Raw genomic sequence first — 47,042 nt, 5'->3', positions numbered from 1 at the left:
GTCGTAAATGGTGTGAAAGGGTCGGGGAGGGATATGTGGAACACGAAATTGCAGATAAAAACTGTGGGAGCGGGCGTGCCCGCGAACACCGGCGAAGCCGGTGCCATACACCGTGGTGCCTGCTTCGCGGGCAAGCCCGCTCCCACAGATTTCGAATGGGTTTCAGGATTGAACAGACATCGTGTTCAGCCTTGGTGGCCAGGGCCCTGCTGCAGGTGGGCCTGGCTGCAATACCACTCATTACCCTGCTGCAGCGCCCGGTCGTTGGGCAGGTGCACGCCGCAATGGGCACAGCGCACCATCTTCAGCGGCGCATCCAGCTTCGCCTCGGGGTGCGACTGCTGGCTGACTTTGAACTTGCGCCACAGCCAGAACGCGGCGGCGATCAGGGCGATCCAGAAAAGTAGGCGAACCATGGTGTCCAGCTTGTCGATTGAAGAAGCCAACAGTCTAGGACGCGGCCAATAAAAAAGGGAGGCCCAGGGCCTCCCTTTCATTCACCGCTGAAGGTCAGTCGAACAGACCAAAGGTCATGTAGCTGAACCAGGAACGGTCTTTCTCGGCTTCTTTCGGGCCTTCCGGCACGATCGGGTCGCCGTTCTCGTCTTTAGGCAGCAGCTCTCGCGGCATCTCGTCGCGCGCGTCCTGGAACTGCTTGACCACGTCCTGGTTGGCGCGGGTTTCGCCTGGCGGCAGCGGGGTATCGGTTTCGATCAGGCCCAAGGTGGCCTTGGACAGCCAGCCGCGGCCGTCAGACTCGGTCTGCTTGGGCTGGAACTCGCCATCGACCAGGCTCGGGTGGTCCGGGTAGTTGAGCTTGAGGGTTTCCAGGCTCGTGGCGGCCAGTTCGTCCAGGTGCAGCTTCTGGTACGACTCGACCATCACCGCCAGGCCGTCACCGACGGACGGGGTTTCCTGGAAGTTTTCGACCACGTAGCGGCCACGGTTGGCAGCCGCTACATAAGCCTGGCGGCTCAGGTAGTAGTCGGCCACGTGGATTTCGTACGAAGCCAGCAGGTTGCGCAGGTAGATCATGCGCTGCTTGGCGTCTGGCGCGTAGCGGCTGTTGGGGAAACGGCTGGTCAGCTGGGCGAACTCGTTGTACGAGTCGCGGGCGGCACCCGGGTCGCGTTTGGTCATGTCCAGCGGCAGGAAGCGCGCCAGCAGGCCACGGTCCTGGTCGAACGAGGTCAGGCCCTTGAGGTAGTAGGCGTAATCGACGTTCGGGTGCTGCGGGTGCAGGCGGATAAAGCGCTCGGCGGCCGACTTGGCGGCCTCGGGCTCGGCATTCTTGTAGTTGGCGTAGATCAGCTCGAGCTGCGCCTGATCGGCATAGCGGCCGAACGGGTAGCGCGACTCCAGGGCCTTGAGCTTGTTCACGGCGCTGGTGTAGCTGGAGTTGTCCAGATCAGCCTGGGCCTGCTGGTACAGTTCGGCCTCGCTGAGGTTCTCGTCAATGACCTCTTTATTAGAGGAACAGGCCGCGGTAAGCCCGAGGATGGCGATCAGCAGCAGGTGTTTCACTCGCATGGCGGCTTGCGTCCCTTTGACGGCCGCTGTCTTGGGCGGTGCCGTCCTGTTATGATGAGCGCCCCGGCCAACCCCGGGACAAAAGAAGCCGTATTTAACCACAAGCTCGCAGCCGAAACCAAAGGCTGTGCGCCCGCCGAATCGAGCATGTCCGAGATCATTCAACTTAGCGCAGAGGTACCGTCCGAACTGGGCGGCCAACGCCTCGACCAGGTCGCCGCCCAATTGTTCGCCGAGTACTCGCGTTCGCGGCTAACTTCGTGGATCAAAGAGGGCCGCCTGACGGTCGATGGTGCAGTCGTGCGCCCTCGAGACCTTGTTCATGGTGGCTCTCTGCTTGCCCTGGAGGCTGAACAAGAGGCCCAGGGCGAGTGGATCGCAGAAGATATCGAATTGGATATCGTCTACGAAGACGACCACATCCTGGTGATCAACAAGCCTGCCGGGCTGGTTGTGCACCCGGCGGCCGGGCATGCCAGCGGCACCCTGCTCAACGCGCTGCTGCACCATGTGCCAGACATCGTCAATGTACCGCGCGCCGGTATCGTGCACCGCCTGGACAAGGACACCACCGGCCTGATGGTGGTGGCCAAGACCCTGCAGGCGCAGGCCAAGCTGGTCGAGCAGATGCAGGCCCGCAAGGTCAGCCGCATCTACGAGTGCATCGTGATTGGCGTGGTGACTGCCGGTGGCAAGATCGACGCGCCCATCGGCCGTCACGGCGGCATGCGCCAGCGCATGGCTGTAACCGACGGCGGCAAGCCGGCGGTCAGCCACTACCGCGTACTCAAGCGCTTCCGCTCGCACACCCATGTGCGGGTCAAGCTGGAAACCGGCCGTACCCACCAGATTCGCGTGCACATGGCCCACGTGGGTTTCCCGCTGGTTGGCGACCAGACGTACGGCGGGCGCTTCCGTATTCCGCCCGCTGCCAGCCCGACCATGGTCGAGGCGGTCAAGACCTTCCCGCGCCAGGCGCTGCATGCCCGTTTCCTTGCCTTGGCCCACCCGATTACCGGTGAAGTCATGAAGTGGGAATCGCCACTGCCGGATGACTTCGTCTGGTTGCTGTCGCTGCTGAACCAGGACCGCGAGAGCTTCATCGGATGAGTGACCTGACGCAGGCGTTGCTGTTCCCCGACTGGCCGGCCCCGGCCTCGGTGCGCGCCTGTGTCACCACCCGTCAGGGCGGCGTCAGCTTGCCGCCTTACGAAACCTTCAACCTCGGCGACCATGTTGGGGATGACCCTGCCGCGGTCGCCGAGAACCGCCGCCGCCTGAGCGAACAGTTCACCATCCAACCGGCCTGGCTCAAGCAGGTGCATGGGCGGGTGGTGGCGGATGCCGACCCGGCGGTGGTCGCCGAGGCCGATGCCAGCTGGACCCACCAGCCTGGCATTGCCTGCACCGTGATGACCGCCGATTGCCTGCCTGCGCTGTTCTGCGACCGTGCCGGCACCCGCGTGGCGGCGGCACATGCGGGCTGGCGCGGGCTGGCGGGTGGCGTGCTGGAAGCCACGCTGGACCGGCTGGCGCTGCCGCCAGCAGAGGTGCTGGTGTGGTTGGGGCCTGCCATTGGCCCGCAAGCGTTCGAAGTGGGGCTGGAAGTGCGTGATGCCTTTACCGCCGTGCACCCGCAAGCAGCTCGGGCATTCGTCGACGGCGAACGGCCAGGCAAGCTGTTGGCGGATATCTATGAGCTGGCGCGTATTCGCCTGGCTGCCCGTGGCGTGACTGCTGTTTATGGCGGTGGTTTGTGCACGGTCAGTGATGCGCGGTTCTTCTCCTATCGCCGTACCCCGCAGGGTGGGCGTTTTGCATCGTTGGTCTGGCTGGACCCGCGCTAGCCTGTACCGGCCTCTTCGCCAGCACGCCCGCTCCCACAGAGATTCCGCAAACGTTGAAACCGGTGGTGTACCTGTGGGGGCGAGTATGCCCGCGAATGGCCCCCCATTAATCCAACAGGTTGACTTTGGTCAACCCCGCTACGCTTGAATCTTCCAGAATCAGCCTTATCTATAAAGGCATCTCAGGCAGGTTTCTTTATAAACAGGCGCTGTCCATCGCTCCGACCTGCCCTTTAAAGGAAGGTACACCATGCGAATAGACCGTTTAACCAGCAAGCTGCAACTTGCAATATCCGATGCCCAGTCTTTGGCCGTTGGCATGGACCACCCTGCCATCGAGCCCGTGCACCTGTTACAGGCGCTGCTCGAACAGCAGGGCGGCTCCATCAAACCGCTGCTGATGCAGGTAGGCTTCGACATCAATGGCCTGCGCCAGGGGCTGGTGAAAGAGCTCGACCAACTACCAAAAATACAGAACCCTACCGGCGACGTGAACATGTCGCAGGACTTGGCACGCCTGCTTAACCAGGCAGACCGCCTGGCACAGCAGAAGGGCGACCAGTTCATTTCCAGCGAGCTGGTGCTGTTGGCCGCCATGGACGAAAACAGCAAGCTCGGCAAGCTGCTGCTGAGCCAGGGCGTGAGCAAGAAAGCGCTGGAAAATGCCATCAACAACCTGCGTGGTGGCGCGGCAGTGAATGACGCCAACGCCGAGGAGTCGCGCCAGGCGCTGGACAAATACACCGTCGACCTGACCAAGCGTGCCGAAGAGGGCAAGCTGGACCCGGTCATTGGCCGTGACGATGAAATCCGCCGTACCGTGCAGGTGCTGCAACGCCGTACCAAGAACAACCCGGTGCTCATCGGTGAGCCTGGCGTGGGTAAAACCGCCATTGCCGAAGGCCTGGCCCAGCGCATCATCAATGGTGAAGTGCCCGACGGCCTCAAAGGCAAGCGGCTGCTGGCGCTGGACATGGGCGCGCTGATTGCCGGTGCCAAGTACCGCGGTGAGTTCGAAGAGCGCTTGAAAAGCCTGCTGAACGAACTGTCCAAGCAGGAAGGCCAGATCATCCTGTTCATCGACGAACTGCACACCATGGTCGGCGCCGGCAAAGGCGAGGGCGCCATGGACGCCGGCAACATGCTCAAGCCGGCCCTGGCCCGCGGCGAGCTGCATTGCGTAGGTGCCACCACGCTGAACGAGTACCGCCAGTTCATCGAAAAGGACGCCGCCCTGGAGCGCCGTTTCCAGAAAGTGCTGGTCGAGGAGCCGAGCGAGGAAGACACCATCGCCATCCTGCGTGGCCTGAAAGAGCGCTATGAAGTGCACCACAAGGTGGCCATCACCGACGGTGCAATCATCGCTGCGGCCAAGCTCAGCCACCGCTACATTACCGACCGCCAGCTGCCGGACAAGGCCATTGACCTGATCGACGAAGCGGCCAGCCGCATCCGCATGGAGATCGACTCCAAGCCGGAAGTGCTCGACCGCCTTGATCGCCGCCTGATCCAGCTGAAGGTGGAGTCGCAGGCGCTGAAGAAAGAAGAAGACGAAGCGGCGAAAAAGCGCTTGGAGAAGCTGACCGAGGAAATCGAGCGGCTGGAGCGTGAGTATTCCGACCTGGAAGAAATCTGGGCTTCGGAGAAAGCTGAAGTGCAGGGTTCGGCGCAAATCCAGCAAAAGATCGAGCAGTCTCGCCAGGAGCTGGAAGCCGCCCGTCGCAAAGGCGACCTGAACCGCATGGCCGAACTGCAGTACGGGGTGATCCCGGACCTGGAGCGCAGCCTGCAGATGGTCGACCAGCACGGTAAGACCGAAAACCAGTTGCTGCGCAACAAGGTCACCGAGGAAGAAATTGCCGAAGTGGTGTCGAAGTGGACCGGCATTCCTGTGGCCAAGATGCTCGAAGGCGAGCGTGAGAAGCTGCTGAAGATGGAAGAGCTGCTGCACCAGCGCGTGATTGGCCAGAGCGAGGCGGTAACCGCCGTAGCCAACGCCGTACGCCGCTCACGTGCCGGGCTGTCCGACCCGAACCGGCCAAGTGGTTCGTTCCTGTTCCTCGGCCCGACCGGTGTGGGCAAGACCGAACTGTGCAAGGCGCTGGCCGAGTTCCTGTTCGACACCGAAGAGGCGATGGTGCGCATCGACATGTCCGAATTCATGGAGAAGCACTCCGTCGCGCGCCTGATCGGTGCACCACCAGGCTATGTAGGGTATGAAGAGGGCGGTTACCTGACCGAGGCCGTGCGGCGCAAGCCTTACTCGGTGGTGCTGCTGGACGAGGTGGAAAAAGCCCACCCGGATGTGTTCAACGTACTGTTGCAGGTGCTGGAGGACGGCCGCCTGACCGACAGCCACGGGCGCACCGTGGACTTCCGCAACACCGTGATCGTGATGACCTCCAACCTGGGCTCGGCGCAGATTCAGGAACTGGTGGGTGACCGCGAGGCACAGCGTGCGGCAGTGATGGATGCGGTGGGGGCACACTTCCGTCCGGAGTTCATCAACCGCATCGACGAAGTGGTGGTGTTCGAGCCATTGGGCCGCGAGCAGATTGCCGGTATTACCGAAATCCAACTCGGCCGCCTGCGCAGCCGCCTGCTGGAGCGCGAACTGTCGCTGAGCCTGAGCCCAGAGGCGTTGGACAAGCTGATTGCCGTGGGTTACGACCCGGTGTACGGCGCGCGGCCGCTGAAGCGGGCGATCCAGCGCTGGATCGAGAACCCGCTGGCGCAGCTGATTCTGGCCGGCAAGTTCCTGCCCGGTACGGCGATCACCGCCAAGGTGGAAGGCGACGAAATCGTCTTTGGCTGATTGTGTTGCACCATGAGCCCCGCGTTTGCGGGGCTTTTTTCTGCCTGTTGCCCATGCCGGCCCCTTCGCGGCCAACCCTGCGCAGATTTTTGCAGGCTATGCAGCCCCTCGTAGGCGCGGGTTTAGCCGTGAAAGGGCCGGCACAGCCCAGCTATTTCGGGCCTTTGCGCCAATCCGGGGTAACCGTCTGAAATTTTTGAAATTTTTGCTTGCATCAAATTTAGAGTGCCCCTAATATACGCCGCGTTGTCAGGCACTAAGCGAATCACCAGCAACATCAGTGATCGCAAAACAACTTACAAATCAGTAAGTTGAATGAAAAAAAGTGGTTGACAAGCAAAACGAAGAATGTAGAATAGCCGGCCTCAGCAGCGACAACGCGAAAGCGAAGAAGCTAAAGAGTCCGAAGCGAACACAGTCTTCGGAGTTGTACCGAAGTTCAGTTCCGCGATAGCTCAGTCGGTAGAGCAAATGACTGTTAATCATTGGGTCCCTGGTTCGAGTCCAGGTCGCGGAGCCAATCTCGGGGTGTAGCGCAGTCCGGTAGCGCGCCTGCTTTGGGAGCAGGATGTCAGGAGTTCGAATCCCCTCACCCCGACCATTTTTGGGTCGTTAGCTCAGTTGGTAGAGCAGTTGGCTTTTAACCAATTGGTCGTAGGTTCGAATCCTACACGACCCACCATGAACAAAGGGCATCTCGCATGAGATGCCCTTTTTCTTTTGCCTCGAAAAATGCGCCCATCGGTGCAAATCCCACCTGCATCTATTTGCCACACCGCCCCCTTTTTAGGAGCGGGTTCACCCGCGAATGCGGCAGTGCAGCCACCATCGCATTCACAGGTAAACCCGCGCCTACAGGGCATGCGGGCGCCTGTCAGTGCAGCTTCAGGCGCGGCTCGGTACCCCGGCCAATCTTGCTGCCCAGCATCATCAACGCCGTGCGGAAGAACCCGTACAGCGCCATCTGGTGCATGCGGTACAGCGACACATAGAACATCCGCGCCAGCCAGCCTTCCAGCTTCACGCTGCCCATCAGGTTACCCATCAGGTTGCCCACCGCCGAGAAACGCGACAGCGACACCAGCGAGCCATAGTCCTTGTACGCGTACGTCGGCAGGGCCTTGTTCTCCAGGCGCGCCTTCAGGCTTTGCGCCAGCATCGATGCCTGCTGGTGCGCCGCCTGTGCGCGCGGCGGCACGTTACGGTCGCTGCCGGGTTGCGGGCAGGCGGCGCAGTCACCGAAGGCGAAGATGTTGTCGTCGCGGGTGGTTTGCAGGGTAGGGCGCACGACCAGCTGGTTGATGCGGTTGGTTTCCAGGCCATCGATGTCCTTGAGGAAACCTGGCGCGCGGATACCGGCTGCCCACACTTTCAGGCTGGCCTGGATCACTTCACCGTCCTTGGTTTTCAGGCCGTCCTCGGTCACTTCACTGACTGCGGCGTTGGTCATCACCTTCACCCCGAGTTTTTCCAGGGTTTTGTGAACCGGTACGCTGATGCGCTCCGGCAGCGCCGGGAGAACGCGCGGGCCCGCCTCGATAAGGGTGATGTGCATGTCCTTGGGCTGGATGCGGTCCAGGCCATAGGCCGCCAGCTCGTGGGCAGCGTGGTGCAGCTCGGCCGCCAGCTCTACACCGGTGGCACCGGCGCCGACAATGGCCACGCTGATTTTCTCGCTGGCCACGTCGCCGGCGTGGGCTCGCAGGTAGTGGTTCAGCAGTTGCTGGTGGAAACGCTCTGCCTGCTTGCGGGTATCCAGGAACAGGCAGTGCTGCGCTGCGCCCAGGGTGCCGAAGTCGTTGGTGTTGGAGCCCACGGCAATCACCAGGGTGTCGTAGCCCAGGGTGCGCGCAGGCAGCAGCTCACGGCCCTCTTCGTCGAGGGTGGCAGCCAGTTGAATCTGCTTGCCTTCACGGTCCAGGCCGCTCATGCGTCCCAGCTGGAAATTGAAGTGGTTCCACTTGGCCTGAGCCACGTAGTTCAGTTCGTCTTCCGAGGAGTTCAGCGAGCCGGCGGCCACTTCGTGCAGCAGTGGCTTCCAGATGTGCGTGAGGTTGGTGTCGACCAGGGTGATTTCGGCCTGCTTGCGCTTGCCCAGGCTTTTACCCAGGCGGGTCGCCAGTTCCAGGCCGCCGGCGCCGCCGCCGACAATCACGATGCGATGAGTCATGGGAATATCTCATAAGGTTTACGGAATTCGTGGCCCTGGGGGCCGGCCGCAAACTGCACGAGGGGAGGGCGAGCGCGAAGCAGCTCATAGCACCAGTCCACTCAGCAGGCGGCTGATGAGACCCAACCCGATGGTCACGGCCAGCACCAGCACAAGGAGCAGCCACGGCCGGAAGGGCCTGCGCTCGACTTGGTGCTGGGGGGCTCGCAGATACTCATCGACACGACGCTGATCTTCCGGGTTCAGGCGACTGGTCATGGTGGGCCTCGTCAGGTAGACGTTTGTGACTGCGCAAACGCTACAGCGTTCGCGCAGGCGCTTGAAACAAATGATAATGCTTTCTATCCCTGGCGCCGAGTGTACGCCATCGCAAACAGTCGCTGCACTGGATCAAAGACTGATGCCTACGTCGAAGACGATGCTGCGGCCCAGGTTGCCGCGCAGGAAATCCGGCGCATCGGGGTGGGCAAACAGTACCCGGGCAAAGGTTGGCCCGACCAGCGACAGCGAGCGCCAGCCCTGGCGCAGGTATTCGGTAGGCGGCGGGAAGTGGGTGTTGAGGTCGAGCACTTCGCGCTTGAGGCTGGAGAACGCGATGATGTCCAGCTCGTTCAACTCCAGCCCGCGTTCCCGGTAATTGTGCGCCTTCTTGCGCAAGGTGGGCGCCAGGCGCCCCAGCAGTTCGGTGGCACTGATGCGCCGCGGGCGTGCTTCGCGGCGTACCAGCTGTGCCAGGGAAAACGCACTGCGTCGCCGCTGCAGCTCCTCGCGCCATTCATCGTTCAGCCGGCGGCCCTCGTCGAGCACGAAAAACACCTCGAAGGCGGCGTCGCGGAACAGCACGTCTGGTGGCTCCTGCCCCGCCGGGGTGAAGTCCTCGCTGCGGTAGGGAATGTTCAGCCCCTGCAACAGGCGCTGGCACACCCAACGCTCCCGCTCCCACTTACGGGCGTTGGAGAGAAAGGCATTGGCTTGTTCGGCCTGGATGGTAAGCAGGCGCAGGTAGTCTGAGTCATCCATGCAGACAAGCTTAGCCGCTAATCGATGACGGTAAGATGCTGTTTAAGCGTGAAAATCAGCCCAGCACCGGCCACTGCTGCACCAGCCCGACCAGATGCACCACGCCAAAGCCCAGGCAGATCAGCGAACTGACCACGATAAAACGCTGCGAACGCCCGGTGCCCGCCAGCAATCCTGGCCCCAGCAGGCCGCGTAGCAAGTACACCAGGGTGATCAGGCAAATGACTGGCAGCAGCAAGGGCAGCCGCCCGATCGCCCCGGCAGCCGATAGCGCATAGGCCGACCAGGCCAGCAACACGCAGGCGATGGCGGCGGTGATCAGCGCCGGGTAGCAGCGGCCCTTTTCGGCGGCCACCGCCATGCGCTCACCGGCCCCGAAAAAACGGTACCAACGCGGCCCCACGGCGATGATGGCCAGGTGAAGTACACCGATGATGGCGTTGAGTGCCGCTGCCAGTAGCAGGGCGGGGTTGGTTCCTTCCAGCATGACCAATGCTTCCTGCATCGAACGGAAGCGTCAGCCTACCGCAGCCGAAGGAATGGGAGAATGGGTGTAGACTCGGTTTTATCCACATGGCCGCAAAGGGTATTGTTCAGGTGATCAGCGCGCAGGTGTTATCCGGCACCACCCTTACCCTTGGCTGGCTGGGTTATGTGCCGTTGTTGATCTGGGCGGTGAGCCGGGTTCGCTGGGTGGAACTGTTTACCGACCGGCGCCGCCAGCATTTGCTGTTTGGCACCGTGTTCTGCCTGTTTGCGCTGTGGCTGGTGCGGCGCGACTTTGATACCGGGGTGTCGTACCACTTTATTGGCATGACGGCGGTCACCCTGTTGCTGGACTGGCCGCTGGCGGTGCTGGGTGGCTTCATGGCCCAGCTTGGCTTGCTGGCGCTTGGGCGACAAGACCTGGCGGCGTTGGGGGTGAACGGCTTGTTGCTGATTGGTTTGCCGGTGCTGATTACCGAGGTGTGCGCGATAGTGGTCGAGCGCGCCCAGCCGCGAAACCTGTTCGTTTATATCTTCTGTTCGGGGTTCTTCCCGGCAGCGCTCACCGTGCTGGTTTGCGTACCGGCGGCGCTAGGGTTGTTGTGGCTCGACGGGCGGTTTGCCCTGCCGGAATGGCTCAGCGACTTTGTCGGCTACCTGTGGCTGATGATGTTCCCCGAGGCGTTCATCAACGGCATGGTGATCAGTGCGCTGGTGGTGTTTTGCCCCGAGTGGCTGGAAACCTTCAACCGCACACGGTATTTGCAGGCGCCCTGGAAGGAAGATGAGCGGTGATCATGCGGCGGCTCTGCCATCACATCTAAAACCTGACGCGGTCTCTGTGGGAGCGGCCTTGTGTGCTTCGCAGCCCTTTCGCGACACAAGGCTCCCACAGGTCGGCACAGCCGCCTTGCAATCAGCTCAATGCCGCGGCTCCAGGTCCCCCGAATACAGCTCATCTTCGGACCCTTCCGACCCCGCAATCTTGTGCTCCTCAGCCGCCCAGGCCCCCAGGTCGATCAGCTTGCAACGGTCCGAACAAAACGGTCGGAACGCGTTTTTTTCGCTCCATTCCACAGGCGCGCCGCAAGTTGGGCAATCGACGGTCAATGGCTGGCTCATGGCTGGCCTCCTTTCAAAGTCAGGTAAAAGTGGTGCAGGCGGTCAATCTGCTCATGCAGCGCGGCCAGGCCGCCGTCATTGACTACCACATCATCGGCATGGCGCAGGCGATCCTCACGGGCCAACTGCGCCTGCAAAATGGCCTGCACGTGCTCGGCACTGGTGTTGTCCCGCGCCAGGGTACGCGCTATTTGCAGGTCCTGCGGCGCATCGATCACCAGTACGCGTTGGGTCTTATGGTGCTGGCCCGATTCGATCAGCAGCGGCGACACATAGACCGCATAAGGCGACTGCGCCTTGGCCAGATAGCTGAAAATCTCCTGACCGATCAGCGGGTGCAGCAGTTGTTCCAGCCATTTGCGTTGCGCCGGCTCGGCGAATATCAGCTGGCGCAGGGCGGCACGATCGAGCTGGCCGTCGCCCTGCAGCACGCCCGGGCCGAAGCGCTCGACGATGCTGGCCAGGGCCGGGCGACCAGGTTCGACAACCCAGCGCGCCGCCTGGTCGGCATCGACCAGGTGCACGCCAAGCTCGACAAAGCGCTCGGCAGCGGCGCTTTTGCCGCTACCAATGCCGCCGGTCAGGCCGAGAATCCAGGGGGTAAAGGCCGCAGTGGTCATCAGTATCCAAGCAGTTGCATGTATGAGGCGTATATTTCATCACCCCAGAGCACGGCAATCCACCCCGCAATTGCCAGATAAGGGCCAAACGGGATAGCCGTGCCCAAGGTATGCCGGCGAAAACGCAGCAAGCACAGGCCAACAAGCGCCCCCACCACCGACGACAACAGCAGCGTCAACGGCAGCACCTGCCAACCCCCCCACGCCCCGATCAGCGCCATCAGCTTGAAATCGCCATAGCCCATGCCTTCCTTGCCGGTGACCAGCCTGAACACCCAGTACACCGTCCAAAGGCTGAGGTACCCGGCCACTGCGCCCCACAGTGCGTCGACCAGGGGCACATGGATGCCAAAGGCATTGACGATCAGCCCTAGCCACATGGTCGGCAGCACCAGCACATCCGGCAGCAGCTGGTGGTCCGCATCGATCAGGCTCAGCGCCAGCAGGCACCAGGTCAGCGGCAACGCCAGCAACGCCTCTACCGAAGCGCCGAAGCGCCAGGCCACTACCAGCGACAGCAGCGCGCTGGCCACTTCCACTACCGGGTAACGCAGGCTGATGCGTTTTTTGCAGGACGAACAGCGCCCGCCCAAGGCCAGGTAGCTGATGAGCGGAATGTTTTCCCACGCACGAATCTGGTGCGCGCAGTGTGGGCACCGGGAGGCGGGCAGGCACAGGTCGAAACGCGGGTGCTGCGTGGTCGGCAGCCCCAACACCTCTTGCGCCTCACGCTGCCATTGCCGCTCCAGCATGATCGGCAGGCGATACACCAGCACGTTGATAAAGCTGCCCACCAGCAGGCCGAGCACCGTGGCAAGGGTGAGGAAATACGCTGGCTGTTCAGCCAGCAAAGCCCATAAAGTCATGTTCAGATCAAACTACCCAACTGGAAGATCGGCAGGTACATCGCCACCACCAGGCCACCCACCAGCAAGCCCAGGATCAGCACGATGGCCGGCTCCAGCAGGCTGGTCAACTGGTCCAGCGCCTGGCTGACCTGTTCCTCGTAATGGCTGGCGGCTTTTTCCAGCATTTGGTCCAGCGTGCCGCTGGATTCACCGATGGCTGTCAACTGCACCAGCAAGGGGGGGAACAGCGGTTCACCGGCCATCGCCTGGTTCAGCCCTTGCCCATTGGCCATGCCTTGGCGCAGCCGCAACACCGCCTGCTCGTGCAGGTCGCCACCCGTTACCCGCGCCACCGTACCCAGCGCATCCAGCAACGGCACCCCGGCGCCGTAGGACGTTGCCAGGCTGCGCGCAAACCGCGCCAGCGCGGCCTGCCCCAGCAACTTGCCAAACACGGGCAAGCCCAGCACCCGCCGAGATATCCACAGGCGCGCTGGCGCGTGTTGCCGGTAAAGCTGGCGCACGGCAACACCCAGCACCAAGCCCATCACCAGCAGCAGCGGCGCAAACTGGCTCAGCCCTGTGGACAAGTTGATCACCCATTGGGTAAATGCCGGCAACGCCGCGCCCATGCCCGAGAACATGCTCTCGAATTTCGGAATCACCTCCAGCAACAAGATCGCCGACACCCCCAGCCCGGTCAGCAACAGCAGCAGCGGGTAGATCATCGCCTTGCGCACCTTCTTGTGCAGCACCCGACGCTGTTCCAGCATGCCGGCCAGCTGCTCCAACTGGCGGTCGAGCGTACCGGACTGCTCGCCCACCCGTACCAGGTTGCAATACAGCGCATCGAACCATGCCGGGTGACGCTGCAACGCATCCGCCAACCCCAGGCCCGAGGCCACATCCTGTTTCAATCTTTCCAGCAACGCCGCCTGCGCCGCATCGCAACCACTACGGCCCATCACCTCGAACGCCTGCAGCAGCGGCACGCCGGCCTTGAGCAACGTCGCCAACTGCCGGCTGAACCCCGCCGGGTCAGCCTTTTCGCGCCGCTTTGGCAAGCTGAACGCCAGCCCGCTTGCCGGCCGCAAACTCGCCACCGTGATGCCCTGGCGAATCAGCCCGGCGCGCACATAAGCCGGGCTGCGCCCGGGTGTTTGGCCGCTGACCGGCGTGCCATTGGCGTCGGTGCCGTGCCAGCGGTACAGAAGTGAAGATGAAGTCATGCAAAGGTCCTTGTTCAGCCCCGGCGACAAGCCTGGAAACAGCTTGCCGCGTCCATGCAAGGGCACGCGTCCGTGATGCTCACTAGAGTAGTTCAGCGAAGATGACGCCCGTGCGGGCAGGGGTGACAAAAGGTGTCTGTTCAGGCCTACTGCGCCGCTGCCGGTTGGGGCGCAACTGACCTCAATGTGTAAGCGAATCAAAAAGGAACTACGTTCATGAAAGGGCAACGCGGTATCACCCTGATCGAACTGATGATCGTCGTCGCGATCATCGGCATTCTGGCGACCATCGCCTTACCGATGTACACCAACCACCAGGCACGCTCCAAGGCCGCGGCCGGGTTGCTGGAGATCAGCGCGCTGAAGACGGCGATGGATCTGCGGCTGAATGATGGCAAGGATGTAGCGGATGTCGCCGCCCTGGGTGGCCAGCCGGCGACGGCGCATTGTGCGATCACGGCGAGCGGCAAGGCTGCGGATGGCAGCGGCAGCATTGTCTGCACCCTGGTGGATGCGCCGGCCAACGCGCTGGGCAAGGCCCTGACCCTGACGCGTTCGGCCAGCGGCTGGGCGTGCACGACCGACATCGAGGAAGACCTGGCGCCCAAAGGGTGCAAGGGGGCTTGAGGGCAGGGCAATAAACCAGCGGAAACAGGGGTTTGCGTTACGGGTGTGAGCAGTGGTACGTTGCGCTACACGCCGGTGTAGCTCAGTCGGTAGAGCAGCGCACTCGTAACGCGAAGGTCGCAGGTTCGATTCCTGTCTCCGGCACCAGAATCAGTTGGCCTATGGCGATTTCTCGCTACTTGGCACCAATAGAAGCCCGCCTTGTGCGGGTTTTTTTGTTCCCGCTTTTTTTCCCACGGATCTGCGTGTTTTTGACGTAACGGTTCGCAGTTTTCCACTTAGGGTTGGACGTATTTTTAGATAATGGTTAGCTGTCGATCAGGTTTTGGCCAGTGTTTACGGGGTGAGAACCGAAATTTTTCTAGATAATGATTTTCCCGTTTAGAGAAAATTTTGAGATGCCCCAGTTTTCTCACCGCGACCTGCAGCTACTGAACCCGTCCTTCGACTCGCCGCTGGTTGCCGTTCTGGCCGAGCTCGAATTTCTGCGCAAGCTGAGGCTGGAAAGGGACGACGGCTTTTTTCAGACAGAGTCTAGTTCTCAAACCGTTAGGTCGTGCCTAGTCCTAAATCCGCGTTGCTCGTAGGAATCGTCTCGTTAGCTGCTCGAGGCCTCATTTGCCCCTTCTTAGCTGTTAGGTTCTTTCGCTCCTACAGTTCGCAAGGGACTCTGAAATGCGCGTCAGTCTGGATGGGCTTGGCCAAGCAGTAGACGGTGATGTAACCACCACAGGTGCGATTTGCATCGCCACCGGGGAAGGTTACCTCGACGAGGGACGAATGGTCCTGAGGATGGGAGATCCCACCACACCTTGTCCACTTTGCGGGCTGGAAGGAAAGGTCGTCGAAGGGGTGTGGCACTTCATCTCGGATGGCCAGCCAGTCGCGATGGATGGCGCGTTAGTTGATTGCGGTTGCCCAGAGGGTAGCAACCGGGTGGTGGCGCCTTTAGTGGAAATGCCCCCGCCGCGGCTGCCGGTTGCCGTACGCACTAGCCTCAAACCCGCTGGCTCTGGGAGCTCTAGCGCTTTGGCAGGGGCTTCGCCCGCTATGGTTGGCGGGTTGCCTGGGCAGATGCAGCCGGGATTCTATGTGGTGCCGCGGAGCATGTCGTTCCCGCAGATTCTGTTGGAGCTGACTAGCCATGATTCGACCTTGCCCATTTCGTACCTGCAACGCCTGAACCCGACTTTCGAGCAGGGGTTCAAGGCAGGGGAAATCTTCGTCATCGGCGATCCGGATAACGGTTATGCCTGCACCCAGGAGGAGGGCCAACTCATGGCGGCCGCCGAGCGCGCACGACGTTCCTTGGCTGTACTCGATTTTGCCGAGTCAGATTTCATGATGGAGTATCAGGCTGAAATTGCCGGACTGCTTAGTGACGCCAGTCTCTCCATGGGTGTGGGTAAGGACATGATGGACCACGGCCTCCGGCAGCTTCGCAGCACACTTGGCAACATCGAGCGTTTGCATCAGCAAGAATTTCTGCGCCATGGCCATCTGAATAGTCCATCGTTCTTCGCCGAACGACGGCTGTTATTGGAGCAGCTAGATGGTCAGCTGAAGGCGACTTTTCTAAATAAACATCTGAATCTAGGGGCCTACGAGCGGCTGAAGAAAAGCTTGAATATCTCGACCAAGAGTCTTGTGCATCATTGGTCGAAAGCCGGTGGGCCAGGGCAGATTCCTGGGTACGCCACATACTTGGACAAAGTGGCGAAGCTTAGTAAGTACCTTCGGTATGGTGGGCATGTCGGAATTGGCTTAGGTGGTACATCTTCCTATCTGAAAGTCCAAGAGGCCTGCCGTGCAGGGGAAACCGAAGCCTGCAAAAAAATTCGTTTGTCTGAGGCAGGTGCTTTCGCTGGGGGGCTGGCGGGAGGGATCGTGGGTGGCAAGATTGCTGGGATCACTGCGCTCGCTGTATGTGGGGTGTTCTCTGCTGGTACCGCGGGTTTCGGGGCGCCGGTATGTGGCATTGCGCTGGTCGGGGGAGGGGCTTTTGCTGGGAGCATCGCCGGTGCGGAGGGCGGTGAGCAAATGGGCGAGCTGATCTACGAATCACATTATGACTGAGTTCGAGAGTTGGCCCGTGTGGCTGAAGTGGATAATGCTGGCGTGTCCGTTCGTGATCGCGTTGGCCGGTTGTGCGGTCAGTGCATTCATCGCGGGTACAAGAAATTTCACTGTTGCAACCTCGGCTATCCAAAGTCATCCCGGCCTGGAGCAAATGAAACTGTTTTTGGGCACGCGGCGCTTTGGCGCTCGGTGGCTGCTGATAACGTTTCTTTGTGGAATACTCATTTGGCCTGGCGTACATATGCGCCGAGGGCATCTGGACATCGAAGAACTAGAAAACTTCCCTGCAAAACTTAAGTTGGCTCTACAGATATCCACGTGGCTGACGGCCTTTGGCTTCGCTTGGATGTGGGTGACCTATGGATTCATCAAGGCGTAGCCGTTCCACCCCCCCTGTAGGAGCGGGTTTACCCGCGAACGCGGGCGAAGCCCGTGCCATCCACCACCTACCCAACGCAATTAAACATGGTCCTATAACCCAAAGGTTGAATCACACTTCCTGCCTTCCAGGCGCAGCAACGACCTCTAGCCCGCCCTCCCGCGCGCTGTGAATGCATAATCGGTAGTGTGATGCCGGTTTTATCCGTGCTTAAGCTTTTAATCAGCAAAATATTGCCGATTCCTGCCATGCGCACTATGATAATCAGCATTAAAGTACTGATTAAAGGTGTCCCGATGCCGCTCAGACTCACGATCCAGGCTTTCTCCGATGGTGCATGGCGCGATGCAGCGACACTCACGGTTGAGAACCCCGAGCGTGTTGCTGATGGAAGGTGCCTTGTCGCCTACGACGGCGACTACATCATCGCGAACGTTGATCGCATGGAGGATCGTTGCGAACTCGCCCTAAGCGTTAACCTTCCGTTGAACTGGGACCACCATGACGTCAAAGGATATCCAGCATTCCTCTACGACATCATTCCCTCTGGTGCTGCCAAGGACTCTCTTGAATCCCGCTATGGGCGTCTTAAGCCCGAAGGTGTGGAAATGGGGCTTTACCTTCTGGAGCGCTTCACGCCGGCGCCTATTGGGCACCTGCGCATCAAGGAATCGGTGGAAGGCCTTCAGCCGGATCGGAGCGAGGCTTTCGCGCGTGCTGAGGTCGTGGACAGGACGAACGAATTTCTTGAGTACGCCTATGAAACCGGCGCGGCGTTGGGCGGTGCTACCGGTGCCAACGGGCAAGCCCCCAAGCTGGTCATGACCGAAGCCCACGGCGGTGCTCTGTATGCGGATGCGATGCTCCCCGATGACCAGGCGTGCCGTCACTGGCTGATCAAGTTCGCGCGTAATCGAGGCGGCGAGCGCGACCAGGACATCCTGCGAACAGAGTTTCATTACTACAAGGCGGTTGCTGGCCTCGGCCTTGATACGGTTCCCACTGATGGTTTGGCGCTTGAAGAGGCAGTGAAGCCAAGCCTCTGGATGCCACGATTTGATCGCCGAGTAGTGGATGGCGTGGTGGAGCGGATACCGCTGGAGTCGGTGTACTCGATCTGCGGTATTACCGGCTACGCGCATCCGATGGCGCATGCCGAAGTGGTTCACCGACTGGTAGGCCTATGGATCGATAACGGCCAGCAGGATGAGGTGGACGACCTGGTGTTCGAGTATGTGCGGCGCGATCTGCTGAACCGCATTCTAGGGAACACCGATAACCACGGCCGCAACACTTCCATCATGCGTGTGGGTGGGAGGTTTTGTTTGGCGCCAATCTATGACCTCGCGCCAATGATCCTCGATGAAGAGGGCATCACACGGACGACGAAGTGGGCAGCAGAGCGCAAGGGGTCTTCTAATTGGCGCGACAACTGCGCTGAGCTTGTTGGTTACACTGATCCCGATGTCCTGCTGCAACGGTTGATGAATGCGGCTGAGGCATTCAGGGCGTTGCCCGATCTGCTGACCGATGCGCCCGAATCGATGCGCAATGCAGCCTCTCTACCCGTGAATAACCTGGACAAGCGACTCGTGGAGTGGGGACTGCGATGAAAAAACTACAGCCTGAAGAGCGCGCCCAGCTTGTAGAGGATATCGTCAAGCGCAACGCGGCGGGGCTCGATCCAATTGGGGCATCCATCCGCCGTCTACGGCTCGAAGTCACCGGGCTTGACCAAGAGACCTTCGCGGCCATGTGCAAGATGTCCACGAAAAGCCTGTACGAACTGGAAAGCGGGAAGTCGAATCCGAAGCTCAGCACTTTGGAGGCCGTGCTGCGTCTCTTTGGTGTGCGGATGGGGATGGTGATGACTACCAAAGATAAGCCCACTGCAACGCTCGTCGGCAACACTGTCGGCCAGTTGAAGGTTGGTGGGCCAATCGCTGTGGCCGCGCCGCTGGCCAGTTCCTGCGTGGTGGCCGGACCGAAACGAGGGAAAAGCCCAGCGGCAGCCAAAGCGAAGAAGGCAGTGTCGAGGCCGGCATCGTCACGGGCAAGGAAAAGCAGTCAGGAACAGTGAGATTGATGTGGTATGCAAATAAAGTCTCATACCACTTTTTATCTAACTCATTGGTTGCGGCATTAAGTCTGGTTCAGTTACACCACCTCCCGGGAGGCAATCATAGTGTCAGGCTAAAGTACATAGATTTGGGCCTTTCTCTCGTGGATATCCAGGTTGCCTTCTCAGGCAGGGGAACGTTATGACTGATGAAAAAAAGGATGATCGCCCTGTTTACCAAGCAGCCTGCCATTGCGGGACTGTACGGTTTGAACTGCGTTTGACCGATGGTCTGCGTACCGCGCGCAGGTGCAACTGTTCGCTCTGCCGCATGCGCGGGGCCGTGGCCGTGTCAGCCAATCTAGGCGATATCACTGTGACGCAAGGGGAGGAGGCACTGACCCTTTATCAGTTCCATACACGGGAAGCTAAGCATTACTTCTGCTCGAGGTGCGGTATCTATACCTTCCACCAGCGGCGTTCTGCGCCGGATCAGTATGGTGTGAATGTTGCGTGTATTGAGGGGATGAGTCCGTTTGATTTTGCAGATGTGCCGGTTAGTGAAGGGCGTGTTCATCCTAAGGATCGGGTAGATGGGGGAGTGGGGGTTGCGGGGTGGCTGCGGTATGAAGGTAACCCGGAGTGGGGTCAAGGGTGAGGTCAAGATGAAGGCGGGCTCATCGGTCAGGCAGCTTGCTTCGCTTATGCTTCCCAACTCACGTGTAAGGATCGGAGGTGTGACGGCATGGAAGCAGAAAAATCTTGTCCTGTAGTCCTGCGAGGCCGAGAAACGCTGGAAATTTTAGCGTTCGAGCATCCATTAGCAGGCTTTCAGCTGGTCAAAGGCAGTGTCGAGCCAGGTGAGTCAACCGACCTGGCTGCAGTTCGAGAGCTGAAAGAAGAAGCAGGTATTCAGTCGACAGTTGGGCGACATTTGGGGGAGAGGCGTTCCATCGTAACTGGACACACATGGGCATTTCATGAATGTTATGTTGACCAAGACCTTCCTGATACTTGGGTGCATTTTGCAGAAGATGATGGAGGCCATGAATTCAGATTCTTTTGGCATCCTCTCATGAGCGAGCCCTCTGAAAATTGGTATCAGGTTTTCAAGGATGCTTTGAGCTTTCTTCGGAAAAGGCTCACTGACGCCTAAGTGCGCTTACAGCTTTTCCTGGGTAGTCAGACCGGCATCGCGCTAGTCAGCGCACCTTTGCAGCAAAGACTGTGAGTGAGGTGTCGCAGATTGTATCTTTGGATTTAGGTATACGTTCGAGAAGATCTAATAACTGATTCGATGGTTTTTTTAGCTTTCAGGTGCCTGATTCGACTCCTGTCTCCCCATTTACGCCGCTACCAACCTTCAACTAGATCTTGATACCAACCCGTTTTAGCCGACGTTTCCTACAACTCCCAGCGTCCATTCACATCCCCCCAAACCTTGCATTGCAGCCCCCACGACGCTACCGTGCTCCAGTCGCGGCCAACTCCGCGACCGGGTTTGGCGACCCGAACGAAAAGGCGCATCGGCGCCCCCGATCACGATTGCAGGCGCTTTTTTTGCGTCCGCAGTTTCGTGTAATGGCGGCTGTGCGTGGGAGACCTTCGGGTCTGCCGAGTTCCTTTTCCTCGGTTCGCCAACCTGCGTACAGCTGCCACCCTAATCGTTTGGCGACGGTCAGCGTGGTGCTTCAATCGAAAAGGACCGCATGCATGCTCATCTCAAGTCCATCCAGGATCCTCGCATCCGTTCTCCTCCGCCGTTCCGCAACGGCCCTGCGCTACTTCACCTTCAGCAAGCCCCGCTTCGTCTCCCCCCAACCGGAGGCCCGCCATGTCTGACCAAGAACGCCTCTCCACCATCCAAAGCTACGCCTGGACCCTCGAACTGCTAGGCGAAGCCCTGGTCCAGCACGACGAAATGCTCGAGTGCGAACACAACCCGCGGCTGAGTTTTCGCAACACGGCCGGTATCCATCAGGCGATCCGGATCATCAGCCGGTTGGCCAGCGAGCAGTGTGGGAAGGTAATGGAACGAAGCGAGCAGGATCTGCAGCGTTAGGCCAGATCGTTGCTCGAGGGTGGGGCCAGATTGGGGCTGCTGCGCAGCCCCCGTTGACTCGAGTTCAACCTATGGTGATGGCCGCATTCAACATCAACACCACCATCAGCCCGACCACCGCCACAATGGACTGCACCACCGAGATGGTCTTGGTGGCTTCGCCCATGGTCATGCCAAACGACTCCTTCACCATCCAGAAGCCCGCATGGTTCGCATAGTTGAAAAACAGCGAACCGCAGCCGATGGACAAGGCCAGCAAAGGCAGGTTGAGGCTGGGGTCTGCACCTGCCAGCGGCGCCAGCAAGCCGGCAGCCCCTACGATACCGACCGTGGCGGAACCGGTAGACACCGAGAGCAACATCGCGATCAGCCACCCCAGGATCAGGGGAGGGAAGGCAGATTGCTGGGTCAGGTGCACAATGGCATCGCCAACCTTGGCGCTGGTCAGCATCTCCTGGAAGGCACCGCCACCGGCAATGATCATGATGATCGAGGCAATCGGCTTGAGGCTTTTGCCCAGTGCATCGCGCAGCTGTTCGGCGTCGCCGCCGCGCGCAAGCACCAGGCTGGCGCCCGCGAACAGCACGCCCAGCAGCATGGCGATCAGCGGGTTACCCAGGAAGCTGGCCAGTTCCAGCAGCGCATTGCCTTTGGGCAGCAGCATTTCGGCGACGGCATGCACCAGCATCAGGATGGCCGGCAGCAATGCGGCCAGCATGCCGACCATTACCCCGGGGCGGGGTTGGCCATCGGCTTTTTCAGCCAGTGTGAACTGGTCCAGCAAGGCCTGATCGGGCCGCGTGTTCATGCGCGGTGAAATGAACATGCCGTACAGCGGGCCGCCCAGGATCATTGCCGGAATGGCGGCAAGGAAGCCATAGAGCATGGTGGGCCCGACCGAGGTCTTGAGCACGGCGATGGCGGTCAGGGGGCCTGGGTGCGGCGGTACCATGCCGTGCATGGCGGCAAGCGCCGAAATAACCGGCACACCTACATACACATACGCCGAGCCTTTGAAGCGCGCCTGGCTTTCCAGTTTGCGCGCCACGCTGAATATCAGCGGCAGCATGATCACCAGGCCGACTTCGAAAAACATGGGGATGCCAATAACGAAGGCAACCAGCATCATGGCCCAAGGGATCATGCGGTCGGAGGTGCGCTTGAGGATGACATCCGCGACCTGTTCCGTGACGCCGGCGTCAGCCAGGATCTTGCCGAGCATCGCACCCAGCGCAATCACCACCCCCACTGCGCCCAGTGTCTTGCCGGCGCCGGTGAGCAGGTGGGCGACGATGCTGCCTGGCGCCATATGCGTCGCGAAGCCCACGCCAATGGACACCACCAGCAAGGCCAGCAGCGGGTGCATTTTCAGGCGCGAAACGATGAGCGCCACCAGCACCAGAACACTGGCCAGTGCCGTCAGTAATAGCTGTATATCTAAGGGGGTCATTCAAGGTGTCTCGGTTGGGCTGGCGCTCGGGCTGCACTCAGGGTTTGAAGGCGTGACGGGCGTTTCCACGGGGCATGCCTAGGTGGCTGCCGTTGGGGCTGCTGCTACGGTTTCGAGGAAGGGAACGCGGCGTTGCGCTAGCTGCCGCTCACAGGCGGCCGCCTGGTAACGGAAGATGGGCAGCAGGGAGGCGTGGCGCTGAAGCCGGTGGGCGGTGGTGTGGCGACGGGGCGCTTGGGCAGCATGTTCACTGATTGATTCACCTTGTTGTATGGTCATCTATATGAATCTGGCCAAAGTATTCGCGCTGCCATGGAATACTGTCAAGTGAAGGTCGTCGCATCGTCTTGGGTGGCCATTTAGCCCCGGCAGGCAATACTTCTCTCTATACGCAGGCGTGTTCCTGGTGGCGCGCGCCGCTGGGAGGTGTCTGGTGAACAAATTAACGATTGTGGGTGCCGGCCTGGTCGGCGAGGCGGCGGCGCAGATCATCGCCCGGGATGAGTTGTGCCGTGAGCTGGTGTTGATGGACGTGCAGGGTGAACTGGCGCAGGGCAAGGCGCTGGACGTTTGGCAGGCGGCTGTGGATTCAGGTTCCGATACCCATGTTCACGGCGGGGCCAAAGCCGAGATGCTGGAGGGGTCCGAGCTGGTGGTGATCACGGCGGGCGTGCCGCGCAAGCCCGGCCAGTCGCGCCAGGATGTATTGAGTACCAACCTGCCAATCCTCGACAGCATCATGGCGGATATCAAGCACCACGCGCCGACAGCGACGGTGCTGGTGGTGTCCAACCCGGTCGATGTGCTCACCTACCGCGCCTGGAGCGTGAGCGGTCAGGGGCGCGACAAGGTGTTCGGGCAGGCGGGGGTGCTGGATACCGCGCGCATGAAGTGCTTCATCGCCGAGCAAACCGGGTTTTCTGCACGGGATATCACGGCGCTGGTGCTGGGCGGGCATGGCGACAGCATGGTGCCGCTGATGCGCTACTGCCAGATCGGCTCCGTGCCGCTGTCGCACTTCCTGTCCAGCGAGCAGATCGAACAGATTGTCGAGCGCACCCGTAAGGGCGGCGGCGAGATTCTGGGGTTGAAGAAGACGGGGAGCGCCTGCGATGCACCGGGCGTGGCCATTGCGCAGATGGTCGATGCGATCGCCAACGGGCGGAACCGTATTTTGCCGGCGGTGGCGATTCTTGAGGGCGAGTATGGGCGAACGGATATCGCCATGGGTGTGCCCTGTGTATTGGCAGAGAAGGGGCTTGCGCGGGTGATCGAGTTGCCGCTGGATGTGCAGGAACAGGCGATGTTCGACCACTCTGCAGATCAGGTGGCGCGGGATATTGCAGAGATGAAGGCGTTGTAGGGCTTGAAGCGTCATGCATCGGGTGTGGCGGCTCGGGCAGTGGGGGGAACACTTTGCCTCCGTACCTGTCACACCCGTTCATTGGGGTTCAGACCCACCCTTACCAAGGAGAGGTAGGCATGGCTTTCGACGCTTTCATCCAAATCGACGACATCGCTGGCGAAGCGCTGGATGAGCAGTACACCAACTGGATCGAGATCAACGGCTACAACTTCGGTGTCAATCAAAGCACGTCGGCTACCGCAAGTTCTTCCGGCGGTGCAACATCGGGACGTACCACCTTGACCAACTTCACGTTCACCAAGTTTCTCGACAGCGCGAGTTGCAGGCGGCTGGAAGCCAGCTGCTCGGACCCGCATCTCAAGGAAGTATCGGAGTGAACGAAGTTGAGCCTGGGCTAATTGCGATTCTGATTCTTGCACCCATGATGCTGGCGATGGTCGTACAGTGTTTCATCGCACATAAATACACTGAGTACTACGAGTCGTTGCTAACGCGCTGTAGCTTCGTGACCGGCAATAAAATCACGTTTCAACATGCAGGCCTTCTGGGCAAGGTCATGCGTACGGGGTTGATCTCCATGGTGCTGGCTATTCCGAGCCTCTTCGTGCGCAGGGGGTTGATTGACTTCGATGAAGTCAAACGTTTCCCCTCAAGCATGAGACGACTGCTGGTGAGTCTGTTGGTCATTCACATCCTGCTGGCTACCGCGCTGATTGTTTTCACTTACGCGTAGCCTGGCCGCTCCTGCATGGGGCGCGGTCAGGCCTGTCGGTTGTGCACGAGCCGTGCAGCCCTCAGCGCTGATAAGCCTTGCCAAAATGCCGTTCCAGGCGCGCCTGCAGCAGCTCCAGCAGTATCGACAGCACCCAGTAGATCACGGCGGCGGTGGTCAGCATTTCCAGGTAGCGATAGCTCGAACGCCCATACGACTGCGCCAGAAACATCACCTCCCAAACCCCCATCACGGAAATCAGCGACGAGTCCTTGAGCATCGAGATGAACTGGTTGGCGGTGGGCGGAATGATCACCCGCATGGCCTGGGGCAGGATGATGTGGCAGAAGATCTGCGGCGTGCGCATGCCCAGCGCCAATGCTGCTTCACGTTGCCCACGGGCCACGCCGAGGATGCCGGCGCGGAAGATCTCGCTCAGGTAGGCCCCGTAGTTCAGCGACAAGGCAATGATGCCGGCGCTGATGGCGCCGGGTACCAGGCCCACCTGCGGCAGCCCCAGGTAGATCAGCAGAATCTGGATCAGCAGCGGCGTGCCACGGAAGAACGAGGTGTAGAAGCTGGCCACACCCACCAGCACCGCGCTGTTGGATAACCGTGCCAGCGCGGCGGCAAAGCCGAGCAGCACGGATACCACCATCGAGCACAGGCACAGGAACAGGGTCAGTGCGGCGCCTTGCAGAAAACCATTGGGCCCCAGCTTGAAACCGGCCAGGTTGGGAAACTTCTCCAGAATGATGGCGAACTTCAGGTCAAAGCTGAGGAAGAAGGCGACAAACAGCCCGAACAGCGCCAGCCAGGTTAGCAGTAACCGGGTGCGAAAGCCGAACAGGCCGGCGCCCGCAGGCTTTGCCACGGGCTTGGGGGAGGGAGGGAAGGTGCTCATTTGCTGATGTCGGCACCAATCCATTTCTGCGACAGCTTGGCCAGGGTGCCATCAGCCTTCAGCTCGGCGAACACCTGGCGTACCTTGGCATCCCACTCAGGGTCGCCTTTTTCGATGGCTACCGCGTTGGGCTCTTCATACAGCGGCGCACCGGCCAGCTTGAAGCGCTTGTCCTGCTGCAGGCGCGGCTGCGCGGTCACCAGGTTGGTAATGATGGCGTCCAGGCGCACGCCAGTGCCCAGGCCCAAGTCCTGGAAGGCGACGTTTTCAGTGTCGTAGGGCGCAGCCTGCACGAAGTCGAACGGGTAATCGATCTTCTGGTCTTCCTTGCCTTCAATGACCAGGTTCTTGTTCAGGTAGCTTTCGTAGCTCGATGCACTGATCGAACCCACCTTGCGGCCTTCCAGGTCTTTGGCGCCATGGATGCGCTCATCCGAGGCATTGACCACGATCACGGCGGGCGATGCGTAGTACTCCACGGGGAAGTCAAATACCTCGGCGCGCGCCTTGCTCGGGGTCATCGAGCAAATGCAGATGTCGTAGCGCCCGCTCCAGCGGCCAGCGGCAATCACGTCCCAGGACGGTGTTTCCAGGCGCAGTTTGACGCCGAGTTTGTCGGCCACTGCCTTGGCCACGTCCACATCGTAACCGTCGAGCTGGTTGTGGTCATTGAGGAAGGAAAACGGCGGGTAGCTTTCCATCAGCACGTTAACCATTTCCTTGCGCGATTCAACTCGCTCCAACGTGGCGCCAGCAAAGGCTTGGGTGGCAGTTGCGAGCAGTACAAGGCCCGCACCCAGCAGAGAAGAAAATCGCATGTACATACCTGATATGTTGGGCAAATGGGTGATAGGGTATTTAATAGTTATAACCCTAATCCCCATAATGAATTTTATTCATAAGAACCTTCAGAGAAGTTATATGGCAGAGCGAACGATGGTAATTCTGGACGGTGGCATGGGCCGAGAGCTGCAGCGCAGTGGTGCACCGTTTCGCCAGCCCGAGTGGTCGGCGCTGGCGCTGAGCGAGGCGCCGGAGGCGGTCGTGGGCGTGCATGCAGCCTTCATCGAGGCGGGTGCGCAGGTCATCACCAGCAACAGCTATGCAGTAGTGCCGTTCCACATCGGTGAAGAACGCTTTGCCGCCGAAGGGCGACAGCTGGCCCATATCGCAGGCCAGCTTGCGCGGCACGCGGCAGATAGCGGCGCGCACCCGGTCAGGGTGGCCGGTTCGCTGCCGCCGCTGTTCGGGTCCTACCGCCCCGACCTGTTCCAGCCCGAGCGTGTGGCAGAGGTGCTGACCCCGTTGCTCCAGGGCCTGGCCCCGCATGTTGACCTGTGGCTGGCCGAAACCCAGAGTTCCGTGGCCGAAGTGCGGGCCATTCATAGCCATTTGCCGGCAGACGGCAGGCCGTTCTGGGTGTCCTTCACCCTGCAGGACGAGGACGTCGACGAGGTTCCGCGCCTGCGTTCCGGTGAACCGGTGGCCGAAGCCATCGAAGCCGCAGTGAGCCTGGGAGTGGCTGCGGTGTTGTTCAACTGCAGCCAGCCTGAGGTGGTCGGCGCCGCCATTGATGTCGCGCGCTCCGTCATCGAGCGGCACAACGCCGAGATTGCCATCGGTGCCTATGCCAACGCCTTCCCGCCGCAGCCCAAAGAAGCCACTGCCAACGATGGCCTGGACGAACTGCGCGAAGACCTCGATCCGCCGGGTTACCTGGCATGGGCCAAGGACTGGCGTGCGCGGGGTGCCAGCATGGTCGGCGGTTGCTGTGGCATCGGCCCGGAGCACATCGCCGAGCTGAAACGCAACCTGGCCTAAGCGCCCACGTGGCCGGGCGGCTTTTGCAGCGCCCGGCCCGCAGCCATTAAAAAAAACGCCAGTCAGACCCGGATTCCATCGTTTTTCAGGCCTCCGTCATCTCCCTATAGTCCGCTCAAGGCCGATGCTGCATCGGTGTACACAACTCAGCTGGGCGGGAAGCGGATATGAACAACAACGAAAAATTCGAGGGCAATGCTGCGGCCGGTGTGGGGACGCGGGTCGTGTGGAGCGGGGAGCAGGTACAGCACCCGTACAACGCCACGCAGACCCCGATCGTGGTCAGCGCCGCTTATGGCTATAACGATATCGATGCCTGGTACGACGTGGCGCAGGGCAAGCAGCCGGGCTTCATCTACAGCCGCATGAGCAACCCCACGGTCGCCACGCTGGAAGCAAAACTGGCCGAGCTGGAGCAAGCCGAGTCGGCAGTCGCGTTCAGCAGCGGCATGGCGGCCATCAGTGCCGTGCTGCACACCTTCCTGTCCAACGGCAAACGCGTGGTGTCGACCCGCGACAGCTATGGCGGCACCAACAAGATCTTCGAAGAGTTCCTGCCGCGCATGGGCGTGCAAGTGTGCCTGTGCGATACCTTGGACACTGAAGCGCTGGAGCGCGAGATTGCCGCCGGTTGCGACCTGCTGTACCTGGAAACCCCCACCAACCCGACGCTGAAGGTGCTGGACATTCGTCGGCTGAGCGCCGCTGCGCACAAGGTGGGGGCGCTGGTGGTGGCCGACAACACCTTTGCCACGCCACTGAACCAGAACCCGCTGGCGCTGGGCGTTGATGTGGTGGTGCACAGCGCAACCAAGTTTCTGTCCGGGCATGGTGACGTGCTGGGTGGGGTGGTGTGCGGCGCGGAGGCGTTGATGGCCCAGGTGCGGCACTACCGGGAAATCAACGGTGCGGCGCTGGACCCGTTCTCGGCCTACCTGATCATCCGCGGTATCAAGACCCTGGCAGTGCGCCTGCGCCAGCAGCAAGCCAGTGCCATGGCGTTGGCCCTTTACCTGAGTACCGAGCCGCTGGTCGAGGCGGTGAACTACCCAGGTTTGCCGGCGCATGCCGGGCATGCCATTGCCAAGGCGCAAATGCGCGGGTTTGGCGCCATTGTCAGCTTCGTGCTGAAGGGCGGCATGCCGACCGTGGCCCGTTTGCTGCCGCGGCTGAAGTATGCCCACCGGGCCGGCAACCTCGGCGCGGTTGAGACCATCTATGGCCCGGCGCGCACCACCAGCCATGTCGAGAACACTTTGGAAGAACGCCTGGCGCTGGGCATTTCCGAAGGGCTGGTGCGCATTTCAGTGGGCATCGAGGAAACCGATGACCTGCTGGCGGACCTGGCACAGGCCTGTGCATCGGTGCGTGAGGAACTGGCCGTCGCAAAGGAATTGCACGCTGACGCAGACGCCTGCCAGCGCCCGGTGCAGGCCTGAGGCTGGCGCGTAGCACTCACCCGTGCGGTGGGTGCCACTTCATGAAGTCGAACAAAAACAATATGCAAGGCAACTCGATTCGCTCTGCCAAGACGAGGTCGTTGCTACGTCCTTGCCCGCCAACTTTCATGAGTAACCCACAATGTCCGTGCAGACAACCACAACTAGAAATGCCTCGGCGCATACCTTCAAGCAGGATATGCAAACCCGCCACATCGTCATGCTGGCACTGGGCGGTGTGATAGGCACCGGCCTGTTTCTCACGTCGGGCTACACCGTTAACCAGGCCGGCCCGTTGGGCGCGGTCATCGCCTACATACTCGGCGCAATCATGGTGTACCTGGTCATGATGTGCCTGGGCGAGCTGGCGGTACACATGCCGGAAGTCGGCTCGTTCAGCAGTTACGCCACGCGTTACCTCGGCCCGGGCACCGGTTACATGGTGGCCTGGATGTACTGGCTGACCTGGACGGTGGCCATCGGCTCCGAATTCACCGCCGCGGGCATCCTGATGGTGCGCTGGTTCCCCGACACGCCGGTATGGATGTGGAGTGCGCTGTTCGGCGCCGCGGTGTTCATCAGCAATATCATTTCGGTGCGATCGTTCGCCGAAACCGAATTCTGGTTGTCACTGGTCAAGGTGTTGGCCGTCATCGCCTTTCTGGTGGTGGGCGGCGGGGCCATTCTGGGTGGCTTCGAGATCCAGCAGGCGCACAGTGCAGGGCTGGGCAATTTCACCCGTGAAGGGTTTTTCCCCACCGGTTTCTGGTCAATTGCCATGACCCTGCTGGCAGTGGCCTTCGCGTTCTCGGGTACCGAGCTGATCGGCATTGCTGCCGGCGAAACCAAAGACCCGGAAAAGAACGTCCCCAAGGCCATTCGCACCACGGTCCTGCGCCTGGCGCTGTTCTTCATCGGCACCATCTTTGTACTGGCCACCTTGCTGCCGCGTGAACAGGCCGGGGTTATTGAAAGCCCGTTCGTGATGGTCTTTGCGATGATTGGTATCCCGTATGCGGCCGATATCATGAACTTCGTCATCATCACCGCGCTGCTGTCTGCCGCCAACTCCGGCCTCTACGCCGCTTCGCGCATGCTCTGGACCCTTAGCGACCAAGGCAACATGCCCCGCCGTTACGCCACGCTGTCGCGCCGCGGCACACCCTTCAATGCAATCGTGCTGAGCATGGCTGGCGGCATGGCTTCGCTGTTGAGCAGTGTGTTTGCCCCCGACACCATCTACCTGGCGCTGGTGTCGATTTCAGGGTTGGCCGTGGTGGTGGTGTGGATCAGCATCGCGGCCAGCCAGATCGCATTCCGCCGTCATTACATCGCCAGCGGCGGCAAGCTCGAGGACCTCAAGTTCCGGGTGCGTGGCTACCCGTTCGTACCACTGGGGGCCATTTTCTGCTGCGTACTGGCCTGCGTCGGCATTGCCTTCGACCCTGCTCAGCGGGTTGCCCTGTACTTCGGCTTGCCCTTCATTGCCTGGTGCTACCTGGCCTATTGGCTGACGTGCAAGTACCGCAGCCGCCGTACGGGCCCGCTGGAAATCGTCGCCCCAGGTTCCGAGGCCGCCTGAGCAGGTGATACTAGGCCACCGGAACCTAGCCACGAGAAGCCGCCGATGACCCAGAAAACCTTGCCCCCCCTGAACTGGCTGAGAGCCTTCGAAGTGTCGGCGCGTTACTTGAACTTCACCCATGCGGCAGAAGAGCTGCACCTTACCCAAGGGGCTGTGAGCCAACAGATTCGTCACCTGGAAAGCCAATTGGGTGTGGCGCTGTTCAAGCGCCTGCCACGCGGGTTGGGGCTGACCGAAGAAGGGCAGTCCTACCTGCCGGTGGTGCAGGACGCCATCAGCCGCCTTGCGGTCGGCACCAATGAAATCTTCGGGCAACGCCAACGTCGGCCCCTGAAGGTACGGGGCAGCCTGTCGTTCCTGCACTTCTGGCTGGCCCCGCGGCTGGCCGACTTTCGGCGTTCGCACCCGCAGGTGGACATCCGCTACATCAGCAACCTGTGGGTCAAGGAGCTGGATGCCGAAGATGATCTGGAAATCCGCTGGGGTAGCGGGCAGTGGGCCGGGGTAGAGGCGCAGCGCCTGACCCGCGACATGCTGGTGCCGGTGTGCGCACCCGCGCTGCTGGCCGGTTGCCCGCTGCGCGACCCGCGCGACCTGGCCCGTGTGCCGTTGCTGCATGTGCTGGGTTACGAGGAGGGGTGGGGCTACTGGCTGGAGCGGGTCGGCGCCGATCAGGTCGACTCTTCCAGTGGCCTGCAGTTCGACACGCTGGTGTCGACCCTGCGCATGGCGGAGCTGGGGCTCGGGGTGGCGTTGGCACGCTCGTCGCTGGTCGAGGACCTGCTGCAGGAGGGGCGGCTGGTCGCTCCCTTTGCCCAGCGTATCGAGGCAAGCGAGTCGTTTTTCCTGGTACGCGGCCTGGGTGAAGCGTTGTCCCCCGATGCCCAGGCGTTCAGCCATTGGCTGGTGGCCATGGCGCATCGTTAATTTACGTAGCTATCTGGAGCACCGATGCAGTACACATCCACGCGCGGCAACGAGACACGGGTCGATTTCCGCACGGCATTGCTTTCTGGCCTGGCCGACGATGGCGGGCTTTATGTGCCCACCTCGGTGCCGGTGTTCAGCCCACAGGAAATTGCCAGCTGGTCGTGGTTGCCCTTCGACGAACTGGCCTGGCGGGTAATGGCACCGTTTGTCGGCGATACCCTCGACGAGCCTACCCTCAGGGCGCTGGTCAGCGACAGCTATCGCGGGTTCCGCCACCGCGGCATTGCGCCGTTGCAGCAGCTTGGCCATAACGAATGGATCCTGCAGCTTTTCCATGGGCCTACCCGGTCCTCCAAGGACTTTGCCGCGCAGTTGCAGGCGCGTTTTGTCCGGCACTTTCTGGGGGCGGAGTGCGAGCGGGTCATGCTGGTCGGTGCCAGCAACGGCGATACCGCAGTAGCGGCTATCGAAGCGTTGCGGCATTGCCCGGCAGCAGGCTTGCTGGCGCTATACCCCAGCGCAGGCACGCCCGCCGACCGCGCGGCAGTGATGCGCAGCGCCGCGTCCGACAGCGTAAGCTGTGTGGCCGTGGATGGCAGCTTTGACGATTGCCAGTCGCTGGTGTCGGCGCTGCTGCGTGACTGGCCATGCCCCGGGCTGATTCCGGTCAGCTTCAACTCCACCAACTGGGTCGGTGTGCTGGCGCAGATCGTGTTCTATTTCCATGCGGCGCTGCAGCTCGGTGGCGGGATACGCCCGGTCGGGTTCAGCATCCCCACGGCCAGTTTTGCCGAGATCTACGCGGGGTTCATTGCCCAGAAAATGGGCCTGCCGATCAACCAGATCATCGTCTCCACCAACCGCAACGATGCCCTGCACCGGTTCATCCACTGCAACCGCTACAGCCGTGGTTCAACCAGCCAGACCTTGTCACCGGTCATGGACTTTTCGCTGTTCTCCAACCTGGAGCGCTTCGTCTGGGAACTGTATGACCGCGATGGCGGGGCGACCCGGGCACTGATGGAGCACTTCGAGGCGTGTGGTGAGCTGAGCATCGGCAACCGCCAGTGGTTGCATGCGCGCATGCTGTTCGACTCCTATGCCGTGGACGACGTGCTGATTCGCGAAGAAATTGTCACGCTGTTCCACGAAACGGGCAGCGCAGTAGACCCTCATGCCGCGACAGGGGTATTCGCCGGGCGCCTGCACCGGCGCAACATCGGTGCGCCCATCGTCACGCTGGGGCAGTTTGCCCCCGAAAAGTCTGCCGGGCTGCTGGCGGAGCTGGGGGCCTGGCACGGTGAGGTGCCCGCCGGTGCGGTCGGCACAGCGGGCGATGGGCCGCTGTTGGCACCTGACGACCTGGCCGGTGTTCATGCCTTGTTGGCCCGGTTGCAGGCTGGGCGATGAAGCGCATCCTCGACCCCCTGGACGAGCGCATTCTCGCCGAGCTCACCGCCAATGCGCGTATTGCCCACGCCGAGTTGGGGTTGAAGGTGAACCTGTCGCGCAATGCGGTACGCCAGCGCATCGAGCGGCTGGAGCGCGACGGCGCCATTCAGGGTTATACCCTGCGCATCGGTGAGGGCAGACGACCGGCGTCGTTGATCAACGCGGTGATCTTCGTCTACCGCTATGACCGCATGCGCGGTGAGGCGGTACTCGATGCGCTGCGCCAGATCCCTGAGGTGATCCAGTGTGAAGTGCTCAGCGGCGAGTTCGACCTGATGTTGCGCGTCGAGGCCTCCAGCCCGGAGCGGGTGCACCATGTGTGGAAGGAAATCGCTGCCATGCCCGGGGTGGAGAACACGGTGACTTCGTTCGTCCTGGCCGCGGTGGTCTGAACCGCGTCTTTGCATCGGCTAGCACAACGCCGCCTGGGTTCGCGCCCAGGCGGCGTTGTGCGTTTTGCCCTGGCGCAGGTGCGCGCTTTGCACTGGCCAGATTGGCCAATAAATACAGCGGATTGCCATATTCAACTGGCAGTGCACGGCTCTTACGCTAGTCCTCATCGACCCACTGCCTGGACAGGACAGCAAACCATGACCGAATACAAAATTGCACTCGTTGGCTTTGGTGGCGTTAACCGCGCGCTTGCCCAACTGATCGCCGAACGCAATGCGCGCTGGCAGCACGAGTTGGGCTTTGGCCTGAAAATCGTTGGTGTCACCGACTTGTTCCTGGGGTCGGTGATCGACCGCGACGGCCTGGATGCCGCCATGCTGGCCGCGCTGCCGGCTCAGAAGGGCGCACTGGCGCAAATCCCTCAAGGTTCGGCCGAGGCGTTCAATGAGGCGGTGATCAAGCAATCAGGCGCCGACATCATCGCCGAGGCCACATTCACCAACCCCAAGGACGGTGAGCCGGCGGCAACCTTCTGCCGCTGGGCGCTGGAGGCGGGCAAGCACGTGGTCACCACCAACAAGGGGCCGATTGCCTTGCATGCCCGGGCGCTCAAGGCCTTGGCCAAGGCCAACAATGTATCGTTCGAATACGAAGGCGCCGTAATGAGCGGCACACCGGTGCTGCGCATGGCGCGCCAGACCCTGGCGGGCGCGGGCTTGGTAGGTTTCGAGGGCATTCTCAACGGTACCTCTAACTATGTGCTCACGCGCATGGAGGAAGGGCTTGGCTTCAACGAGGCGGTGGCCCAGGCACAAGCGCTTGGCTTTGCCGAGGCTGACCCGACCGCCGATGTGGAAGGCCATGACGTACGCCTGAAGGTGGTGATCCTCGCCAATGAGTTGCTCGGCGCCTGTCTGCAGGTGGGTGATGTGGCCTGCAGCGGTATCAGTGCCATCGACAGCGCAGCTATCGAGCGGGCACGGGCGGCGGGCGAACGCTGGAAGCTGATCGGCAGTGCCCGCCGTGAAGCCGATGGTTCGGTGCGAGCCAGCGTCGAAGCGAAGCTGCTGCCTGGCCATCACCCCTTGGCGGGTATTTCAGGCGCCACCAATGCGCTGGCGTTCGACACCGAGTTGCTGGGGGCTGTAACCGTGTCCGGCCCGGGGGCGGGGCGCATTGAAACGGCTTTTGCCCTGCTGTCGGACATTGTCGCCATTCACACCGCCGGCCATTCGGCCTGAGGAGCAACGTTCATGAGCCTGACTTCCGTATCGCGGGCGCTTGTTCAGCAACCCGCCTTGATCGATGTCTACAACCCCTTCGATGGCAGCCTGGTTGGCAGCGTCGACAACCTCGGTGCAGAAGCGGTGCCTGCCTTGCTCGCCCGTGCCCGACAGGGTATGCGTGAAAGTGCGGCGCTGCCCCGGCACCGCCGGGCCGCTATTCTGGAGCACGCCGCTCAGCTCATTGAACGGGATGCGGCAGACTTTGCCGGCCTGATCGTCGATGAAGCGGGCAAGACCCTGCGTCAGGCCGAAAAAGAGGTCAAACGCTGCATCAACACGCTCAAGCTGTCTGCCGAAGAGGCGCGGCGCAACGCCGGTGAGGTGGTGCCTTTCGATGCCTATGAAGGCTCCGAATCGCGTCAGGGCTGGTTCACCCGCGAGCCGTTGGGGTTGATCCTGGCCATTACCCCGTACAACGACCCGCTCAACCTGGTGGCGCACAAGCTGGGGCCAGCACTTGCAGGGGGCAATGCGGTCATTCTGAAACCCTCGGAACTGGCCCCTCTTTCTGCCCTGAAACTGGTGCAGTACCTGGTGGAGGCAGGGTTGCCGGAGGCCGTCGTCACCGTAGCCACAGGGGGCGCCGAACTGGGCAAGGCGCTGGTGGCTGTGCGTGAGGTGCGCATGGTTTCCTTTACGGGCGGTTTCGCGACGGGCGAACAGATTGCGCACGGGGCTGGCTTGAAAAAACTTGCCATGGACCTTGGCGGCAATGCCCCGGTGCTGGTGCTCAAGGACTGCGACCTTGAAGCCACGGTCGAATCGTGTGTGTCGGGCGCGTTCTGGGCGGCCGGGCAGAACTGCATCGGCACCCAGCGCATTCTCGTGGATGCCTCGATCTACGAGGCGTTTCGTGCACGCTTTGTGGCATTGACCCAGGCGATGGTCTGGGGCGATCCGGGTCGGCGCGAAACCGATATGGGGCCGATGATCACCGAAGCGGCTGCACGGCAGATCGAAGCACGCGTCAACCAGGCGCTTGAGGGCGGTGCCCGCCTGCTCTGTGGCCACCAGCGTCAGGGGGCGGTCTATGCGCCGACAGTGCTCGAAAGCGTTGACCCCGTCAGCCGGCTGTGGCTCGAGGAGGTTTTTGCGCCGGTGGTGATGCTGGCGCCCTTCGAGACTGTCGAGCAGGCGATAGCGCTGGCCAATGCCCCGGAGTACAGCTTGCATGCCGGTGTGTTCACCCGTGACCTGTCGCTGGCGTTGAGCCTGGCCCGGCGTATCGAGGCCGGCGGTGTAATGATCAACGACTCTTCCGACTACCGCTTCGATGCCATGCCATTTGGTGGTGCCAAGTATGGGAGTCTTGGGCGTGAGGGGGTACGGTTCGCCTACGAGGACATGACCCAACCCAAAGTCGTCTGCTTCAACCAGATGGGTTGAGGGGGAGGGTACCTCGATGATCACTCGCTACGGATCAAGCGCGCGGATGTCACTGGCGGTCAGTTACAGGGGCCTGTTCGAAACGGCAGGCATCGTGGCCGATGACCTGCAACAGGATGTGCAGGGGCAGTTGCGTCAGGCGCTGAGCGTGATCGACGGCCTGATGGTGCAGGCCAACGTCGGCAAGGCGCAGCTGACGCGGGTTCAGATGTGGCTTGCCGACTACCGCCACTTCGACCTGGTCAACGAAGTGTACGACGCCTGGTTGCAAGGCTGTGCAAAACCGGTGCGGGCCTGCGTGGGCGCCGCCCTGGGGGCTGGCTACCTGGTAGAGGTGCAGGTGTTCGCTGTGTGCCCCGAATAGTCCTTTTCTCTATGACGAGTACCACGGGTCAACGCACAAACCGTGGTACCGCCCGTACATAGATCAGTTCGCTCACCAGCTCTACCAGGGTTTGCGTGATCACGGCTGCCGCCGCCAACCCGCGCATCTCTTCTGGCAACGCCAGCGCCAGCGGCAGCACCACCAGCGAGTTGCGCGTGGCTGCGCTGAACGTCACCGAGCGTGCCTCGCTGGCCGGCAGGCGCAGCAGGCGCGCACAGATGAAGCCGAGCGCCGGCGCCAGCAGCATGAAACCGATGTATACCGGAACCACCGGCAGCAAACGGTCGAAATCATGCAGTACCACGACAATCTGCGAAGCGATCACCACCATCAGCACCAAGGCCATCGCCGGCACCGGCAACCATGCCCAGGCGTCGTTCCACGTTGCGATTGCGCGCGAGCGCCGGGCACCGGCGCTGGTGAGCACCGCGAGGGCCATCGGCAACACGATCAACAGCACGAAGGCTTCCACGAACGGGGTGATGGAGATTGCCACATGGCGGCTGCCACCCAGCATCAGGGCCAGGTACACCGGCAGCAGCACCAGTTGCGCCAGCAATAACAGGGGGGTTGCGGCCAGTGTCAGGCGTGAGTCGCCTTTGCCAATGTGGGTGAACACCACCACGTAGTCGATGCAGGGCGTAAGCAGCACCAACAAGGCACCGACGAGGATCGCCGGGTGTTCCACCAGCCCGCGGGTGATGGCCCAGACAAGCAGCGGAACGAGCATGAAATTGGCCAGTAGCAGGGCCGTGATGAAGCGGCGGTTACCCAGGCCCTGGCGCAGGTCGAGGAAGGGTATTTGCAGGAACATCGCGTACATCAACACGGCGATGGCGGGAGTGATCAGGGCTTCCAGATGCCGTGCGCTGTGGCTGGCCATCAAGCCGAAGGCAACGGCTGCGAGCACGGCAGCGAAGTAGATCGGGATCTGGTGGGTCTCGAGTTGTTCTCTGGTCAAGGTGTGGCCTGTGCGGTGATCAACTGGGAACGCGGTCTTTGTGGGAGCGGCCTTGCGTCGCGATAGGGCCGCAAAGCGGCCCCTGCAATCTATGCATGATGCCGCGATCCTGGGGCCGCTGCGCGGCCCTATCGCGACGCAAGGCCGCTCCCACAGGGATCGCGCCAGCTTTTACAAATTGAGCAAGACAGTTGCTCCTCCAAAGAGCAGCAGTGCGTGTGAAACAAACGAAATCAAACGAAAAAGCCCGGCACTGGGCCGGGCTTTTTCACTTCAGGCAAGCGCCAATCAGTTGCCGTAAACCGGCAGCTTCTTGCAGATGGCCTTGACCTTCTCACGGACGGCGTCGATCACCGCTTCGTTGTTCAGGTCGGCCAGGATGTCGCAGATCCAGCCGGCCAGTTCCTTGCACTCGGCTTCCTTGAAACCACGGGTGGTCACGGCTGGGGTGCCGAAACGCAGGCCCGAGGTGACGAACGGCGAACGCGGGTCGTTCGGTACCGAGTTCTTGTTGACGGTGATGAAAGCTTTGCCCAGTGCGGCGTCAGCATCCTTACCGGAGATTTCCTGCTTGATCAGCGACAGCAGGAACAGGTGGTTCTGGGTGCCACCGGAAACCACGTCGAAACCGCGCTCGATGAACACGCTGGCCATGGCCTGGGCGTTCTTCACGACCTGCTGCTGGTAAGCCTTGAACTCTGGCTGCAGGGCTTCCTTGAAGCAGATGGCCTTGGCCGCGATGACGTGCTCCAGCGGGCCGCCCTGGGCGCCCGGGAAGACGGCGGAGTTCAGCTTCTTCTCGATGTCGGCGTTGGCACGGGCCAGGATCAGGCCACCGCGCGGGCCGCGCAGGGTCTTGTGGGTGGTGGTGGTGACCACGTCGGCGAACGGAACAGGGTTCGGGTACACACCAGCGGCAACCAGGCCGGCAACGTGGGCCATGTCGACGAACAGGTAGGCACCGACCTTGTCGGCGATGGCGCGGAAGCGGGCGAAGTCCAGAACCTGCGAGTAGGCCGAGAAGCCGGCAACGATCATCTTGGGCTTGTGCTCGACAGCCAGGCGCTCGACTTCGTCGTAGTCGATCAGGCCATTGCCGTCGATGCCGTACTGGATGGCGTTGTACAGCTTGCCCGAGGAGCTTACCGAAGCACCGTGGGTCAGGTGGCCACCGTGGGCCAGGCTCATGCCCAGGATGGTGTCACCGGCAGACAGCAGGGCCAGGTAGACGGCAGCGTTGGCCTGGGAGCCAGCGTGCGGCTGTACGTTGGCGTAGTCGGCGCCGAACAGCTCCTTGGCACGGTCGATGGCCAGTTGCTCGACGACGTCGACGTACTCGCAACCGCCGTAGTAGCGCTTGCCTGGGTAGCCTTCGGCGTACTTGTTGGTCAGGACCGAGCCCTGGGCTTCCATGACTGCCGGGCTGGTGTAGTTTTCCGAAGCGATCAGCTCGATATGCTCTTCCTGGCGCAGAGCTTCTTGCTGCATGGCTTCGAAGAGCTCGGCGTCGTACTTGGCAATGGTCAAATCACGGCTGAACATGGCGGTCCTCAAGGATCGGGGTAATTTGGGTGTGCATTCTAACCGATTGATTCGCGGCTGGCATATGAAGTGGCGTCAAGTCGCAGACCAATGGGCTTCATCTTGCATCCCGCGCCGTTTCTGGGCTGGGCGGGGGCGGGAGTTGACCTGGAAGTCCGCTTTTTTATGCAGGAATGCGGCGCGGTGGATGGCACCGGCTTGGCCGGTGTTCGCGGGTAAACCCGCTCCTACGGGGACCTTGTGTGCGGGTCAATGGAACATGAACAAGGTCTCGTTGGAGAATTGCGCCTCGAACTGATGCGCCGGCATCGGCCGCCCGAACAGATAGCCCTGCACCTCGTCGCAACCATGCTCGCGCAGAAACTCCAGCTGTTCGTGGGTTTCCACGCCCTCGGCGATGACTGCCAGGTTGAGGCTGTGGGCCATGGCGATGATCGCCCGGGCAATCTGCGCGTCCTGCTCGCCTTCGGGCAGGCCGTCGACGAAGGTACGGTCGATCTTCAGCACGTCGATGGGGAACTGCTTGAGGTAGTTGAGCGACGAGTAGCCGGTGCCGAAGTCGTCTACCGCAATGCTCAGGCCGAGGTTTTTCAGGCTGGCAAGAATCTGCAGCGCCTCGTTCACCTCACGCATCAGGATACTTTCGGTCAACTCCAGTTCCAGGCACGCCGGCGGCAGGCCGCTTTCTTCCAGAATGTTGGCAATCCGCGTGCCCAGCTGGCCGTCGGAGAACTGCCGCGCCGAAATATTCACCGACACTTTCGGCACCCGCACCTTGGCCTTGTGCCAGGCCTTGAGCTGGCGGCTGGCCTCGCGCAGCACCCAGTCGCCCACGTCCACCACCAGGCCCAGTTCTTCGATCACCGGGATGAAGTCACCCGGCGGCACCAGGCCACGGGTCGGGTGACGCCAGCGCAGCAGCGCTTCGGCGCCCGTCAGGCGCTTGCCGTCGCCGCTGAACTGCGGCTGGTAGTAGAGGATGAACTCGTTCTGCTCCATGGCATGGCGCAGGTCGCTTTCCAGCTCCAGGCGCTCCAGGGCGCTGGCGTTCATTTCGGCCTGGTAGAATTGGAAGTTGTTCTTGCCGCGCTCCTTGGCGTGGTACATGGCGGTGTCGGCGTTCTTCATCAGTTGGCTCAGCTCACTGCCATCCTGCGGACTGAGGGCGATGCCGATGCTGGCGGTGACGAAGAACTCGCGGTTTTCCAGCACGAACGGCCGCACCAGGCTGCCGAGGATGTTCTCGGCCACGTGGATGGCGCGGTTCAGGGCCATTTCGCGGGTGGGGCGCGGCTGCAGCAGCAGGGTGAACTCGTCGCCGCCCATGCGTGCCACCGTGTCGTCGTCATCCACGCAGGCCAGCAGGCGCAGGGCCATGTCCTTAAGCATGCGGTCGCCGGCCGCATGGCCGAGGGAGTCGTTGATCGGTTTGAAGCGGTCGAGGTCGAGGAACATCAGCACCACCCAGGCCTTCTGCCGCTCGGCCTGCTGCAGGGCATTGTACAAACGGTCCTGGAACAGTGTGCGGTTGGGCAGGTGGGTAAGGGCGTCGTAGTAGGCCAGGCGGTGGATGCGCTGTTCGCTGGCCTTGCGTTCGCTGATGTCGGTGAAGAAGCACACGTAGCTGGCCAGGTCGCCTTCGTCGTCCAGTACCGCAGTGATGCCGACCCAGGCCGGGTAATGGTCGCCGTCACGGCGCTTGAGCCACACTTCACCTTCCCAGCTGCCGCGCTGGTGCAGTTGCTTGACCACATAGCGCAGGTGGCCTTCCTGCTGTTCGTCGACAGTGAGCATGCCCGGTAATTGGTCGAGCACTTCACTGACGGCGTAACCGCTGACGCGGCTGAACGCCTCGTTGGCCTGGACGATATAGCCGGCCGGGTCGGTGATGAGGATCGCCGACGTGGAATGTTCGAATACGGTCGCGGCCATGCGCAGGTCTTTTTCGGCACGGCGTTGCTGGCTGATGTCGCGGCCCACCCCGAGTACGCCTTCGAAGCGCTGGTCATCGTCCCACACCAGCACCAGGCGCAGCTCGATCGGGATCTTGCGGCCATCGGCACGCAGGCAGTCGAACAGGAACAGTTGGGTGGGTAACTGGCTGCGCAGTTGCGCCATCTGCGCCGGATCGCCCATGGCCTTGCTGACACGCTCCATCAGGCTGTAGATGCCGGTGAGCTGGGCTGGGTTGGCGACGATCGACTGCCAGCCGTTGGCGAAGATCCAGTCGGCCTGGTAGCCCAGCACGCTCTGTACCGAGGGGCTGACATAATTGAGCTTGAGCTGGTTGTCGGTGGAAAAGATCACGTCACTGATGCTTTCGGCGAGCATGCGGTAGCGTTGCTCGCTGTCACGTAGCGACTGGCTGGCCTCGATCTGAACGGTCACATCCTTGCCCACACCGATGATGCGCGTCACCAGGCCTTCGGCGTTGCGGGTCAGCACTTGCTCGCGGATGTCGTAGCAGCGCCAGCTTCCGTCGCGGTGGCGGAAGCGCAGCTGGCAGTGCAGCGGTTGGTCATGACCGCTGTCGCGCTGTTGCTGGCGCAGTGCCTGGTAGTGTGCGGCGTCCTCGGGGTGCAGCAGCAGCTCCCAGAAGCGGTCGCCCATCTGTGCCAGCTCGGTGCGGTCGTAGCCCAGGGTCTGGCCGAGGTGGCGGTTGCTGAAGATCATCCGTTGGCTGGGCACATCCTGCACATACAACTGGTCGGGTACGGTGCGTACCACGTCCGACCAGAAGCTTTCGCGCTCCAGTAGCGACAGCTCCACCTGTTTGCGGCTGGTGATATCGCTGATGCTGAGGATAACCGCCTGATAATCACGGCGCTGCAGCGGCATGCGGGCCATCAGCCACAGGTGCAGCTCGGTGCCCTGCGGTGTCGGCAGGCGCACTTCCAGCTCCAGCAACGGGCGTTGTTCGATCAGTGCGTCGATCAGTTGCATGCCGACGCTGTCTCGGCTGTCGCCAGTGCCATCGATCAGCCGCTGCCAGGCACCTTCGTGGCAGTCGATGTTCAGCAGCTGGCGCGCCACTTGGTTGACCTCGGTGATCTTCAGTTCCAGCAGCAGCGAGCGGCGCAGGTTCGGATCCAGCGCCAGGCTGTGCTTGAGTGCGGCCCGGTTGCGCAGGTGGTAGCGATCGAGCTGGCCGGGCAGGCTGGACAGGTCGAGCACGCACAGGGCAACGCCGGTGCCTTCAAAAATTTCCTGATAACGCCGGCGGTCTTCCTGCAGCGCCCGCTGGCGGCGACGCATGTTGATCAGCGCCAGCACCGGCAGTAGGGCGCAGAACAGCACCAGCAGGCACTTGCCGAACAGCGCCGGCAATAGTTTTTGCCGGGCCAGTTTGGCGTCGAACAGACCGCGTAGCTGCCAGGTGCTGTTTTCGATGAAGGCCAGCATCACGCTTTGCAGCGGCTCGTCGCTGGTGTCGGCTGCGGCATGGCGCTGCAGCACCTCGCCGCTGCGGCTGTTTTCCAGCAGCCACTGCGGGTGGCCACTGCCCTCGAGGTGGAGGGTGAGCTCGCGGTAATAGTCCGGTGACAGGCGCAGTAGCCAGTAGCCGCTACCCTGTGCGGCATCCTGGCGCAGCAACAGGTACAGGAGGTGGTTGTCGGCCGAATTGGTGAAGAAGTACGGGCGTCCCTGGCTCAGCACGAGCAACTCGTCAAGCGACTGGCGGTCAGGGCTGCCGGCCAGGCTGTCGGCGCGTAGCTGCCCGACGTTGTCCAGCCAGGCCACGCTCTGCAGGGCGGGAAGGCGCTCGCGCAGGGTACCGAGCAGGCTGGGCAGGGCGGCAGGTGTCGGTGCATCAGGGTAGGGTTGCACCACGTTCACGGCCTGTTGCGCCTTGAGCGCCATGTTCAGGCTCAGGTGGTCGGCCAGTTCCGCGGAGGCGTCCAGGCTCTGTTTGCGCAATTCGGCCTGGGTATGATTGAACTGGGCGAACAGCTGCCACAGCAGCAGGCCCAACAGGATCAGGGCCAGCAGCGCCAGCGCACCCTTGATCGACCCGCGCAGGAGGGTCGCGGGTGCTTGTGGGGCGGAACGCAATGACGACGGATGAGTAAGGTTGGTCAAGCGTTGATCCTGCGATTGGGCTGGCGATGGCAGGGAATGATCGTGCACGGTGCGTGCCGGCGCCCGGCTTGCGCACCGCGGTGGCGCACTATAAGGCCGGACACCCGAAACCGGCTAGCATGCCTCGGATTATGGCGAAGTGCCAGCCATGTTGACCGGTGGTGGCTGCCCGGTGGTTCGGCAAGCCCCTGTAACCTGTGCGAGAATAGCGCCCGCTATACATGACAACGCATCGGAGATGTTCGGTTTTGGTTACTCACTTTTCCTCCAATGGCCTCGATTCCGCCTGCGGGCGCAGCAGTCAGACCCTTGTCAGCACTGCCGTGACCGAGGACGTATCCTGCAAGTCTTGCCAGCGCTCGCTGGGCAAACCCGAGGCAGCCGCTGCCGCCAAAAGCAAGGCCCCATCGCTGGCTGAACTGCGCAAGACCGCCAAGGTGGCAGCAGAGCCGGCTGTTGCCGTGGCGGCGGCCAAGCCGGCAGCCAAGGTGGTCAGCACTGCGCCTGCCAAACCGGCCAAGGCGGCCGAGCAGCAACCTGCCCGCAGTGGCGGCTTCAGCGTGAAGTCCGCCTGGGCCGCACGCCTGGCCGAGCAGGGCGACCGTTGCCGCTTGCCGCGGGGCAAGGCCAAGCAGCGTCACGTCTGAGCCTCTTCGGCTGCTGTGCCGGCCCTTTCGCGGGCTCGCCCGCTCCCACAGGAATCGTGGATTCTTCAGACTCTGTGGTGACTCTGTGGGAGCGGGCATGCCCGCGAAGAGGCCGGCACAGGCAATGAATTCATCCCAGGGACCGCACTGATCACACCCCACCATCGGCCCCTCCTATGCAACGCCGCGCGTTGGCGTAGAATGGTCGACTTTGTTCAATGACACCCCCAATACACATCTCCCTGGCCATGCTGCCGGGGCGATCGGCGATGTCTTTACCTATCTGATTAGAGGGCTTGGTTTTGGCTCAATACGTCTACACCATGCATCGGCTGAGCAAGGTCGTGCCGCCGAAGCGGGAAATTCTCAAGAACATTTCCCTGTCGTTCTTCCCAGGCGCCAAGATTGGCGTACTTGGCCTGAACGGCGCCGGTAAATCGACCCTGCTGCGGATCATGGCGGGCGTCGACAAGGAATTCGACGGCGAAGCCCGTCCGATGCCCGACATCAACGTGGGTTACCTGCCACAGGAACCGCAACTGGACCCAACCAAGACCGTGCGTGAAGTGGTCGAGGAAGCGGTCAGCGTAATCAAGGACGCCCAGGCCCGCCTGGACGAGGTCTACGCGGCCTACGCCGAGCCGGATGCCGACTTCGACAAGCTGGCCGCCGAGCAGGCCAAGCTGGAAGCCATCCTGCAGGCCGCTGATGGCCACAACCTGGAGCGCCAGCTGGACGTCGCTGCCGATGCCCTGCGCCTGCCGGCCTGGGATGCGCGCATCGAACACCTGTCCGGTGGTGAGAAACGCCGTGTGGCCCTGTGCCGCCTCCTGCTGTCGGCACCCGACATGCTGCTGCTCGACGAACCGACCAACCACCTGGACGCCGACTCGGTGGCTTGGCTGGAGCGCTTCCTGCACGACTTCCCGGGCACCGTGGTAGCCATTACCCACGACCGTTACTTCCTCGACAACGTCGCCGGCTGGATCCTGGAGCTGGACCGCGGCGCCGGCATCCCGTACGAAGGCAACTACTCGGGCTGGCTGGAAGCCAAGTCGGAGCGTCTGGCGCAGGAATCCAAGCAGCAGAGCGCCCACGAGAAGGCCATGAAAGAGGAACTGGAGTGGGTGCGCAAAGGCGCCAAAGCCCGCCAGTCCAAGTCCAAGGCCCGTCTGCAGCGCTTTGAAGAAATGCAGTCGCAGGAATTCCAGAAACGCAGCGAAACCAACGAAATCTACATCCCGGCCGGTCCGCGCCTGGGTGACAAGGTTATCGAGTTCAAGAACGTCACCAAGGGCTACGGCGACCGTGTGCTGATCGACAACCTGTCGTTCTCCATGCCCAAAGGCGCCATCGTGGGCGTGATCGGTGGTAACGGTGCCGGTAAGTCGACCCTGTTCCGCATGTTGATGGGCAAGGAGCAGCCGGACTCGGGCAGCATCGAGATCGGTGAAACCGTGCAGTTGGCCTGTGTGGACCAGAGCCGCGAGGACCTGGACGGCGCGAAGACCGTGTTCCAGCAGATCTCCGACGGTTCCGACCAGATCCGCATCGGCAACTACGAGATCCCTTCGCGTACCTACGTTGGTCGCTTCAACTTCAAAGGTGGCGATCAGCAGAAGTTCGTCAAGGACCTGTCCGGTGGTGAGCGTGGCCGCCTGCACCTGGCCCTGACCCTGAAGGAAGGCGGTAACGTTCTGCTGCTCGACGAACCGTCCAACGACCTCGACGTCGAAACCTTGCGTTCGCTGGAAGAAGCCCTGCTGGACTTCCCGGGCGCCGCGATCGTGATTTCCCACGACCGTTGGTTCCTGGACCGTGTGGCTACTCACATCCTGGCGTACGAAGATGACTCGAACGTGGTGTTCTTCGAAGGTAACTACACCGAGTACGAAGCCGACCGCAAGAAGCGTCTGGGTGATGCTGCAGCCCAGCCGCACCGTGTACGGCACAAGAAACTGGCACAGTAAGCCGGTTTTCTGATGCACAAGAATGGGGCCCCAAGGGGCCCCATTCTTGGGCCTGGCGGACCGCTATAAAGGGCGAGGCGAAGGTGTATTTTGTATACACTTACATAAAACGCACCAAATAATTTCAAAAAAACGACATTTCGCCCTATTCCGGTGCGATTGCTTCTTGGTACATTTCTGAAAAAAACCAATAAGTCCAATCCTCTTGGTGAGATGTCTACCATGATCGAATCTGTCGACAATTTCCTTGCACGCCTAAAGCAGCGTGACCCAGGCCAGCCGGAATTCCACCAAGCGGTGGAAGAGGTGCTGCGCACCCTGTGGCCATTCCTTGAAGCCAACCCCCACTACCTGCAGTCCGGCATCCTCGAGCGCATGGTCGAGCCCGAGCGCGCCGTACTGTTCCGCGTCTCCTGGGTCGACGACCAGGGCAAGGTGCAGGTCAACCGCGGTTACCGCATTCAGATGAGCAGTGCCATTGGCCCGTACAAGGGCGGGCTGCGCTTCCACCCGTCGGTGAACCTCAGCGTGCTGAAGTTCCTGGCGTTCGAACAGGTGTTCAAGAACTCGCTGACCTCGCTGCCCATGGGTGGCGGCAAGGGCGGCTCGGACTTTGACCCGAAAGGCAAGAGCGACGCCGAAGTGATGCGCTTCTGCCAGGCGTTCATGAGCGAGCTGTATCGACACATTGGCGCGGACTGCGACGTACCGGCCGGTGACATCGGCGTGGGTGCCCGCGAAATCGGCTTCATGTTCGGGCAGTACAAGCGCCTGGCCAACCAGTTCACCTCGGTGTTGACCGGCAAGGGCATGACCTATGGCGGCAGCCTGATCCGCCCGGAAGCCACCGGCTATGGCTGCGTTTACTTCGCCGAAGAAATGCTCAAGCGTCAGGACAAGCGTATCGACGGCCGCCGCGTGGCGGTGTCTGGTTCGGGCAACGTCGCCCAGTATGCTGCGCGTAAGGTCATGGACCTGGGCGGCAAGGTGATCTCGCTGTCTGACTCTGAAGGTACCTTGTATGCAGAAGCCGGCCTGACCGACGCTCAGTGGGACGCCTTGATGGAGCTGAAAAACGTCAAGCGTGGACGTATCAGCGAGCTGGCCGGGCAATTCGGCCTGGAGTTCCGCAAGGGCCAGACCCCGTGGAGCCTGCCGTGCGACATCGCCCTGCCATGCGCCACGCAGAACGAGCTGGGCGCCGAAGATGCCCGCACCTTGCTGCGTAACGGCTGTATCTGTGTGGCCGAAGGCGCCAACATGCCGACTACCCTCGAGGCTGTGGATATCTTCCTGGACGCCGGCATTCTGTACGCCCCGGGCAAGGCCTCCAATGCGGGCGGCGTAGCCGTGTCGGGCCTGGAAATGTCGCAGAACGCCATGCGCCTGCTGTGGACGGCCGGTGAAGTGGACAGCAAGCTGCACAACATCATGCAGTCGATTCACCATGCATGCGTGCACTACGGTGAAGAGGCTGATGGCCGTATCAACTACGTCAAGGGGGCGAACATTGCGGGCTTCGTGAAAGTGGCCGATGCGATGCTGGCTCAGGGCGTGGTCTGATCTGAGGCCGTAGGGGCCGCTTTGCGGCCCATCGCGACGCAAGGCCGCTCCCACAGGGATGGCGCCAGCTTTTAGAAATTGAGCAAGACAGTTGCTTCCACAGGCTGGACTGCACCCGAGAAGTTGGACAACCAGGCAGTCAAGGCCCTGTGGGAGCGGCCTTGCGTCGCGATGGGCTGCAAAGCAGCCCCAGGGCCCTCAACCCTCGCCCAGAATCTCAACCACCTCTATCACCTGTTCCCCCACCGGCCGCCGCCAGACCACCTCATCCCCCGGC

The 47,042-nt window shown here is 61.6% G+C and carries 42 protein-coding genes, 4 tRNA genes and 3 pseudogenes; 32 read left to right on the top strand and 17 right to left on the bottom strand.

The genetic code is table 11. The features are described from left to right. Nucleotides 1–185 precede the first annotated feature (185 nt). Both AC3WLP_RS23620 and AC3WLP_RS23615 read right to left on the bottom strand, forming a co-directional pair. A complete protein-coding gene (locus AC3WLP_RS23620) occupies nucleotides 186–416 on the bottom strand; it encodes a PP0621 family protein (protein ID WP_014755231.1) in 231 nt (76 codons plus the stop codon). Nucleotides 417–510: 94 nt separating this feature from the next. Next, nucleotides 511–1,530 carry an outer membrane protein assembly factor BamD gene (locus AC3WLP_RS23615; protein ID WP_012051124.1) on the bottom strand — a complete coding sequence of 340 codons (1,020 nt, stop codon included), beginning with the start codon at nucleotides 1,528–1,530 and terminating at the stop codon, nucleotides 511–513. A 147-nt stretch (nucleotides 1,531–1,677) separates the two neighbouring features. Here AC3WLP_RS23615 and rluD point away from each other — a divergent pair, with 147 nt between their 5' ends. From rluD to AC3WLP_RS23585, 6 genes are all read left to right on the top strand, one after another. Further along, nucleotides 1,678–2,640 (top strand): 23S rRNA pseudouridine(1911/1915/1917) synthase RluD, encoded by a 963-nt coding sequence (rluD, locus tag AC3WLP_RS23610; protein WP_088513562.1) that lies wholly within the window; start codon nucleotides 1,678–1,680, stop codon nucleotides 2,638–2,640. Beyond that, the gene (gene pgeF, locus AC3WLP_RS23605; protein WP_012051126.1) at nucleotides 2,637–3,377 is read left to right on the top strand and encodes a peptidoglycan editing factor PgeF; all 741 of its coding nucleotides are present in this window, start codon (nucleotides 2,637–2,639) and stop codon (nucleotides 3,375–3,377) included. The genes rluD and pgeF overlap by 4 nt, the downstream gene beginning before the upstream one ends. 250 nt (nucleotides 3,378–3,627) lie before the next feature. Then, nucleotides 3,628–6,192 (top strand): ATP-dependent chaperone ClpB, encoded by a 2,565-nt coding sequence (gene clpB, locus AC3WLP_RS23600; RefSeq protein WP_003247550.1) that lies wholly within the window; start codon nucleotides 3,628–3,630, stop codon nucleotides 6,190–6,192. 444 nt (nucleotides 6,193–6,636) lie between these two features. Next, nucleotides 6,637–6,712: transfer RNA gene (locus AC3WLP_RS23595), tRNA-Asn, on the top strand. Nucleotides 6,713–6,716: 4 nt separating this feature from the next. Continuing rightward, a tRNA-Pro gene (locus tag AC3WLP_RS23590) sits at nucleotides 6,717–6,793 on the top strand. 5 nt (nucleotides 6,794–6,798) lie between these two features. Next, a tRNA-Lys gene (locus AC3WLP_RS23585) sits at nucleotides 6,799–6,874 on the top strand. Between the two features lie 192 nt (nucleotides 6,875–7,066). Here the strand turns inward: AC3WLP_RS23585 and AC3WLP_RS23580 are convergent. The 4 genes from AC3WLP_RS23580 to AC3WLP_RS23565 form a co-directional block, all read right to left on the bottom strand. Further along, nucleotides 7,067–8,362 carry an NAD(P)/FAD-dependent oxidoreductase gene (locus AC3WLP_RS23580; RefSeq protein ID WP_014755235.1) on the bottom strand — a complete coding sequence of 432 codons (1,296 nt, stop codon included), beginning with the start codon at nucleotides 8,360–8,362 and terminating at the stop codon, nucleotides 7,067–7,069. An 84-nt stretch (nucleotides 8,363–8,446) separates the two neighbouring features. Beyond that, nucleotides 8,447–8,620 (bottom strand): DUF3094 domain-containing protein, encoded by a 174-nt coding sequence (locus AC3WLP_RS23575; protein WP_008091951.1) that lies wholly within the window; start codon nucleotides 8,618–8,620, stop codon nucleotides 8,447–8,449. A gap of 132 nt (nucleotides 8,621–8,752) precedes the next feature. After that, complete coding sequence (locus tag AC3WLP_RS23570) at nucleotides 8,753–9,382, bottom strand: DUF1780 domain-containing protein (protein WP_003247546.1); 630 nt, start codon at nucleotides 9,380–9,382, stop codon at nucleotides 8,753–8,755. Between the two features lie 55 nt (nucleotides 9,383–9,437). After that, entirely contained in the window at nucleotides 9,438–9,869 is a 432-nt protein-coding gene (locus tag AC3WLP_RS23565; protein WP_088513553.1) for a hypothetical protein, read from the bottom strand. An 86-nt stretch (nucleotides 9,870–9,955) separates the two neighbouring features. On the opposite strand from AC3WLP_RS23565, the gene AC3WLP_RS23560 reads away from it, so the two are divergent. Continuing rightward, nucleotides 9,956–10,663, top strand: coding sequence for an energy-coupling factor ABC transporter permease (locus AC3WLP_RS23560; protein WP_019437917.1), 708 nt, complete (start codon nucleotides 9,956–9,958; stop codon nucleotides 10,661–10,663). A gap of 126 nt (nucleotides 10,664–10,789) precedes the next feature. Here the strand turns inward: AC3WLP_RS23560 and yacG are convergent, their stop codons facing one another. Genes yacG through AC3WLP_RS23540 form a run of 4 tightly spaced genes read right to left on the bottom strand, consistent with a single transcriptional unit; the run spans nucleotide 10,790 to nucleotide 13,687 of the window. Then, nucleotides 10,790–10,990: a DNA gyrase inhibitor YacG gene (yacG, locus tag AC3WLP_RS23555; protein ID WP_003247540.1), complete on the bottom strand. Its 201-nt coding sequence runs from the start codon at nucleotides 10,988–10,990 to the stop codon at nucleotides 10,790–10,792. After that, nucleotides 10,987–11,610, bottom strand: a complete 624-nt coding sequence (gene coaE, locus AC3WLP_RS23550) for a dephospho-CoA kinase (RefSeq protein WP_014755239.1) — start codon at nucleotides 11,608–11,610, stop codon at nucleotides 10,987–10,989. Before coaE ends, yacG begins: the two co-directional genes overlap by 4 nt. Continuing rightward, nucleotides 11,610–12,476, bottom strand: a complete 867-nt coding sequence (locus AC3WLP_RS23545) for a prepilin peptidase (RefSeq protein WP_088513552.1) — start codon at nucleotides 12,474–12,476, stop codon at nucleotides 11,610–11,612. Before AC3WLP_RS23545 ends, coaE begins: the two co-directional genes overlap by 1 nt. A gap of 2 nt (nucleotides 12,477–12,478) precedes the next feature. Continuing rightward, a complete protein-coding gene (locus AC3WLP_RS23540) occupies nucleotides 12,479–13,687 on the bottom strand; it encodes a type II secretion system F family protein (RefSeq protein WP_088513551.1) in 1,209 nt (402 codons plus the stop codon). Nucleotides 13,688–13,903: 216 nt separating this feature from the next. Between AC3WLP_RS23540 and AC3WLP_RS23535 the strand changes: the two genes are divergently transcribed. The 10 genes and pseudogenes from AC3WLP_RS23535 (at nucleotide 13,904) to AC3WLP_RS23490 (ending at nucleotide 20,893) form a co-directional block, all read left to right on the top strand. Then, a complete protein-coding gene (locus tag AC3WLP_RS23535) occupies nucleotides 13,904–14,314 on the top strand; it encodes a pilin (RefSeq protein WP_012051131.1) in 411 nt (136 codons plus the stop codon). A gap of 71 nt (nucleotides 14,315–14,385) precedes the next feature. Beyond that, nucleotides 14,386–14,461: transfer RNA gene (locus AC3WLP_RS23530), tRNA-Thr, on the top strand. A 251-nt stretch (nucleotides 14,462–14,712) separates the two neighbouring features. Beyond that, nucleotides 14,713–14,871, top strand: a pseudogene (locus AC3WLP_RS23525) (Fic family protein); the annotation flags it as partial. Nucleotides 14,872–14,989: 118 nt separating this feature from the next. Next, the gene (locus AC3WLP_RS23520) at nucleotides 14,990–16,390 is read left to right on the top strand and encodes a PAAR domain-containing protein (protein ID WP_088513549.1); all 1,401 of its coding nucleotides are present in this window, start codon (nucleotides 14,990–14,992) and stop codon (nucleotides 16,388–16,390) included. Next, a complete protein-coding gene (locus AC3WLP_RS23515) occupies nucleotides 16,383–16,772 on the top strand; it encodes a hypothetical protein (protein WP_041167277.1) in 390 nt (129 codons plus the stop codon). Before AC3WLP_RS23520 ends, AC3WLP_RS23515 begins: the two co-directional genes overlap by 8 nt. A 191-nt stretch (nucleotides 16,773–16,963) precedes the next feature. Then, a complete protein-coding gene (locus AC3WLP_RS23510) occupies nucleotides 16,964–18,385 on the top strand; it encodes a type II toxin-antitoxin system HipA family toxin (RefSeq protein WP_088513548.1) in 1,422 nt (473 codons plus the stop codon). Then, a complete protein-coding gene (locus tag AC3WLP_RS23505) occupies nucleotides 18,382–18,852 on the top strand; it encodes a helix-turn-helix domain-containing protein (RefSeq protein WP_088513547.1) in 471 nt (156 codons plus the stop codon). The genes AC3WLP_RS23510 and AC3WLP_RS23505 overlap by 4 nt, the downstream gene beginning before the upstream one ends. Before the next feature lie 181 nt (nucleotides 18,853–19,033). Beyond that, on the top strand, nucleotides 19,034–19,489 hold the full coding sequence (locus tag AC3WLP_RS23500; protein WP_010951906.1) for a GFA family protein: 456 nt from the start codon (nucleotides 19,034–19,036) through the stop codon (nucleotides 19,487–19,489). An 87-nt stretch (nucleotides 19,490–19,576) separates the two neighbouring features. Then, on the top strand, nucleotides 19,577–19,987 hold the full coding sequence (locus AC3WLP_RS23495; RefSeq protein ID WP_088513546.1) for an NUDIX hydrolase: 411 nt from the start codon (nucleotides 19,577–19,579) through the stop codon (nucleotides 19,985–19,987). A 678-nt stretch (nucleotides 19,988–20,665) separates the two neighbouring features. Next, the gene (locus tag AC3WLP_RS23490; protein WP_014755271.1) at nucleotides 20,666–20,893 is read left to right on the top strand and encodes a hypothetical protein; all 228 of its coding nucleotides are present in this window, start codon (nucleotides 20,666–20,668) and stop codon (nucleotides 20,891–20,893) included. Nucleotides 20,894–20,957: 64 nt separating this feature from the next. On the opposite strand, the gene AC3WLP_RS23485 is transcribed toward AC3WLP_RS23490, so the two are convergent. Then, nucleotides 20,958–22,343, bottom strand: coding sequence for a GntP family permease (locus AC3WLP_RS23485; protein ID WP_088513545.1), 1,386 nt, complete (start codon nucleotides 22,341–22,343; stop codon nucleotides 20,958–20,960). 433 nt (nucleotides 22,344–22,776) lie between these two features. On the opposite strand from AC3WLP_RS23485, the gene AC3WLP_RS23480 reads away from it, so the two are divergent. From AC3WLP_RS23480 to AC3WLP_RS23470, 3 genes and pseudogenes are all read left to right on the top strand, one after another. Beyond that, on the top strand, nucleotides 22,777–23,706 hold the full coding sequence (locus AC3WLP_RS23480) for a malate dehydrogenase (protein WP_088513544.1): 930 nt from the start codon (nucleotides 22,777–22,779) through the stop codon (nucleotides 23,704–23,706). Between the two features lie 119 nt (nucleotides 23,707–23,825). Beyond that, a pseudogene (locus AC3WLP_RS23475) lies at nucleotides 23,826–24,077 on the top strand (type VI secretion system tube protein Hcp); the annotation flags it as partial. Between the two features lie 5 nt (nucleotides 24,078–24,082). Continuing rightward, a complete protein-coding gene (locus AC3WLP_RS23470) occupies nucleotides 24,083–24,442 on the top strand; it encodes a hypothetical protein (protein WP_012051140.1) in 360 nt (119 codons plus the stop codon). A 61-nt stretch (nucleotides 24,443–24,503) separates the two neighbouring features. On the opposite strand, the gene AC3WLP_RS23465 is transcribed toward AC3WLP_RS23470, so the two are convergent. Next, the gene (locus AC3WLP_RS23465) at nucleotides 24,504–25,325 is read right to left on the bottom strand and encodes an amino acid ABC transporter permease (RefSeq protein ID WP_003247513.1); all 822 of its coding nucleotides are present in this window, start codon (nucleotides 25,323–25,325) and stop codon (nucleotides 24,504–24,506) included. Beyond that, nucleotides 25,322–26,143 (bottom strand): ABC transporter substrate-binding protein, encoded by an 822-nt coding sequence (locus tag AC3WLP_RS23460; RefSeq protein WP_003247511.1) that lies wholly within the window; start codon nucleotides 26,141–26,143, stop codon nucleotides 25,322–25,324. The genes AC3WLP_RS23465 and AC3WLP_RS23460 overlap by 4 nt, the downstream gene beginning before the upstream one ends. 118 nt (nucleotides 26,144–26,261) lie before the next feature. Here AC3WLP_RS23460 and AC3WLP_RS23455 point away from each other — a divergent pair, with 118 nt between their 5' ends. The 9 genes from AC3WLP_RS23455 (at nucleotide 26,262) to AC3WLP_RS23415 (ending at nucleotide 35,981) form a co-directional block, all read left to right on the top strand. Further along, nucleotides 26,262–27,146: a homocysteine S-methyltransferase family protein gene (locus AC3WLP_RS23455; protein WP_178085921.1), complete on the top strand. Its 885-nt coding sequence runs from the start codon at nucleotides 26,262–26,264 to the stop codon at nucleotides 27,144–27,146. A gap of 167 nt (nucleotides 27,147–27,313) precedes the next feature. Further along, entirely contained in the window at nucleotides 27,314–28,585 is a 1,272-nt protein-coding gene (locus AC3WLP_RS23450) for a cystathionine gamma-synthase family protein (RefSeq protein ID WP_012051143.1), read from the top strand. Nucleotides 28,586–28,727: 142 nt separating this feature from the next. Further along, complete coding sequence (locus AC3WLP_RS23445; RefSeq protein ID WP_178085920.1) at nucleotides 28,728–30,167, top strand: amino acid permease; 1,440 nt, start codon at nucleotides 28,728–28,730, stop codon at nucleotides 30,165–30,167. Nucleotides 30,168–30,212: 45 nt separating this feature from the next. Beyond that, nucleotides 30,213–31,097, top strand: coding sequence for a LysR substrate-binding domain-containing protein (locus AC3WLP_RS23440; RefSeq protein ID WP_014859427.1), 885 nt, complete (start codon nucleotides 30,213–30,215; stop codon nucleotides 31,095–31,097). Between the two features lie 24 nt (nucleotides 31,098–31,121). Continuing rightward, on the top strand, nucleotides 31,122–32,510 hold the full coding sequence (locus tag AC3WLP_RS23435; protein ID WP_014859426.1) for a threonine synthase: 1,389 nt from the start codon (nucleotides 31,122–31,124) through the stop codon (nucleotides 32,508–32,510). Further along, on the top strand, nucleotides 32,507–32,944 hold the full coding sequence (locus AC3WLP_RS23430) for an Lrp/AsnC family transcriptional regulator (RefSeq protein ID WP_010951921.1): 438 nt from the start codon (nucleotides 32,507–32,509) through the stop codon (nucleotides 32,942–32,944). Before AC3WLP_RS23435 ends, AC3WLP_RS23430 begins: the two co-directional genes overlap by 4 nt. 198 nt (nucleotides 32,945–33,142) lie before the next feature. Continuing rightward, nucleotides 33,143–34,186, top strand: coding sequence for a homoserine dehydrogenase (locus AC3WLP_RS23425; RefSeq protein ID WP_088513540.1), 1,044 nt, complete (start codon nucleotides 33,143–33,145; stop codon nucleotides 34,184–34,186). A 12-nt stretch (nucleotides 34,187–34,198) separates the two neighbouring features. Beyond that, on the top strand, nucleotides 34,199–35,617 hold the full coding sequence (locus AC3WLP_RS23420; protein WP_088513539.1) for an aldehyde dehydrogenase family protein: 1,419 nt from the start codon (nucleotides 34,199–34,201) through the stop codon (nucleotides 35,615–35,617). Nucleotides 35,618–35,633: 16 nt separating this feature from the next. Continuing rightward, nucleotides 35,634–35,981, top strand: a complete 348-nt coding sequence (locus AC3WLP_RS23415; RefSeq protein ID WP_256596083.1) for a RidA family protein — start codon at nucleotides 35,634–35,636, stop codon at nucleotides 35,979–35,981. Nucleotides 35,982–36,009: 28 nt separating this feature from the next. On the opposite strand, the gene AC3WLP_RS23410 is transcribed toward AC3WLP_RS23415, so the two are convergent. The 3 genes from AC3WLP_RS23410 to AC3WLP_RS23400 all read right to left on the bottom strand — a co-directional run bounded on the left by AC3WLP_RS23410 (nucleotide 36,010) and on the right by AC3WLP_RS23400 (nucleotide 42,585). Then, a complete protein-coding gene (locus AC3WLP_RS23410; RefSeq protein WP_088513537.1) occupies nucleotides 36,010–36,963 on the bottom strand; it encodes an arsenic resistance protein in 954 nt (317 codons plus the stop codon). Nucleotides 36,964–37,251: 288 nt separating this feature from the next. Further along, nucleotides 37,252–38,505, bottom strand: coding sequence for a serine hydroxymethyltransferase (glyA, locus tag AC3WLP_RS23405; RefSeq protein ID WP_003247505.1), 1,254 nt, complete (start codon nucleotides 38,503–38,505; stop codon nucleotides 37,252–37,254). 249 nt (nucleotides 38,506–38,754) lie between these two features. After that, nucleotides 38,755–42,585 (bottom strand): sensor domain-containing protein, encoded by a 3,831-nt coding sequence (locus AC3WLP_RS23400; protein ID WP_088513536.1) that lies wholly within the window; start codon nucleotides 42,583–42,585, stop codon nucleotides 38,755–38,757. Nucleotides 42,586–42,833: 248 nt separating this feature from the next. Between AC3WLP_RS23400 and AC3WLP_RS23395 the strand changes: the two genes are divergently transcribed. The 3 genes from AC3WLP_RS23395 (at nucleotide 42,834) to gdhA (ending at nucleotide 46,765) form a co-directional block, all read left to right on the top strand. After that, nucleotides 42,834–43,232, top strand: coding sequence for a hypothetical protein (locus AC3WLP_RS23395; RefSeq protein WP_088513535.1), 399 nt, complete (start codon nucleotides 42,834–42,836; stop codon nucleotides 43,230–43,232). Nucleotides 43,233–43,534: 302 nt separating this feature from the next. After that, nucleotides 43,535–45,202, top strand: a complete 1,668-nt coding sequence (gene ettA, locus AC3WLP_RS23390; RefSeq protein WP_010951931.1) for an energy-dependent translational throttle protein EttA — start codon at nucleotides 43,535–43,537, stop codon at nucleotides 45,200–45,202. Nucleotides 45,203–45,424: 222 nt separating this feature from the next. Beyond that, nucleotides 45,425–46,765: an NADP-specific glutamate dehydrogenase gene (gene gdhA, locus AC3WLP_RS23385; protein ID WP_003247498.1), complete on the top strand. Its 1,341-nt coding sequence runs from the start codon at nucleotides 45,425–45,427 to the stop codon at nucleotides 46,763–46,765. A gap of 198 nt (nucleotides 46,766–46,963) precedes the next feature. On the opposite strand, the pseudogene AC3WLP_RS23380 reads toward gdhA, so the two are convergent. Further along, a pseudogene (locus AC3WLP_RS23380) lies at nucleotides 46,964–47,042 on the bottom strand (transcription elongation factor GreAB); the annotation flags it as partial.

Source organism: Pseudomonas sp. FW305-E2 (assembly GCF_058782925.1).
The sequence above is the reverse complement of the archived record's forward strand: the minus strand, read 5'-3'. Positions and strand labels throughout refer to the sequence as shown.

What these genes read in the sequence shown, in the direction of transcription:
- AC3WLP_RS23620 (WP_014755231.1), bottom strand. Translation starts at nt 416, where the DNA reads ATGGTTCGCCTACTTTTCTGGATCGCCCTGATCGCCGCCGCGTTCTGG.
- AC3WLP_RS23615 (WP_012051124.1), bottom strand. Translation starts at nt 1,530, where the DNA reads ATGCGAGTGAAACACCTGCTGCTGATCGCCATCCTCGGGCTTACCGCG.
- rluD (WP_088513562.1), top strand. Translation starts at nt 1,678, where the DNA reads ATGTCCGAGATCATTCAACTTAGCGCAGAGGTACCGTCCGAACTGGGC.
- pgeF (WP_012051126.1), top strand. Translation starts at nt 2,637, where the DNA reads ATGAGTGACCTGACGCAGGCGTTGCTGTTCCCCGACTGGCCGGCCCCG.
- clpB (WP_003247550.1), top strand. Translation starts at nt 3,628, where the DNA reads ATGCGAATAGACCGTTTAACCAGCAAGCTGCAACTTGCAATATCCGAT.
- AC3WLP_RS23580 (WP_014755235.1), bottom strand. Translation starts at nt 8,362, where the DNA reads ATGACTCATCGCATCGTGATTGTCGGCGGCGGCGCCGGCGGCCTGGAA.
- AC3WLP_RS23575 (WP_008091951.1), bottom strand. Translation starts at nt 8,620, where the DNA reads ATGACCAGTCGCCTGAACCCGGAAGATCAGCGTCGTGTCGATGAGTAT.
- AC3WLP_RS23570 (WP_003247546.1), bottom strand. Translation starts at nt 9,382, where the DNA reads ATGGATGACTCAGACTACCTGCGCCTGCTTACCATCCAGGCCGAACAA.
- AC3WLP_RS23565 (WP_088513553.1), bottom strand. Translation starts at nt 9,869, where the DNA reads ATGCTGGAAGGAACCAACCCCGCCCTGCTACTGGCAGCGGCACTCAAC.
- AC3WLP_RS23560 (WP_019437917.1), top strand. Translation starts at nt 9,956, where the DNA reads ATGGCCGCAAAGGGTATTGTTCAGGTGATCAGCGCGCAGGTGTTATCC.
- yacG (WP_003247540.1), bottom strand. Translation starts at nt 10,990, where the DNA reads ATGAGCCAGCCATTGACCGTCGATTGCCCAACTTGCGGCGCGCCTGTG.
- coaE (WP_014755239.1), bottom strand. Translation starts at nt 11,610, where the DNA reads ATGACCACTGCGGCCTTTACCCCCTGGATTCTCGGCCTGACCGGCGGC.
- AC3WLP_RS23545 (WP_088513552.1), bottom strand. Translation starts at nt 12,476, where the DNA reads ATGACTTTATGGGCTTTGCTGGCTGAACAGCCAGCGTATTTCCTCACC.
- AC3WLP_RS23540 (WP_088513551.1), bottom strand. Translation starts at nt 13,687, where the DNA reads ATGACTTCATCTTCACTTCTGTACCGCTGGCACGGCACCGACGCCAAT.
- AC3WLP_RS23535 (WP_012051131.1), top strand. Translation starts at nt 13,904, where the DNA reads ATGAAAGGGCAACGCGGTATCACCCTGATCGAACTGATGATCGTCGTC.
- AC3WLP_RS23520 (WP_088513549.1), top strand. Translation starts at nt 14,990, where the DNA reads ATGCGCGTCAGTCTGGATGGGCTTGGCCAAGCAGTAGACGGTGATGTA.
- AC3WLP_RS23515 (WP_041167277.1), top strand. Translation starts at nt 16,383, where the DNA reads ATGACTGAGTTCGAGAGTTGGCCCGTGTGGCTGAAGTGGATAATGCTG.
- AC3WLP_RS23510 (WP_088513548.1), top strand. Translation starts at nt 16,964, where the DNA reads ATGCCGGTTTTATCCGTGCTTAAGCTTTTAATCAGCAAAATATTGCCG.
- AC3WLP_RS23505 (WP_088513547.1), top strand. Translation starts at nt 18,382, where the DNA reads ATGAAAAAACTACAGCCTGAAGAGCGCGCCCAGCTTGTAGAGGATATC.
- AC3WLP_RS23500 (WP_010951906.1), top strand. Translation starts at nt 19,034, where the DNA reads ATGACTGATGAAAAAAAGGATGATCGCCCTGTTTACCAAGCAGCCTGC.
- AC3WLP_RS23495 (WP_088513546.1), top strand. Translation starts at nt 19,577, where the DNA reads ATGGAAGCAGAAAAATCTTGTCCTGTAGTCCTGCGAGGCCGAGAAACG.
- AC3WLP_RS23490 (WP_014755271.1), top strand. Translation starts at nt 20,666, where the DNA reads ATGTCTGACCAAGAACGCCTCTCCACCATCCAAAGCTACGCCTGGACC.
- AC3WLP_RS23485 (WP_088513545.1), bottom strand. Translation starts at nt 22,343, where the DNA reads ATGACCCCCTTAGATATACAGCTATTACTGACGGCACTGGCCAGTGTT.
- AC3WLP_RS23465 (WP_003247513.1), bottom strand. Translation starts at nt 25,325, where the DNA reads ATGAGCACCTTCCCTCCCTCCCCCAAGCCCGTGGCAAAGCCTGCGGGC.
- AC3WLP_RS23460 (WP_003247511.1), bottom strand. Translation starts at nt 26,143, where the DNA reads ATGCGATTTTCTTCTCTGCTGGGTGCGGGCCTTGTACTGCTCGCAACT.
- AC3WLP_RS23455 (WP_178085921.1), top strand. Translation starts at nt 26,262, where the DNA reads ATGGTAATTCTGGACGGTGGCATGGGCCGAGAGCTGCAGCGCAGTGGT.
- AC3WLP_RS23450 (WP_012051143.1), top strand. Translation starts at nt 27,314, where the DNA reads ATGAACAACAACGAAAAATTCGAGGGCAATGCTGCGGCCGGTGTGGGG.
- AC3WLP_RS23445 (WP_178085920.1), top strand. Translation starts at nt 28,728, where the DNA reads ATGTCCGTGCAGACAACCACAACTAGAAATGCCTCGGCGCATACCTTC.
- AC3WLP_RS23440 (WP_014859427.1), top strand. Translation starts at nt 30,213, where the DNA reads ATGACCCAGAAAACCTTGCCCCCCCTGAACTGGCTGAGAGCCTTCGAA.
- AC3WLP_RS23435 (WP_014859426.1), top strand. Translation starts at nt 31,122, where the DNA reads ATGCAGTACACATCCACGCGCGGCAACGAGACACGGGTCGATTTCCGC.
- AC3WLP_RS23430 (WP_010951921.1), top strand. Translation starts at nt 32,507, where the DNA reads ATGAAGCGCATCCTCGACCCCCTGGACGAGCGCATTCTCGCCGAGCTC.
- AC3WLP_RS23425 (WP_088513540.1), top strand. Translation starts at nt 33,143, where the DNA reads ATGACCGAATACAAAATTGCACTCGTTGGCTTTGGTGGCGTTAACCGC.
- AC3WLP_RS23420 (WP_088513539.1), top strand. Translation starts at nt 34,199, where the DNA reads ATGAGCCTGACTTCCGTATCGCGGGCGCTTGTTCAGCAACCCGCCTTG.
- AC3WLP_RS23415 (WP_256596083.1), top strand. Translation starts at nt 35,634, where the DNA reads ATGATCACTCGCTACGGATCAAGCGCGCGGATGTCACTGGCGGTCAGT.
- glyA (WP_003247505.1), bottom strand. Translation starts at nt 38,505, where the DNA reads ATGTTCAGCCGTGATTTGACCATTGCCAAGTACGACGCCGAGCTCTTC.
- gdhA (WP_003247498.1), top strand. Translation starts at nt 45,425, where the DNA reads ATGATCGAATCTGTCGACAATTTCCTTGCACGCCTAAAGCAGCGTGAC.